This is a genomic window from Bradyrhizobium sp. CER78, from assembly GCF_029846235.1.
Lineage (GTDB): Bacteria > Pseudomonadota > Alphaproteobacteria > Rhizobiales > Xanthobacteraceae > Bradyrhizobium.
Map to the genome: position 1 here is coordinate 397,903 of NZ_JARVWP010000006.1, position 56,228 is coordinate 454,130.

At 65.6% G+C, this 56,228-nt stretch carries 51 protein-coding genes and 1 tRNA gene (2 of these 52 only partly in view); 24 read left to right on the top strand and 28 right to left on the bottom strand.

Features of this window, described 5'->3' with window-relative positions; translation table 11 throughout:
- Positions 1–282 carry the final stretch of a cellulose synthase catalytic subunit gene (locus QDT69_RS16015; RefSeq protein WP_279707449.1) on the top strand. It extends 1,482 nt beyond the left edge of the window, so the window shows 282 of its 1,764 coding nt (coding positions 1,483–1,764); the start codon falls outside the window, past its left edge; it ends in the stop codon at positions 280–282.
- Positions 283–334: 52 nt separating this feature from the next.
- Positions 335–1,342, top strand: a complete 1,008-nt coding sequence (locus QDT69_RS16020; RefSeq protein ID WP_279707450.1) for a glycosyl hydrolase family 8 — start codon at positions 335–337, stop codon at positions 1,340–1,342.
- 116 nt (positions 1,343–1,458) lie between these two features.
- Here QDT69_RS16020 and QDT69_RS16025 read toward each other — a convergent pair whose 3' ends face one another.
- The 8 genes from QDT69_RS16025 to QDT69_RS16060 all read right to left on the bottom strand — a co-directional run bounded on the left by QDT69_RS16025 (position 1,459) and on the right by QDT69_RS16060 (position 8,624).
- A complete protein-coding gene (locus QDT69_RS16025; protein WP_050424105.1) occupies positions 1,459–1,728 on the bottom strand; it encodes a DUF1150 domain-containing protein in 270 nt (89 codons plus the stop codon).
- 50 nt (positions 1,729–1,778) lie between these two features.
- On the bottom strand, positions 1,779–2,204 hold the full coding sequence (locus QDT69_RS16030) for an Hsp20 family protein (RefSeq protein WP_021082592.1): 426 nt from the start codon (positions 2,202–2,204) through the stop codon (positions 1,779–1,781).
- A gap of 170 nt (positions 2,205–2,374) precedes the next feature.
- The gene (locus QDT69_RS16035) at positions 2,375–3,457 is read right to left on the bottom strand and encodes a sn-glycerol-3-phosphate import ATP-binding protein UgpC (RefSeq protein ID WP_279707451.1); all 1,083 of its coding nucleotides are present in this window, start codon (positions 3,455–3,457) and stop codon (positions 2,375–2,377) included.
- Complete coding sequence (gene ugpE, locus QDT69_RS16040) at positions 3,457–4,305, bottom strand: sn-glycerol-3-phosphate ABC transporter permease UgpE (protein WP_146986265.1); 849 nt, start codon at positions 4,303–4,305, stop codon at positions 3,457–3,459. The genes QDT69_RS16035 and ugpE overlap by 1 nt, the downstream gene beginning before the upstream one ends.
- Positions 4,305–5,186 carry a sn-glycerol-3-phosphate ABC transporter permease UgpA gene (gene ugpA, locus QDT69_RS16045; protein WP_279707452.1) on the bottom strand — a complete coding sequence of 294 codons (882 nt, stop codon included), beginning with the start codon at positions 5,184–5,186 and terminating at the stop codon, positions 4,305–4,307. The genes ugpE and ugpA overlap by 1 nt, the downstream gene beginning before the upstream one ends.
- A gap of 64 nt (positions 5,187–5,250) precedes the next feature.
- Positions 5,251–6,567 (bottom strand): sn-glycerol-3-phosphate ABC transporter substrate-binding protein UgpB, encoded by a 1,317-nt coding sequence (gene ugpB, locus QDT69_RS16050; protein ID WP_279707453.1) that lies wholly within the window; start codon positions 6,565–6,567, stop codon positions 5,251–5,253.
- Between the two features lie 212 nt (positions 6,568–6,779).
- Positions 6,780–7,985, bottom strand: a complete 1,206-nt coding sequence (locus QDT69_RS16055; RefSeq protein ID WP_279707454.1) for a CaiB/BaiF CoA-transferase family protein — start codon at positions 7,983–7,985, stop codon at positions 6,780–6,782.
- A 213-nt stretch (positions 7,986–8,198) separates the two neighbouring features.
- Positions 8,199–8,624, bottom strand: coding sequence for an organic hydroperoxide resistance protein (locus QDT69_RS16060; protein ID WP_279707455.1), 426 nt, complete (start codon positions 8,622–8,624; stop codon positions 8,199–8,201).
- A 171-nt stretch (positions 8,625–8,795) separates the two neighbouring features.
- Between QDT69_RS16060 and QDT69_RS16065 the strand changes: the two genes are divergently transcribed.
- Positions 8,796–9,257: a MarR family transcriptional regulator gene (locus tag QDT69_RS16065; protein WP_279707456.1), complete on the top strand. Its 462-nt coding sequence runs from the start codon at positions 8,796–8,798 to the stop codon at positions 9,255–9,257.
- Between the two features lie 4 nt (positions 9,258–9,261).
- On the opposite strand, the gene QDT69_RS16070 is transcribed toward QDT69_RS16065, so the two are convergent.
- The 3 genes from QDT69_RS16070 to QDT69_RS16080 all read right to left on the bottom strand — a co-directional run bounded on the left by QDT69_RS16070 (position 9,262) and on the right by QDT69_RS16080 (position 10,225).
- A complete protein-coding gene (locus QDT69_RS16070; RefSeq protein ID WP_279707457.1) occupies positions 9,262–9,501 on the bottom strand; it encodes a GIY-YIG nuclease family protein in 240 nt (79 codons plus the stop codon).
- A 131-nt stretch (positions 9,502–9,632) separates the two neighbouring features.
- Positions 9,633–9,708 (bottom strand) — tRNA-Ala (locus tag QDT69_RS16075).
- Between the two features lie 109 nt (positions 9,709–9,817).
- On the bottom strand, positions 9,818–10,225 hold the full coding sequence (locus QDT69_RS16080; protein WP_024584327.1) for a TIGR02300 family protein: 408 nt from the start codon (positions 10,223–10,225) through the stop codon (positions 9,818–9,820).
- Between the two features lie 146 nt (positions 10,226–10,371).
- On the opposite strand from QDT69_RS16080, the gene aroA reads away from it, so the two are divergent.
- From aroA to trpB, 8 genes are all read left to right on the top strand, one after another.
- Positions 10,372–11,709 carry a 3-phosphoshikimate 1-carboxyvinyltransferase gene (gene aroA / locus QDT69_RS16085; RefSeq protein ID WP_279707458.1) on the top strand — a complete coding sequence of 446 codons (1,338 nt, stop codon included), beginning with the start codon at positions 10,372–10,374 and terminating at the stop codon, positions 11,707–11,709.
- Complete coding sequence (cmk, locus tag QDT69_RS16090) at positions 11,706–12,335, top strand: (d)CMP kinase (protein WP_279707459.1); 630 nt, start codon at positions 11,706–11,708, stop codon at positions 12,333–12,335. The genes aroA and cmk overlap by 4 nt, the downstream gene beginning before the upstream one ends.
- A 393-nt stretch (positions 12,336–12,728) precedes the next feature.
- The gene (gene rpsA, locus QDT69_RS16095) at positions 12,729–14,438 is read left to right on the top strand and encodes a 30S ribosomal protein S1 (RefSeq protein ID WP_018269280.1); all 1,710 of its coding nucleotides are present in this window, start codon (positions 12,729–12,731) and stop codon (positions 14,436–14,438) included.
- Positions 14,439–14,732: 294 nt separating this feature from the next.
- On the top strand, positions 14,733–15,710 hold the full coding sequence (gene sppA, locus QDT69_RS16100; RefSeq protein ID WP_050426526.1) for a signal peptide peptidase SppA: 978 nt from the start codon (positions 14,733–14,735) through the stop codon (positions 15,708–15,710).
- 174 nt (positions 15,711–15,884) lie between these two features.
- Positions 15,885–16,214 (top strand): integration host factor subunit beta, encoded by a 330-nt coding sequence (locus QDT69_RS16105; protein ID WP_279707460.1) that lies wholly within the window; start codon positions 15,885–15,887, stop codon positions 16,212–16,214.
- A gap of 83 nt (positions 16,215–16,297) precedes the next feature.
- Positions 16,298–16,684 (top strand): LapA family protein, encoded by a 387-nt coding sequence (locus tag QDT69_RS16110; RefSeq protein WP_021082607.1) that lies wholly within the window; start codon positions 16,298–16,300, stop codon positions 16,682–16,684.
- Positions 16,685–16,759: 75 nt separating this feature from the next.
- Complete coding sequence (locus QDT69_RS16115; RefSeq protein WP_279707461.1) at positions 16,760–17,461, top strand: phosphoribosylanthranilate isomerase; 702 nt, start codon at positions 16,760–16,762, stop codon at positions 17,459–17,461.
- Positions 17,462–17,582: 121 nt separating this feature from the next.
- Positions 17,583–18,800, top strand: a complete 1,218-nt coding sequence (trpB, locus tag QDT69_RS16120) for a tryptophan synthase subunit beta (protein ID WP_095731854.1) — start codon at positions 17,583–17,585, stop codon at positions 18,798–18,800.
- 79 nt (positions 18,801–18,879) lie between these two features.
- Here the strand turns inward: trpB and QDT69_RS16125 are convergent, their stop codons facing one another.
- On the bottom strand, positions 18,880–19,224 hold the full coding sequence (locus QDT69_RS16125; RefSeq protein WP_279707462.1) for a DUF559 domain-containing protein: 345 nt from the start codon (positions 19,222–19,224) through the stop codon (positions 18,880–18,882).
- Between the two features lie 72 nt (positions 19,225–19,296).
- Here QDT69_RS16125 and trpA point away from each other — a divergent pair, with 72 nt between their 5' ends.
- The 4 genes from trpA to QDT69_RS16145 all read left to right on the top strand — a co-directional run bounded on the left by trpA (position 19,297) and on the right by QDT69_RS16145 (position 23,306).
- Positions 19,297–20,133 (top strand): tryptophan synthase subunit alpha, encoded by an 837-nt coding sequence (gene trpA / locus QDT69_RS16130; RefSeq protein WP_279707463.1) that lies wholly within the window; start codon positions 19,297–19,299, stop codon positions 20,131–20,133.
- 104 nt (positions 20,134–20,237) lie between these two features.
- Positions 20,238–21,179, top strand: a complete 942-nt coding sequence (gene accD / locus QDT69_RS16135) for an acetyl-CoA carboxylase, carboxyltransferase subunit beta (protein ID WP_050425714.1) — start codon at positions 20,238–20,240, stop codon at positions 21,177–21,179.
- A gap of 95 nt (positions 21,180–21,274) precedes the next feature.
- Complete coding sequence (locus tag QDT69_RS16140; protein ID WP_279707536.1) at positions 21,275–22,519, top strand: bifunctional folylpolyglutamate synthase/dihydrofolate synthase; 1,245 nt, start codon at positions 21,275–21,277, stop codon at positions 22,517–22,519.
- A 46-nt stretch (positions 22,520–22,565) separates the two neighbouring features.
- Complete coding sequence (locus QDT69_RS16145; protein ID WP_279707464.1) at positions 22,566–23,306, top strand: metallophosphoesterase family protein; 741 nt, start codon at positions 22,566–22,568, stop codon at positions 23,304–23,306.
- Between the two features lie 55 nt (positions 23,307–23,361).
- Here the strand turns inward: QDT69_RS16145 and trxA are convergent, their stop codons facing one another.
- The 4 genes from trxA to QDT69_RS16165 all read right to left on the bottom strand — a co-directional run bounded on the left by trxA (position 23,362) and on the right by QDT69_RS16165 (position 31,416).
- Positions 23,362–23,682 (bottom strand): thioredoxin, encoded by a 321-nt coding sequence (trxA, locus tag QDT69_RS16150; RefSeq protein ID WP_016847387.1) that lies wholly within the window; start codon positions 23,680–23,682, stop codon positions 23,362–23,364.
- A 116-nt stretch (positions 23,683–23,798) separates the two neighbouring features.
- A complete protein-coding gene (addA, locus tag QDT69_RS16155; protein ID WP_279707466.1) occupies positions 23,799–27,275 on the bottom strand; it encodes a double-strand break repair helicase AddA in 3,477 nt (1,158 codons plus the stop codon).
- On the bottom strand, positions 27,269–30,415 hold the full coding sequence (gene addB / locus QDT69_RS16160) for a double-strand break repair protein AddB (protein WP_279707467.1): 3,147 nt from the start codon (positions 30,413–30,415) through the stop codon (positions 27,269–27,271). The genes addA and addB overlap by 7 nt, the downstream gene beginning before the upstream one ends.
- A gap of 80 nt (positions 30,416–30,495) precedes the next feature.
- The gene (locus tag QDT69_RS16165; RefSeq protein ID WP_279707468.1) at positions 30,496–31,416 is read right to left on the bottom strand and encodes a LysR family transcriptional regulator; all 921 of its coding nucleotides are present in this window, start codon (positions 31,414–31,416) and stop codon (positions 30,496–30,498) included.
- Here QDT69_RS16165 and QDT69_RS16170 point away from each other — a divergent pair.
- Positions 31,403–32,416, top strand: coding sequence for a hypothetical protein (locus tag QDT69_RS16170; protein ID WP_279707469.1), 1,014 nt, complete (start codon positions 31,403–31,405; stop codon positions 32,414–32,416). The two genes, QDT69_RS16165 and QDT69_RS16170, sit on opposite strands and share 14 nt — an antisense overlap.
- A 15-nt stretch (positions 32,417–32,431) precedes the next feature.
- Complete coding sequence (locus QDT69_RS16175; RefSeq protein ID WP_279707470.1) at positions 32,432–33,445, top strand: DUF2891 domain-containing protein; 1,014 nt, start codon at positions 32,432–32,434, stop codon at positions 33,443–33,445.
- Between the two features lie 240 nt (positions 33,446–33,685).
- On the opposite strand, the gene QDT69_RS16180 is transcribed toward QDT69_RS16175, so the two are convergent.
- From QDT69_RS16180 to ubiE, 8 genes are all read right to left on the bottom strand, one after another.
- The gene (locus QDT69_RS16180; protein WP_279707471.1) at positions 33,686–34,408 is read right to left on the bottom strand and encodes a nucleotidyltransferase family protein; all 723 of its coding nucleotides are present in this window, start codon (positions 34,406–34,408) and stop codon (positions 33,686–33,688) included.
- A gap of 178 nt (positions 34,409–34,586) precedes the next feature.
- Positions 34,587–34,904 carry a PilZ domain-containing protein gene (locus QDT69_RS16185; protein WP_035653764.1) on the bottom strand — a complete coding sequence of 106 codons (318 nt, stop codon included), beginning with the start codon at positions 34,902–34,904 and terminating at the stop codon, positions 34,587–34,589.
- Between the two features lie 87 nt (positions 34,905–34,991).
- Complete coding sequence (tsaE, locus tag QDT69_RS16190) at positions 34,992–36,515, bottom strand: tRNA (adenosine(37)-N6)-threonylcarbamoyltransferase complex ATPase subunit type 1 TsaE (RefSeq protein ID WP_279707472.1); 1,524 nt, start codon at positions 36,513–36,515, stop codon at positions 34,992–34,994.
- Positions 36,512–39,022 carry a PAS domain-containing sensor histidine kinase gene (locus tag QDT69_RS16195; RefSeq protein ID WP_279707473.1) on the bottom strand — a complete coding sequence of 837 codons (2,511 nt, stop codon included), beginning with the start codon at positions 39,020–39,022 and terminating at the stop codon, positions 36,512–36,514. Before QDT69_RS16195 ends, tsaE begins: the two co-directional genes overlap by 4 nt.
- A gap of 319 nt (positions 39,023–39,341) precedes the next feature.
- Positions 39,342–39,800, bottom strand: a complete 459-nt coding sequence (dut, locus tag QDT69_RS16200; RefSeq protein ID WP_279707474.1) for a dUTP diphosphatase — start codon at positions 39,798–39,800, stop codon at positions 39,342–39,344.
- Entirely contained in the window at positions 39,797–41,221 is a 1,425-nt protein-coding gene (gene coaBC, locus QDT69_RS16205) for a bifunctional phosphopantothenoylcysteine decarboxylase/phosphopantothenate--cysteine ligase CoaBC (protein ID WP_279707475.1), read from the bottom strand. Before coaBC ends, dut begins: the two co-directional genes overlap by 4 nt.
- Before the next feature lie 65 nt (positions 41,222–41,286).
- Complete coding sequence (gene ubiB / locus QDT69_RS16210; protein WP_279707476.1) at positions 41,287–42,861, bottom strand: 2-polyprenylphenol 6-hydroxylase; 1,575 nt, start codon at positions 42,859–42,861, stop codon at positions 41,287–41,289.
- A complete protein-coding gene (gene ubiE / locus QDT69_RS16215; RefSeq protein ID WP_279707477.1) occupies positions 42,858–43,619 on the bottom strand; it encodes a bifunctional demethylmenaquinone methyltransferase/2-methoxy-6-polyprenyl-1,4-benzoquinol methylase UbiE in 762 nt (253 codons plus the stop codon). Before ubiE ends, ubiB begins: the two co-directional genes overlap by 4 nt.
- A 136-nt stretch (positions 43,620–43,755) precedes the next feature.
- Here ubiE and mutM point away from each other — a divergent pair, with 136 nt between their 5' ends.
- Both mutM and ggt read left to right on the top strand, forming a co-directional pair.
- Complete coding sequence (mutM, locus tag QDT69_RS16220) at positions 43,756–44,637, top strand: bifunctional DNA-formamidopyrimidine glycosylase/DNA-(apurinic or apyrimidinic site) lyase (RefSeq protein WP_279707478.1); 882 nt, start codon at positions 43,756–43,758, stop codon at positions 44,635–44,637.
- A 20-nt stretch (positions 44,638–44,657) separates the two neighbouring features.
- Positions 44,658–46,337, top strand: a complete 1,680-nt coding sequence (gene ggt / locus QDT69_RS16225) for a gamma-glutamyltransferase (RefSeq protein ID WP_279707479.1) — start codon at positions 44,658–44,660, stop codon at positions 46,335–46,337.
- 229 nt (positions 46,338–46,566) lie between these two features.
- Here the strand turns inward: ggt and QDT69_RS16230 are convergent, their stop codons facing one another.
- Entirely contained in the window at positions 46,567–47,940 is a 1,374-nt protein-coding gene (locus tag QDT69_RS16230) for a serine protease (protein ID WP_279707480.1), read from the bottom strand.
- A 110-nt stretch (positions 47,941–48,050) separates the two neighbouring features.
- On the opposite strand from QDT69_RS16230, the gene moeB reads away from it, so the two are divergent.
- Positions 48,051–48,851 carry a molybdopterin-synthase adenylyltransferase MoeB gene (moeB, locus tag QDT69_RS16235; RefSeq protein WP_279707481.1) on the top strand — a complete coding sequence of 267 codons (801 nt, stop codon included), beginning with the start codon at positions 48,051–48,053 and terminating at the stop codon, positions 48,849–48,851.
- Between the two features lie 64 nt (positions 48,852–48,915).
- On the opposite strand, the gene QDT69_RS16240 is transcribed toward moeB, so the two are convergent.
- Complete coding sequence (locus QDT69_RS16240; protein ID WP_279707482.1) at positions 48,916–49,923, bottom strand: aldo/keto reductase; 1,008 nt, start codon at positions 49,921–49,923, stop codon at positions 48,916–48,918.
- Positions 49,924–50,046: 123 nt separating this feature from the next.
- Here QDT69_RS16240 and QDT69_RS16245 point away from each other — a divergent pair, with 123 nt between their 5' ends.
- Positions 50,047–50,961 carry a LysR family transcriptional regulator gene (locus tag QDT69_RS16245; protein ID WP_279707483.1) on the top strand — a complete coding sequence of 305 codons (915 nt, stop codon included), beginning with the start codon at positions 50,047–50,049 and terminating at the stop codon, positions 50,959–50,961.
- A gap of 714 nt (positions 50,962–51,675) precedes the next feature.
- Here the strand turns inward: QDT69_RS16245 and QDT69_RS16250 are convergent.
- On the bottom strand, positions 51,676–52,680 hold the full coding sequence (locus QDT69_RS16250) for a D-glycerate dehydrogenase (RefSeq protein WP_137478415.1): 1,005 nt from the start codon (positions 52,678–52,680) through the stop codon (positions 51,676–51,678).
- 347 nt (positions 52,681–53,027) lie between these two features.
- Between QDT69_RS16250 and QDT69_RS16255 the strand changes: the two genes are divergently transcribed.
- A complete protein-coding gene (locus QDT69_RS16255; protein WP_279707484.1) occupies positions 53,028–53,555 on the top strand; it encodes an SH3 domain-containing protein in 528 nt (175 codons plus the stop codon).
- A gap of 181 nt (positions 53,556–53,736) precedes the next feature.
- Here QDT69_RS16255 and irrA read toward each other — a convergent pair whose 3' ends face one another.
- Complete coding sequence (irrA, locus tag QDT69_RS16260) at positions 53,737–54,228, bottom strand: iron response transcriptional regulator IrrA (protein ID WP_050425403.1); 492 nt, start codon at positions 54,226–54,228, stop codon at positions 53,737–53,739.
- A gap of 330 nt (positions 54,229–54,558) precedes the next feature.
- Between irrA and fabA the strand changes: the two genes are divergently transcribed.
- Both fabA and fabB read left to right on the top strand, forming a co-directional pair.
- A complete protein-coding gene (fabA, locus tag QDT69_RS16265) occupies positions 54,559–55,080 on the top strand; it encodes a 3-hydroxyacyl-[acyl-carrier-protein] dehydratase FabA (RefSeq protein ID WP_279707485.1) in 522 nt (173 codons plus the stop codon).
- 43 nt (positions 55,081–55,123) lie between these two features.
- Positions 55,124–56,228: the 5' portion of a beta-ketoacyl-ACP synthase I gene (gene fabB / locus QDT69_RS16270; RefSeq protein WP_279707486.1), read on the top strand. It continues 119 nt past the right edge of the window; only the first 1,105 of its 1,224 coding nucleotides appear in the window; its start codon is at positions 55,124–55,126; its stop codon lies beyond the right edge, outside the window.

Here is a 56,228-nt window from a genome sequence, read left to right on the forward strand (position 1 = left end):
CCGCGAATGCTGGTGTTGTCGGACGTCGGGGCAACGCTGGAAGGTTTGCCGGCGATACCGCCCGGCGCACCTTGCTCGGTCCGGCTTAACTCGATCGAGGCGCCGATTCCGTCCCGGCTGCTCCGGACCGGAAAGCGAACGGCCGAAATCGTATTCGAGGCTTCGCCGCCGATCGGCGAAGCAATCGTCCGAAAGCTGTTCTCCGGGCCCTATCAGATCTCACCGCAGCAGTTTCGATTTGGCGGTGTGCTGGCAGCGATCGCCGGCCGGATCGCAAGTTGAGAAACGGGCGCGCGTCATGAAGAAAGGCGCAGGTTGGATGATCGCGTTGTGCATGGGCCTGGCCGGCTTGCTGAGCTCGCACTGCAACGCAGATCCGCTGGCGCACCCGCCGCGTGACGAGTTGCGGCAGGCCTGGCAAAAGTATCGGCAGTCCTTCATCGCCCCCGAAGGGCGAGTGGTCGATAATGCGAACGGTGACATCAGCCACAGCGAGGGTCAGGGCTATGGCATGTTGCTCGCCGAGCGCTTCGACGATCGGGAGACATTCGAGCGAATCTGGCGATGGACCAGCGAGCACCTTCTGATCCGCGGCGACGGGCTTGCGGCCTGGCGATGGGATCCAAAGTCGGACCCCCGGGTGGCCGATCGAAACAACGCAAGCGACGGCGACGTGCTGATTGCCTGGGCGCTGTCCGAAGCGGCCGACAAGTGGAGCGTCCCGGACTACGGCGATGCGTCGCGGCGCACGGTCAAGGCAATCGCCGCGAAGCTCATCGTGAGCAGCCACTTCGGGCCGATCCTGCTGCCGGGCGCCGACGGGTTCGACGTGTCGAGCCGCGCCGACGGCCCGGTCGTCAATCTGTCCTACTGGATATTCCCGGCCTTCAACTATCTGGGCCGGCGTCCCGGTCCCGTGGACTGGGCGCGCCTTTCCGATGTGGGCCTGAGGCTGATCGCCGCCGCCCGTTTCGGACCGCGACAGCTCCCCACCAATTGGGTTTCGCTTGCGCATGAAAACGCGGCGCCGGCCGCTTCCTTCCCGCGCGTGTTCGGATATGACGCGATCCGGATTCCGCTCTATCTCGCCTGGGGCTCGCACAGGGATATGGCCGCAGCACTTTCGCCGGGCCCCGCGGTCGTCGAGGTCGACAGCGGCAAGGATGCCGGGCCGTTTAGCGATCCCGACTATCAGGCGATCGCAACGCTGGCGACCTGCGTGGGCGCGCAGGGAGTGTCTTCCGGCGAGACTGCGTATAGCGGCCGCTTCTACTATCCCGCGACCCTCTATCTGTTGTCTCGCATTGCCGCCGATGACGTGGCGCCGATATGCGCGCCGTGAACATGCCGGTGCTCGGTGGTCGCAGATCATAAAAAATGCGCGGGCCGCCTTAGGTGAGGCGAGCCCGCGCATTGAATTCGCGGGTGCTGGATTCAGCACCGATCAGGAAATTTGTGTCAGTGGACGCTGACGGCTTGCAGCTCGTTGCTCCAGGCGTTGGCGATCGCGGCTTCGCGGCTGTCGGTCAGCATCATCGGCGTGCCGTCGGCGGCATGCAGTGCGAACAGCTTGAGGCCGGGCGCGATTTTCGGCGCCTGCGGAAAGAGATCGGGCACGTCCTCGGAACGGACCTGCTTCACATAGGCGATATGGCCCTCGCCCAGATGAGCCAGCGCTTCCGGCGTGACGTTGCTGGATTCGATGGTGGTGGTACTCATGTCACTCATGGTCTCGACTCCTCAGCGAGATAAGCGGTCGAGTCCGCTCCTTGTTTCTATTATTCGTGCTCATTGATAGCGATTGTCTTAATGACCCGTTCAGGTTCCGGCCTGGCCAGATCAATCGACAACAACCCGTTCTTCAGATCCGCGCCCAGCACCTGCATCCCCTCCGCCAGCACGAAGGTGCGCTGGAAGTGGCGCGCGGCAATGCCGCGATGGATGTATTGCCGAGCCTTGTCGTCCTGCTGGCGGCCGCGGATGACGAGCTGATTTTCCTCAATGGTTACATCGAGTTGGTCGCGGGTGAAGCCCGCCACCGCCAACGTGATGCGAAGCCGCTCAGGCTGGCCGTTGGTACGGTCGCACCGCTCGATGTTGTAGGGAGGATAGCCGTCAGCGCCCTTCACGACGCGGTCGAGCGCACGCTCAATCTCGTCGAATCCCAGAAGGAACGGACTGGACAACGATGGAACACGAGACATTACAAAGTCCTCTCGAAGCGACTTTGAGGGGCCCTTGCGGCGCCCCATGCAACCGGCGGGCCGTCTGGCCTCCGGTCAGTGAGGGATATGGGGGCGAACTGGATAGCGTTCAAGCAGCCCCGAAACCAGCCTAAACGCCCGCAACATGAGGGCAAATTCTTCTCGATCGGTTACCCTGCGACCCGCTTCCGGCCATCAGCGGTAAAAAGATGCAGTTTGTCGCGTGGGGCGACCGCCCGGATCCGCTCGCCGATCGCAGGGCCCGAGACGCCGGGAACCCGGACGATCACCTCGCCCGGCGGCAGCTCGCCCGGATTGGCGGCAACCCCCTGCTCCTCGCGCTGGCGGCTGCCATAAACAAACGTCTCGGCGCCGACATGCTCGATCGCCTCGACGGTGAGGCCGAGAGCGACACCGCCCGATACGGTCTCGCTGGAGATCACGAAATCCTCCGGCCGGATCCCGACAATGCCGGCGCCATCGGCGCCCGCGATCTGGGAGGTCAGCTCGTCCGAGCGCAGCGGCATCAGGTTCATCGGCGGGGCGCCGATGAAGGAGGCGACGAAGGTGGTCGCAGGCCGCTGGTAGATCTCAAGCGGATTGCCGATCTGCTCGACCTGGCCGCCATTCATGACCACCAGGATATCGGCCAGCGTCATCGCCTCGAGCTGGTCGTGGGTGACGTAGATCGAGGTGGTGTTGAGCCGGCGCTGCAGCTTGCGGATCTCGACCCGCATCGCGATGCGCAGCTTGGCGTCGAGGTTCGACAGCGGCTCGTCGAACAGGAACACCTTCGGCTGGCGCACGATGGCGCGGCCCATCGCGACGCGCTGGCGCTGGCCGCCGGAGAGCTGGCGCGGCTTGCGCTCCAGCATCGGCGACAGCTCGAGCACGCGCGCGGCTTCCTCGACCCGGGTCTTGATCTCGGCCTCGGCCATGCCGCGGTTACGCAGGCCATAGGCCATGTTGTTGTAGACGCTCATATGCGGATAGAGCGCGTAGTTCTGGAACACCATCGCGATGTCGCGATCGGCGGGCTCGACCTGGTTGACGACGCGGCCGCCGATGTCGATCTCGCCGCCGGTGATGGTCTCGAGCCCGGCGACCATGCGCAGCAGCGTGGACTTGCCGCAGCCGGAGGGACCGACCAGCACGCAGAACTGGCCGTCGCCGACGTCGACATCGACGCCCTTGATGGCCTCGAAGCCGCCGGGATAGGTCTTGCGGACGCTGCGCAGCGTGACGTTGGCCATTACTTTTCCGTCTCCACCAATCCGCGCACGAACAGTTTCTGCATCACGACGACGACGAACACCGGCGGCAGCATCGCGAGCAGTGCGGTCGCCATCACGACAGGCCATTCGGTCAGCGCGTCGGTCGTGGTGATCATCTTGCGGATGCCGACCTGGATGGTCTGCATGTCGTCGCGCGTGGTGATCAACAGCGGCCAGAGATATTGATTCCAGCCGAGGATGAAGAGGATCACGAACAGCGCGGCCATGTTGGTGCGCGACAGCGGCAACAGCGTATCCCAGAAGAAGCGGAACGGGCCCGCGCCGTCGATGCGCGAGGCTTCCAGCAATTCATCCGGCACCGTCATGAAGAACTGCCGGAACAGCAGCGTCGCGGTGGCGGATGCAATCAGCGGCAGCGACAGGCCGGCATAGCTGTCGAGCAGATGCAGGTCGGCGACGATCTTGTAGGTCGGATAGATGCGCACCTCGACCGGCAGCATCAGGGTGATGAAGATGATCCAGAAGATTGCCATCCGGAACGGAAACCGGAAATAGACGATCGCGTAGGCCGAGATGATCGAGATCGCGATCTTGCCGACTGCGATCAAGAGCGCCATGACCAGCGAGTTCAGCATCATGTTCAGCACCGGCTCGCGGGTCGAGCCGCTGGTGCCGACAAACAGCGTCTGGTAGTAGGTCTCGAGGAAATGGCCGCCGGGCAACAGCGACATCTGGCCATTGGCGATGACGGCATTGTCCTGGGTCGAGGCGACGATCGCGAGATAGACCGGGAAGGCGACGATCGCGATCCCGATCCACAGGATGGCGTGAGCCAGATAGCGCTGAAAGCCTTCTTCCTCGACCATCAGTAGGTCACCTTGCGCTCGACGAAGCGGAACTGGATGCCCGTGAGCACGACCACGATGACCATCAGGATGACCGACTGCGCCGCCGAGGAGCCGAGATTGCCGCCGAGCAGGCCGTCCGTATAGACCTTGTAGACCAGCGTTTCGGTCGCCTTGCCGGGGCCGCCGCGGGTCATGGTGTCGATGATGCCGAAGGTGTCGAAGAAGGCGTAGACGATGTTGATGACCAGGAGGAAGAAGATGGTCGGCGACAGCAGCGGGAAGATCACGGTCCGGAACCGCCGCATCGGGCGCGCGCCGTCGATCGCGGCGGCCTCGATCACGCTCTTCGGGATGCTCTGGAGGCCTGCGAGGAAGAACAGGAAATTGTAGGAGATCTGCTTCCACGCCGCGGCGAGGATGATCAGGGCTGCGGCCTGGTCGCCGTCGAGCAGCGGATTCCAGTCAACGCCCATCGCGCGCAGATAGCGCGACAGCACGCCGAGCGAGGGATGCAGCATGAATACCCAGAGCACGCCGACGACAGGCGGGGCCACCGCGTAGGGCCAGATCAACAGCGTGCGGTAGAGCGTCGAGCCGCGCAGCGGCCTGTCGGCCATCACCGCAAGCAGCAGTGCAAACGACAGCGAGGACACCGCGATCGCGAACGAGAACGCGAAGGTGCGGATGATCGCGGCGAAATAGGCCGGGTCCTTGAACAGCTCAAGATAGTTCTCGAACCAGACGAAGCTGGTGGAAAGGCCGAAGGCGTCCTGCAGCAGGAAGGACTGGATCACCGCCTGCGCGGCCGGCCAGTAGAAAAAGATCAGCACGATCGCGAGTTGCGGGGCAACCAGCGCGTAAGGCAACAGCTTTGATTGGAAAATCGCTTGCTTTTGCATGATCTCTAAGAGAATGGCAGGCCGCTTGCCGCGGCCTGCCGGTTGATGGCCTCAAACCATCATGTCAGTGGACGGCGGTCTTTTCAAACTGCCGCAGCATCTGGTTGCCGCGCTCGACGGCGGAGTCCAGCGCCTGCTTGGCGGTCTTCTTGCCGGCCAGCGCCTGCTCGATCTCCTCCGACCACATGTCGCGCAGCTGCACCATGTTGCCGAGGCGCAGACCGCGCGAATTCTCGGTCGGCTCCTTGTTGGTGAGCTCGAGCAGCGGGGTCTCGAGATAGGGCTGATCCTTGTAGAAGCCCTCTTCCTTGGCCTTGGCGTAGGCCGCCTTGGTGATCGGCAGATAGCCCGAGGCCTTGTGGATCCAGACCTGGCGATCGGTGTCGGAGAGGAAGGTCAGGAACTTGGCGACGCCCTTGTATTCCTCGGCCGACTTGCCGCCCATCACCCACAGCGAGGCGCCGCCGATGATCGAGTTCTGCGGCGCGCCCTTGACGTCCGGATAATACGGCATCGGCGCCGCGGTGAAGTTGAACTTGGCCTGCGCCTTGACGTTGCCGAAGAACGCCGACGAGGTCAGGTAGATCGGGCATTCGCCCGAAGTGAAGCGGCCTTCGCCGGTGTTGGTGCGGCCGGCATAGTCGTAGGTCTTGTCCTTCTGCAGCTCGACCAGGTTCTCGAGATGCTTGACCTGCAGCGGGCCGTTGAATTCGAGCACGGTGTCGAAGCCGTCGAGGCCGTTGGCCTTGCTGGCGAGCGGCACGTTGTGCCAGGCCGACAGCTGCTCGAGATTGACCCAGGTGACCCACGAGCCGGAGAAGCCGCAGGTATTGTAGCCGGCCGCCTTCAGCTTCTTGGCGTCCTCGAACACCTGCGGCCAGGTCTTCGGGATCTCGGCGATGTTGGCTTTCTTCAGCGCGTCGAGGTTGACCCACATCACCGTCGAAGACGAGTTGAAGGGGAACGACAGCATCTCGCCCTTCGAGGTCGAGTAGTAGCCGGTGATCGCGGGCAGGTAGACACTCGGATCGAACTTCTCGCCGGCGTCGGCCATCAGCTTGTAGACCGGTTTGACGGCGCCGGTGGCGGCCATCATCGTCGCGGTGCCGACCTCGAACACCTGCATGATGTGCGGGGCGTTGCCGGCGCGGAAGGCGGCGATGCCGGCATTCATGGTGTCGGCGTAGCCGCCCTTGTAGGTCGGGATCACCTTGTAGTCGGACTGCGAGGCGTTGAAGTCGTTGGCCAGCTTGACGATGACGTCATTGTTGGCGCCGGTCATCGCGTGCCACCACTGAATCTCGGTCGCCGCAAATGCAGGCGACGCGAATGCGAGCGTAGCAGCGGCTACAGCGGCAGCGCCGAGTCGTCGGAAAATCATCAAAAGCCCCTCCCGGTTGGAACGTCATCTTTCGTTGCGCGCGTTATCAGCGCCGGATGACGTTCAAATGACCGTATTAACGAAAGCCATGGTAGGGGGGAAGCCGACGCAAAGGGAAGCGGTAAAAAAGGCGGAGATCGCAGCCGGCACCCTGCGGTGCAACGCCGGACGCGACGTTGCACCGCAGGGTGGTGTGCTTCCTGGCGCTTGGCCTAGCGCTTGCGCTGGGGGCCGCAGACCACGCCCTTGTCGAGGAGGCCGGCGATCTCGTCCTTGGAGTAGCCGAACTCGCCGAGCACCTCCGCAGCGTGCTGGCTGAACTTCGGCGGCGTGCGGCGCAGGCTCGGCTTGGTGCGTTCGAGGCGGATCGGCGAGGCGACGCCCTTGTACCAATCCTTCTCGATGACGTCGCCGCGATGGATGGTGTGCGGGTTGGTCAGCGCCTGGTCGATCTTCTGCACCGGGCCCGCCGGCAGGCCGGCGGCGAGCAGCCGGTTGCACAGCGGCTCGGCCTCATGCTGGCTGAACACCGCGGCAAGCTCGACGCGGAGCGCGTCGCGGTTGGCGATGCGGTCCTTGTTACGGGCAAAGCGCGGATCGGTGCCGAGCTCGGGCTTGCCGATCTCCTTGGCGAGCTTGCGGAAGGTGCCGTCATTGCCGACGCCGATGAAGATGTTGTCGGTTTTGGTCGGGAAGATCGCATACGGCACGAGGTTGGGATGCTCGTTGCCGGTGAGCGACGGCGGCTTGCCATGCATGAAATAGTTCGCGGTGTGCGGATGCATGATCGCAAGGCCGGTCTCGTACAGCGTGGTCTCGATGAATTGGCCGAGCCCCGAGCGCTGCCGTTCCGACAGCGCCATCAGGATGCCGATCGCGGCATAGAGCCCGGTCGTGATGTCGACCAGCGGCACGCCGATCCGCATCGGGCCGCTCTCCAGCGAGCCGGTTGCCGCGATCATGCCGGTCATCGCCTGGATGATCGCGTCATAGCCGGGATTGCCGCCGCGCGGGCCGTCGGCGCCGAAGCCGGAGATCCGGCAATGCACGAGGCGCGGAAACTTCGCGCGCAGCACGTCGTTGCCGATGCCCCATTTGTCGAGTGTGCCGGGCTTGAAGTTCTCGATCAGCACGTCGGCGGTTTCGAGCATCTTCATCAGCACCACGCGTCCGCCCTCGGAGGCGAGGTCGAGGCCGATCGAGCGCTTGTTGCGGTTGATGCCGACGAAATAGGCCGCGTCTTCCTCGTGGAAGGGAGGGCCCCAGTCACGCACCTCGTCGCCGGCGGGCGGCTCGACCTTGATCACGTCGGCGCCGTGGTCGGCGAGGATCTGGGTGCAATACGGGCCGCCGAGCACGCGCGTCAGATCGATCACGCGCAGTCCGGTCATCGCGCCCGTAGCCGCTGGGGTATTCATGGAAGCAACCTTCGCTCAGTTGGGATCGGAAAACGAGGGTCCCAGAGCTAACGGTCTTCGAGCGAGGCAGCAATGCTCTCATCGGCGCAGGCCCATGCAGCTGGCGGCGCGTGCGTTCGCCAAGCGAACTGGAAAGAGCGAACTGGCATCTCGAATGCAAACAAAATAGTCCGCCACGCGGGAAGGCGCGGCGGACTATTGGCAGGCGAAGAATTAGACGACGCTCAGCTTGACGTCGACATTGCCGCGGGTCGCGTTGGAATACGGGCACACATGGTGGGCCTTCTCGACCAGCGCTTCGGCGTCAGCGCGGGACAGGCCGGGCAGCGAGACGGCGAGGTCGACGGCAAGGCCGAAGCCGCCTTCCGAGCGCGGGCCGATCCCGACCGTCGAGGTCACTGCGGCGTCGGCGGGAACCTTGGGGCCGCCCTGCGAGGCCACGAACTTCATCGCGCCGATGAAGCAGGCGGCATAGCCGGCCGCGAACAGCTGCTCCGGATTGTTGCCGGCGCCACCGCCGCCGCCGAGTTCCTTCGGGGTCGTCAGCTTGACGTCGAGCGCGCCGTCGAGGGTTGCCGCATGGCCATCGCGGCCGCCGGTTGCCTTGGCGCTGGTCTTGTAGAGCACGTTCACAGACATCGCAGTCTCCCTTGGTTGGGGCTTGGGTTTGAATTCGACGCCCTATGTATTGCACTCAATTGAATTGTGTGCAATATAAATTATGCGGCCTCACATTTAATTGTTCGCAATTGAATTCGCGGTCCCGTGAGCCCAGAATGACCCGGAAACGAGATGGATTCGATGGGAATCATGGCCAGGAAACAGACGGCGGCGGATCAGGCGCTGCGGCTCGACAACCAGATCTGCTTTGCGGTCTACTCGACCGCGCACGCCTTCAACCGCGTCTACAAGCCGCTGCTCGACCGGCTCGGGCTGACCTATCCGCAATACTTGGTGATGCTGGCGCTGTGGGAGCGCGACGACGTGCCGGTGAAGGATCTCGGCGAGCGGCTGTTCCTGGATTCCGGCACGCTGACGCCGCTGCTGAAGCGGCTCGAGGCAGCGGAACTAATCAAGCGGACCCGCAGCACCGAGGACGAGCGGGTGGTGCTGATCGCGCTGACGCCGCAGGGCCACGCGCTGCGCGAAAAGGCCAAGGCCGTGCCGCAATCGATCCTCGCGGCGTCGGACTGCACGGTCGGGGAGCTGCTCGCGATGAAGGATGAGATCGTCGCGCTGCGCGACCGGCTGAATGCGGTGCTTGGGGAGTAGGGGGCTAGAGGCGCTTCTTGGCGAAGGCGCGGCCTGAGTGGGATTTCAGATATTTCTCGAACGCCAAGGCTTTGTATTTGTCCGGTAACGCGCAGTACCAGACGAACTGCCAAGGTTTGAATTTTGAGGTGTGCGCGGACTTGCCGGCGTTGTGCTCGGGAATCCGTCGTTTCAGATCCTCGGTGGCGCCAACGTATTCCTGATCAGGGAAGTCGATGCTGCGGATGATGTAGACGTACCACATTCGTATCCACTGCAATGGAAGGGATCAGAGCCCTGCCTCGTCCGTCTTCGCCCTTCGGGCTACGCCGGACACCACGCTTCGCCCTTCAGGCAACTCGTGGCTGCGCCACGCGTAGCCCGAAGGGCGAAGCGTGGTGGAGCCAGGCGGGATCGAACCGCCGACCTCTTGCATGCCATGCAAGCGCTCTCCCAGCTGAGCTATGGCCCCTTATCCAGTTGGGACGATCCTGGGGGATCAGTCCCGGCCCGCGCGGCCTAGACGACTCGCGCGGCAGCACCGTTGATCATAGATCGGCGCCGATCTCAAGTCTCTTCTATCAAGTCTCTTCGTCGCCGCCGACGTCACCAATGATGTCGGTCACGTCCTCATCGCCCTCTTCCTCGTCGGCGATGAAGGTCGAATCGTCGTCGTCATCGTCGTCGATGGTCTCATCGACCTCGATATCGTCCTCGGACTCGGGAACCTGGGCCTTGACCTTGCCGGTGTTCTCCTCGGCATCGGCCTCCTCGAGCGAGACCATCTCTTCGGCCTCGGCGGGCTCCGGCATGTCGGCGGCGGTCGCAGGCGAATTCACGGTGGCGCCACGGCCCCGCGGCGGCGCGACGGGCGCAATCGGCACGACCTCGCCGGTGTAGGGCGAAATCACCGGATTCTTGTTGAGGTCGTAGAACTTCTTGCCCGTGGTCGGGCAAATGCGCTTGGTTCCGAGCTCGGACTTGGCCAACGTGGTCATCCCAGAATTTTGCTGAAAAACGGTGCTTCACTTGGCTAGTTGAGCAGCCGCTGTCAATAGCGGTTTGCGCGCAAGTGACGGGCGCGTGACGCGGTGTTGCCTATGTGATACCTGCCGCGGCGCGAGAGGACACAATCTTGGCCCATTCTGACACCCCAACCCCGCTGGAATCGCGCGCTTGCGGCCCCCTGACCGGCAAGGTCCGCGTTCCCGGCGACAAATCGATTTCCCACCGTGCCCTGATCCTGGGGGCGCTTTCGGTCGGCGAAACCCGGATTTCCGGCCTTCTGGAGGGCGAAGACGTCCTCAACACCGCCAAATCGATGCGCGCGCTGGGCGCCAAGGTGGAGCGGACGGCGCCATTCGCCTGGTCGGTGTCCGGTGTCGGGGTCGGCGGCTTCGCCCAGCCCGCAGGCCCGCTCGATTTCGGCAATTCCGGCACCGGCTGCCGGCTGGTGATGGGTGCGGTCGCCGGCTGCCCGATCGCGGCCATTTTTGATGGCGACGCCTCGCTGCGCTCGCGGCCGATGCGCCGGATTCTCGACCCGCTCGAGCTGATGGGCGCCCGGACCAGCGACATCCGCGAGGGCGGCAGGCTGCCGCTGACGCTGCATGGCGCCCGCTATCCGGTGCCGATCGTCTACAAGACCCCGGTCGCCTCGGCCCAGATCAAGTCCGCGGTACTGCTGGCGGGCCTGTCCGCGCCCGGCATCACCACGGTCATCGAGCAGGAGGCAAGCCGCGACCACACTGAGCTGATGCTGAAGCATTTCGGCGCCGAGATCTCCACGGAGAAGGAAGGCAGCCACGGCTGCAGGATCACGCTGAACGGCGAGCCGGAGTTGCGCGGCGCCGACGTCGTGGTGCCCGCCGATCCGTCCTCGGCGTCGTTCCCGATCGTGGCCGCGCTGATCGTCGGAGGATCCGACGTCGTGTTCTCCGACGTGATGACCAATCCGCTGCGCACCGGCCTGTTCACCACGCTGCGCGAAATGGGCGCCTCGATCGAGGAAAGTGACGTGCGCGGCGATGCCGGCGAGCCGATGGCGCAGCTGCGCGTGCGCGCCTCGAAGCTGAAAGGCGTCGAGGTGCCGCCGGAGCGCGCGCCGTCGATGATCGACGAATATCTGGTGCTGGCGGTTGCGGCGGCGTTTGCCGAGGGCACCACGATCATGCGCGGCTTGCAGGAGCTGCGCGTCAAGGAATCCGACCGTCTCGAAGCCACCGCGGACATGCTGCGCGTCAACGGCGTCAAGGTCGAGGTGTCCGGCGACGATCTGATTGTCGAGGGCCGCGGCCATGTCCCGGGCGGCGGCCTTGTCGCCACCCATATGGATCATCGCATCGCGATGTCGGCATTGGTGATGGGCTGCGCTGCAGACCGGCCGGTGAAGATCGACGACACCGCCTTCATCGCCACGAGTTTTCCGGATTTCATTCCGATGATGCGCGCGCTCGGAGCTGATTTCGCATGATCATCGCCATCGACGGACCCGCCGCATCCGGCAAGGGCACGCTCGGCAAGCGGCTCGCCCACCACTACGGTTATCGCCATCTCGACACCGGCGTGATCTACCGCGCGGTGGCCTATGCGATGATGGCGCAGGGCGCCGACCTCAATGATGAGGCGCTGGCGGTTGCCGTCGCCCTCGAGCTCGATCCCGAGAAATTCGGCAATCCGATCCTGAAGACCCAGAAGGTCGGTGAGGGCGCCTCGGTCGTCTCGGCCTTTCCCAAGGTGCGCGAGGCGCTGGTCAGCTTCCAGCGTCAGTTCGCCGCCGATCCGCCCGGTGCGGTGCTGGATGGACGCGATATCGGCACCGTGATCTGCCCGGACGCCGACGTGAAGATCTTCGTGGTCGCCGATCCCCGCGTGCGGGCGCGGCGGCGCGCCCTGGAGGCCCGCGCCCGCGGCGAGGACGCCGACGAGGAGGCGGTGCTCGCCGACATCCTCAAGCGCGACGAGCGGGACAAGAACCGCACCGTTGCGCCGTTGCGGCCGGCCGCGGACGCTCACACGCTGGACAATTCCAATCTCGACATCGAGGCCGGCGTCCGCGCCGCGATCGCCATCGTCGAGGCGGTACGCGCCAAGCGCTAGAATCGCCAGCGTCAAAGCGCGCTTTGGCCCGAAAACCCAGCAAAATGGGGCATTTCCTGCTTGCCGAAGGCGGCTCGCAGGGCTATATCAGCGCCGTTCGGAGCACCATCGACCGTGTCGAGGCCGTGTCCGAGCGGGCCGGCGCCGGGTTTGAGCCATCCTCAAGCAAAACTGACGCCGCATCTGGAGGAACGCCCGCTCCCAGGCCTTGCAGTCGATATTTTCGTATCACGCTCCGGAAACTTCAAACGTACCGAACGTGCAGTCCTGCTGCCGGCCCGCTGTTGCACCTCCTGCAATGAGCGGTCGTCAGGGTTTGCGGAACCCTGTCACTTCACGCGCGGTACGCCCATCAACCCGAATGGCCGGCGAGATTCCGCATCTGGAGAACAAATGGTTTCGAATTCTGCGTCTTCCTATACTCCCACCCGCGACGATTTCGCGGCGATGCTTGATGAGTCCTTTGCCGGCGGCAATCTGCAGGAAAGCTCGGTCATCAAGGGCAAGGTGGTTGCAATTGAGAAGGACATGGCCGTCATCGACGTCGGCCTGAAGACCGAAGGCCGCGTCGCGCTGCGCGAATTCGCTGGTCCCGGCCGCGAAAGCGACCTGAAGGTCGGCGACGAAGTCGAGGTGTTCCTCGACCGTATCGAGAATGCGCTCGGTGAAGCCGTGCTGTCGCGCGACAAGGCGCGCCGCGAGGAAAGCTGGGGCAAGCTCGAGAAGGCGTTCCAGAACAACGAAAAGGTCAACGGCGTCATCTTCAACCAGGTCAAGGGCGGCTTCACGGTCGACCTCGACGGTGCGGTGGCCTTCCTGCCGCGCTCGCAGGTCGACATTCGTCCGATCCGCGACGTTGCGCCGCTGATGAACAACTCGCAGCCGTTCCAGATCCTCAAGATGGACCGCCGCCGCGGCAACATCGTGGTGTCGCGCCGCACGGTTCTCGAAGAGACCCGCGCCGAGCAGCGCCAGGAGCTGGTGCAGAACCTCGAAGAGGGTCAGGTCATCGACGGCGTGGTCAAGAACATCACCGATTACGGTGCGTTCGTTGATCTCGGCGGCATCGACGGCCTGCTCCACGTGACCGATATCGCCTGGCGCCGCGTCAACCACCCGACCGAGGTGCTGACCATCGGCCAGACGGTGAAGGTCAAGATCATCAAGATCAACCACGAGACGCACCGCATCTCGCTCGGCATGAAGCAGCTGCTGGATGATCCGTGGCAGGGCATCGAAGCCAAGTACCCGCTGGGTGCCCGCTTCACCGGCCGCGTCACCAACATCACCGACTACGGCGCGTTCGTCGAGCTCGAGCCGGGCATCGAAGGCCTGATCCACGTCTCCGAGATGTCGTGGACCAAGAAGAATATGCACCCCGGCAAGATCGTTTCGACCTCGCAGGAAGTCGAAGTGCAGGTGCTGGAAGTGGATTCGGTCAAGCGCCGCATCTCGCTCGGTCTCAAGCAGACCATGCGCAATCCCTGGGAAGTCTTCGTCGAGAAGTTCCCGGTCGGTTCGGTGGTCGAGGGCGAGGTCAAGAACAAGACCGAGTTCGGTCTGTTCCTGGGTCTCGAGGGCGATGTCGACGGCATGGTCCATCTCTCCGACCTCGACTGGAAGCTTCCGGGCGAGCAGGTCATCGACAACTTCAAGAAGGGCGACATGGTCAAGGCCGTGGTGCTCGATGTCGATGTCGAGAAGGAGCGTATCTCGCTCGGCGTCAAGCAGCTCGAAGGCGACCCCTTCGCCGAGCCGGGCGACGTCAAGAAGGGCGCGGTCGTGACCTGCGAAGTGCTCGAAGTGAAGGAAAGCGGCATCGAGGTCCGGATTTCGGGCACCGAGTTCACCACCTTCATCAAGCGGTCCGAGCTGGCCCGTGATCGCAACGACCAGCGCGCCGAGCGCTTCGCCGTCGGCGAGAAGGTCGATGCCCGCGTCATCCAGTTCGACAAGAAGGCCCGCAAGGTGCAGGTCTCGATCAAGGCGCTGGAAGTTGCCGAAGAGAAGGAAGCCATCGCGCAGTACGGCTCCTCCGATTCGGGAGCGACGCTTGGCGACATCCTCGGCACCGCGCTGAAGAACCGCGGCACCGACAAGTAAGCGTTCGCGCGATTTGAGCGAACCATGGGGCCCCGGCGCAAGCCGGGGCCCTTTTGTTTGAGACAGTGCGTATGACGGTAGCCCGGATGCAGCGGAGCGAAATCCGGGGCTTTCCGTTCGCAGCTGAAGCCGTCCCCGGATTACGCTTCGCTCCATCCGGGCTACCGCTTTGCAAATGCCGCGGGCCTTGTTTTCTTCATATTGCGTCGCAATTGATGTATTTGGCTAAGCTGATAGTGACGCTGCGACTGCAAAACGCGCGGACTTTCGCGCTGACCATTTCGGGAGAGACCGATGTCGCTGGATTCGGACGTGATCGTCGACCGTCGCCGTATCAGGCGCAAGCTGACGTTCTGGCGCGTTGCCGCCGCGGTCATCGCAATCGCGGCGATCGTCGGCGTGGGCGTGATCGCCGCCGGCGGACGCGGCAGCCTGTCGACGTCGAACACGATCGCGCGGATCAACATCGACGGATTGATCCGCAGCGACCAGCAGCGCGTCGAGGCGCTGGAGCGGCTCGGCAAGTCGAGCTATGCGGCGGTTGTCGTGCATATCAATTCGCCCGGCGGCACCACTGCCGGCTCCGAGCAGCTCTACGACTCGCTGATGCAGTTGAAGGCGAAGAAGCCGCTCGTCGTCGTGGTCGAGGGATTGGCGGCCTCTGGCGGCTACATCACGGCGATCGCGTCCGATCATATCGTTGCCCAGCAGACCTCGCTGGTTGGTTCGATCGGCGTGCTCTTCCAGTTTCCCAACGTTTCGGAATTGCTCAAGACCGTCGGCGTGAAGATGGAGGAGATCAAATCCTCACCGCTGAAAGCGGCGCCCAATGGCATGGAGCCGACCAGCCCCGAGGCCCGGGCCGCGATCGAGGGGCTGGTCAAGGATTCCTATGCCTGGTTCCGTGGATTGGTGAAGGAGCGGCGCGGCATGGACGATGCCTTGCTGGAGAAGGTCGCTGACGGACGCGTCTTCACCGGCCGGCAGGCGGTCGATCTCAAGCTGATCGATCAGCTGGGAGATGAAAAGACCGCGATTGCCTGGCTGGTTGCGGAGAAGAAGGTCAAAAGCGACCTGCCGGTGCGCAATTACACGCTTAATCCGCGATTCAGCGACCTGACCTTCCTGCGCACCGCAGCGTCGATGACGCTCGATGCGTTCGGCCTTGGCGCCATCGCGCGGCGGATCGAGCAGGGCGGCGTGGCCCAGGCCGTGGATCGGTTCGGGCTCGACGGCATGCTGGCGCTGTGGGCGCCGGGAGGAACCGACTAGTCGGGTGCGAAACGTGTGCTGATCAAGGGACTCCCGCTCTGCGGGAATCGCCGCATGCCCCAATTGGGCTATTTGTCACGCGATTTCACGGCGTCCTAAATCGATTTAGCGTCTTGACAGTGCACGGCATTTTCACGGAAATGGGTTTCCGCAAGAGCCCGGATCCCATTTTCGATGATCAAATCCGAACTTGTTCAGCGTATCGCCGAGCACAACCCGCACCTCTACCAGCGGGACGTCGAGAACATTGTGAATGCGATTCTCGATGAAATCGTCGCGGCGCTGGCGCGTGGCGACCGCGTCGAGCTGCGCGGTTTCGGCGCATTCTCGGTGAAGCATCGCCCGGCGCGTGCCGGCCGCAATCCGCGTACCGGCGAGCATGTGCCGGTCGACCAGAAGAGCGTGCCGTTCTTCAAGACCGGCAAGGAAATGCGCGAGCGTCTCAATCGCGACGAGGCCGAGACGGGAGCCTCCAAGATCGACGCGCCCAAGGCTGATGCTTAAGGCTGACGCCTGAGCGCCGCCTCCTGCGTTGCCGTGCTGCGGGCGATGCGCCCGCACTTTCTCCATCGCTGCGAGAGATGGTCATGCGAAAGTTCTTCACGGCAGTGGTCGTCATTCCGCTCGGACTGATCTTCATCATCTTTGCCGTCGCCAACCGTCACTGGGTGACGGTGTCGTTTGATCCCTTCAATTCTGTGACGCCGACGGTTGCGGTCACACTGCCGCTGTTCGTGGTCATCATCGCTTCCGCGATCCTGGGTGTCATCGCGGGCGGCATGGCGACCTGGTTCAAGCAGGGGCGCTGGCGCCGCGCCGCCCGGCAGCACGAGGCCGACGCCCGCCACATTCGCGCCGAGCTGGCCGACCTCAGGGCCGCGGCGTCCCGGGACGACGCGCAGCGCCGCCCGGCCGCGGCCCAACTCGGGTTTTACGGGCCCAATGGGCGAGACAAGCAGGGCGCGACGTTGTAGAACCCGCCCCGTCGGACCAGGGCTCACCCCGGTTCCGGCCGCCCGAAAACCTGTTTTGAGACCCGTTTCGAGACCATGCCCCTGCTCGTCAAAATCTGCGGCCTGTCCACGCGCGAGACGCTCGACGTCGCGCTGGATGGCGGCGCCGACATGGTGGGGTTTGTGTTCTTCTCCCCGTCGCCGCGCCATATCAGCCTCGAGACCGCGCGCGAGCTCGGCAAACAGGCCAAGGGCCGCGCCGCGAAGGTTGCGCTGACCGTCGATGCCGATGACGCGACGATCGAGAACATCATCGAGACGCTGCGGCCGGATATCCTGCAACTGCACGGCAAGGAGACCACCGCGCGGCTGCGTGATCTCAAGCAGAAATTCGGCCTGCCGCTGATGAAGGCGCTGCCGGTCGAAACCAGTGCCGATCTCGCGCCGCTGCCGGGCTATGCCGGCGTCGCCGACCGCATCCTGTTCGATGCCCGCGCGCCCAAGGATGCGACGCGGCCGGGCGGTCTCGGCGCGCCGTTCGATTGGCACGTGCTGGAAAATCTCGATCTCGCGCTGCCCTACATGGTCTCCGGCGGGCTCAACGCCGACAACGTCACTGAGGCCGTCCGCGTCACCCGCGCCGGCGGCGTCGACGTCTCGTCGGGCGTCGAGCGCACGCCCGGCGTCAAGGATCCCGAGCTGATCCGCGCCTTCATCCGCGCCGCACGCGCAACCGACTCCACTTCACCTCTCCCCGTTTACGGGGAGAGGTCGACCGCGCACCGCGCGGGCGGGTGAGGGGCGCCGCAAGCGATGATCGAGCAAGTGGAGAAACCCCTCACCCCAACCCTCTCCCCGCAAGAGCGGGGCGAGGGGGTGGAAACAGCGCCGCAAGCCGGCAAGAAGAACTGATGGTTCGATGAATCAAAACCTGCCCAATTCCTTCCGCAGCGGCCCCGACGAGCGCGGGCATTTCGGCATTTTCGGCGGACGCTTCGTCGCGGAAACGCTGATGCCGCTGATCCTCGATCTGGAAAAGGCCTATGCCGACGCCAAGGCCGATCCGGCGTTCCAGGCCGAGATGAATGTCTATCTTAAGGACTATGTCGGCCGGCCCTCACCGCTCTATTTCGCCGAACGGCTCACCGAGCATCTCGGCGGCGCGAAGATCTATCTGAAGCGCGAGGAGCTCAACCACACCGGTTCGCACAAGGTCAACAACGTGCTCGGCCAGATCATGGTCGCGCGCCGCATGGGCAAGAAGCGCATCATCGCCGAGACCGGCGCCGGCCAGCATGGCGTGGCGACGGCGACCTTGTGCGCACGGTTCGGGCTCGAATGCGTGGTCTATATGGGCGCAGTCGACGTCGAGCGGCAGCAACCGAACGTGATCCGCATGGAGATGCTCGGCGCCAAGGTAGTCCCGGTGCAATCAGGCGCGCGCACGCTGAAGGATGCGATGAACGATGCGCTGCGCGATTGGGTCACCAACGTGCACAACACCTTCTATTGCATCGGCACGGTGGCCGGCCCGCACCCCTATCCGATGATGGTGCGCGATTTCCAGTCGATCATCGGCCATGAGACCCGCAAGCAGATGCAGGAGGCCGAGGGCCGCCTGCCGGACTCGCTGATCGCCTGCATCGGCGGCGGCTCCAATGCGATGGGCCTGTTCCATCCGTTCCTCGACGATCCCTCGGTCGAGATCTTCGGCGTCGAGGCGGCCGGTCACGGGCTGACGCAGCTGCATGCCGCCTCGCTTGCCGGCGGCCGGCCCGGCGTGCTGCACGGCAACCGCACCTATCTGTTGATGGATGCCGACGGCCAGATCGAGGAAGCGCATTCGATCTCGGCCGGCCTCGACTATCCCGGCATCGGCCCGGAGCACGCCTGGCTGCACGAGACCGGCCGCGTCAAATATCTCTCGGCGACCGACGAGGAGGCGTTGGCCGCATTCCAGCTGCTGTCGCGGCTCGAAGGCATCATCCCCGCGCTGGAATCCGCGCATGCGATCGCGAAATTGTCCGAACTCGCGCCGCAGCGGCCGAAGGATCACCTGATGGTGGTCAATCTCTCGGGCCGTGGCGACAAGGACGTGCCGCAGGTCGGCGACATCTTGAAGGCGAGGCAGAAGTGACGGGCTGGGCACTCCTTCCTTACCTCTCCCCGTCGGGGAGAGGTCGGCTGCGCAGCAGCCGGGTGAGGGGTCTCTCCACTCATTCGAACCGCAGCGATGTTTCGATCATCTCGAGCACACCCTCGAGATTCTCATACACATCGGTGTTGGTAACCCGCACAACGAGAAAGCCGCAAGCTTCGAGGACTTTGGTCCTGGCCTCGTCGCGTATCAGTTCTGATGACGTCGAATGTGTTGCGCCGTCGACTTCGACGATCAGTTTGCCGTCGAGCGTGACGAAATCGACGACGTATCGGTCAATCGGGTGCTGGCGACGGAATTTCCATCGCGCTAGCCTCCGATTGCGCAGCGCCTGCCAAAGCTTTGCCTCGGCGTTTGTCTGTGACGCGCGGAGGCTTCGCGCTCTTGCTTTGAACCGCTCCATCCCCCTCACCCGGCTGCTACGCAGCCGACCTCTCCCCGGAGGGGAGAGGTATAGCACAGCGACTGTCCAGCCATGACTACCCGTATCGACGCACGTTTCGCCGAGCTGAAGCAGCAGGGCCGCTCCGCTTTCGTCACCTTCGTGATGGCCGGTGACCCCGATGCCAAGACCTCGCTCGACATCCTCATGGCGCTGCCGAAGGCCGGTGCCGACGTCATCGAGATCGGCATGCCGTTCACCGATCCGATGGCCGACGGTCCGTCGATTCAGGCCGCGGGGCTCCGTGCGCTGAAGGGCGGCATGACCTTGCGCAAGACGCTGGCGATGGTCCGCGACTTCCGCAAGGAGGACAACGCCACGCCGATCGTGCTGATGGGCTATTACAATCCGATCTACATCTACGGCGTCGACAGCTTCCTGGCCGATGCCAAGACCGCCGGCGTCGATGGCCTGATCATCGTCGACCTGCCGCCGGAGGAAGACACCGAGCTCTGCATCCCCGCGATGAAAGCCGGGCTGAACTTCATCCGCCTGGCGACGCCGACCACCGACGACAAGCGCCTGCCGGCGGTGCTCGCGAATACCTCGGGCTTTGTCTACTACGTCTCGATCACCGGCATCACCGGCGCTGCGACGGCCGATTCGAACGCGGTTGCGGAAGCGGTCGCCCGCATCAAGCGGCACACCAAGCTGCCGGTCTGCGTCGGCTTCGGCATCCGCACCCCGGAGACCGCGCGCGCGATCGCCGAAAACGCCAACGGCGCGGTGGTCGGCACCGCGATCGTCGACGTGGTGCGCGCCAACCTCGATGCCGAGGGCCGCGCCACGCCGAAGACCGTGAGCGCGGTGGCGGACCTGGTGTCGGCGCTGGCGCAGGGGGTCCGGGGCGCCAAACAGGCCGCTGAATAAGCCACATTTTGCGGCAACAAGGCCGCAGACGGCGGCTTGCCGGGTTCGCCCGGCCCGCCATATATCCAGCTGGTGCGGGACCGACCCGCATTTCGGAGCGAACCATGAACTGGCTCACCAACGTCGTCCGGCCGAAGATCCGCAACATCCTGCGGCGCGAGACGCCGGAGAATCTCTGGATCAAATGCCCGGATTCCGGACAGCTCGTGTTCTACAAGGACGTCGAGGCCAACCAGTTCGTGATCCCCGGCTCGAACTACCACATGCGCATGGGCGCGGTGGCGCGCCTGAAGTCGATCTTCGACAACGAGACCTGGTTCGATGTCGCGTTGCCCGAGGTGACGCCCGATCCGCTCAAGTTCCGCGACGAGCGCAAATATGTCGACCGCATCAAGGACGCGCGCACCAAGACCGGGCTGAACGACGCGGTCAAGGTCGGCTATGGCAAGCTCGAGGGCGCCGGCGTCGTGGTCGCGGTGCAGGATTTCGATTTCATGGGCGGCTCGCTCGGCATGGCCGCCGGTGAAGCGATGGTGCGCGGGCTCGAGCTCGCGGTCGAGAAGAAGTCGCCCTTCATCGTGTTCGCCGCATCCGGCGGCGCGCGGATGCAGGAAGGCATCCTGTCGCTGATGCAGATGCCGCGCACCACGGTCGGCGTGCAGATGCTGCGCGAGGCGCGGCAGCCCTATATCGTCGTGCTGACCAATCCGACCACCGGCGGCGTCACCGCCTCCTATGCGATGCTTGGCGACGTCCAGATCGCCGAGCCCGGTGCGTTGATCGGTTTTGCCGGCGCGCGCGTGATCGAGCAGACCATCCGCGAGAAGCTGCCGGAAGGTTTCCAGCGTGCCGAATATCTCCGCGAGCACGGCATGGTCGACATGGTCGTGCACCGCCACGACATGAAGGCGACGCTGGCCCGGCTGTGCCGCCTGTTCACCAAGTCGCCGGCGCTCGAAACCGCATCGAAGCCCGCAACGCCCGTCACCGAGCCGGCCCAGATCGTCACGGCCCCGGAGACGGTGCCGGCCGCGCCGCACGCGTGACCGCAAGCGCCGCCCCATCGCAGGCCTCGTTCGAGGCGTTGATCGCGCGGATATCGGCGCTGCATCCGAAGCGCATCGATCTCAGCCTCGATCGCATGCGCGGTCTGATGGAGCGGCTGGATCATCCCGAGCGCAAGCTGCCACCGGTGATCCATGTCGCCGGCACCAACGGCAAGGGCTCGACCGTCGCCTATCTGCGCGCGATCCTCGAAGCCGCAGGCCTGCGCGTGCACGTCTTCACCTCGCCCTATCTGGTCCGGCTCAACGAATGCTACCGGCTGGGTGCGGTCGGCGGCGGCAAGCTGGTCGGCGACGATGAGCTGCGCGCGACCTTCGAAGATTGTGAGCGCGTCAATGCCGGCAATCCCATCACCATCTTCGAGATGGAAACGGCGGTGGCGTTCTGCCTGTTCGCGAAGCATCCGGCCGACGTCGCGCTGCTCGAGGTCGGGCTCGGCGGCCGGCTCGATTCCACCAATGTGGTCGAGACGCCGCTGGCCTCGGTGATCACGCCGGTCAGCATGGACCATATGGAATTCCTCGGCGACAATCTGACGGCGATCGCCGGCGAGAAGGCCGCGATCATCAAGCGCAAGGTGCCGGTGGTGTGCGCCGAGCAGGCGCCGGATGCGATGGCCGTGATCGAGGCCGAAGCGAACCGCCAGCGCGCGCCGCTGCATGCGGCCGGCCAGCAATGGCATGTCGGCGTCGAACGCGGCCGGTTGGTCTATCAGGACGAGCGCGGTCTGCTGGATCTCGCCGCGCCAAAACTGTTCGGCAGGCATCAGTTCGACAATGCGGGCCTCGCGATCGCGACCCTGCGCGCGATCGACACGTTCAAGCTCAATATCGCCGCCTACGAGGCCGGCGTCGTCAATGCGGAATGGCCGGCGCGGATGCAGCGGCTGGTCTCCGGCACGCTCGTCTGCCAGGGGCCGCAGGGCTCCGAGGTCTGGCTCGATGGCGGCCACAATGCCGAGGGCGGCCGGGTTGCGGCCGCCGCGCTCGGCGACCTCGAAGAGCGGGTGTCGCGGCCGCTGGTCGTGATCGCAGGCATGATGGCCAACAAGGATGCCAATGCCTTCCTCGCCAATTTCGCCGGTTTGACGCGCCACATCATCGCGGTGCCGGTGCCCGGCCGCGACAACGGCATGGCGCCGGACAAACTCGCCGATGCCGCGCGTGCGCTCGGCATGCGGGTCGAGATCGCGACCGGCGTCGACACCGCGTTGCAACGGCTTGCGACGCTGGCCTACGAGGTGCCGCCGCGCATCCTGATCACGGGCTCGCTGTATCTGGCCGGCCCGGTGCTTGCAGCCAACGGCACGCCTCCTGCATAACAGGCCTCGCGTCCGGATGCGGTGCGCATGAGGAGGACAACACATCATGCGATTTGCTGCGATCGCCGACATCCACGGCAACCATCTCGCGCTTGAGGCCGTGCTGTCGGACATCCGCGCGCAGGGCATTTCCGACATCGTCGATCTCGGCGACATGGTGAGCGGACCGCTCGATGCGCAGCCGACCGTCGATATGCTGATGAAGCTCGATGCGGTCCATCTGCTCGGCAATCACGACCGCTATCTGATCGATCGCCCGCACGAGAAAATGGGCTCCTGGGAGCGGCGGACCTACACGCAGCTCGAGCCGCGGCATCTCGACTGGCTGCGCACGTTGCCGGCGAATGCGGTCTATCGCAACGAGGTCTTCCTCTGCCACGCGACGCCGCAGGATGACGAGACCTATTGGCTCGACACTGTGCTGCCGGGCGGCGAAGTCTTGATGTCCGCGCTGGAAACGATCGAGGCGAGGGCGACCGGCGTGACGCAATCGCTGATCCTGTGCGCGCACACGCACACCGCGCGAGCCGTAAGGCTTCGCGACGGAAGGCTGATCGTCAATCCAGGCAGCGTCGGCTCACCCGGCTATCGCGCCGGCAAGCCACATCCCCATGTCGTCGAGGCCGGATCGCCCGATGCACGCTACGCCATCCTCGAACAGGCTGGTGGCGACTGGGACGTCACCTTCCGTCACATCCCCTACGATCACGCGGCGATGGCGGCGCTGGCGCGGCACAATGGCGAGGCCGAACTCGCCTTAGCGCTGGCGACGGGATGGATCAGGTAAAGCAAAACGGCCGGCTTTCGCCGGCCGATTCGCAAATCAGCTAATTCGAATCTGATCAGACCGCAGCGGTGATCCACTGCTGCAGCTTGGCCTTCGGCGCGGCGCCGACCTGACGGGACGCCATCTCGCCGCCCTTGAAGATCATCAGGGTCGGGATCGACATCACGCCATACTTCGACGCGGTCTTCGGGCTCTCGTCGACATTGAGCTTCACGATCTTGACCTTGTCGCCCATCGCACCGGAAATCTCATCGAGAGCGGGCGCGATCATGCGGCAGGGGCCGCACCATTCGGCCCAGAAGTCGACGACCACCGGCCCGGTCGCCTTGAGCACTTCGGCTTCGAAATCGGCGTCAGAAACCTTGCCAACGGCCATGTGAGTACCTCGTTCGGTTGAGACAAAAGGGCGCGGTGGAGAATCGCGCCCGGGAGCATGGGGCAAACGTATGAACGCCCCCTTGCCGGGTCAAGCTTGCTCACGCCGACATGAACTTATGCCAGCCCGGCGTCCAGCGCGGAGGCGGAAATCTCCATCATTTCAGCGGTTTCGGTCCAGAGCAGGGCGGCGTGGATGATCCTTTGGGGATAAAGTTTTGCCAGCACCGCGCGGTACAGCGCGAGCTGCCGGATATAGCCCCTGGGGGCCTCGGCGGCGGTCTTTGGCGGGGCGTGGTTGGTCTTGAAATCGACGATCAGGACCTCGTTCGGCGTCACCACCAGCCGGTCGATCTGGCCGGAGACCAGCGTCTTCGGCTGGCCCGGCCGCTCCAGCCGGCCCACGATCGACACCTCGGCACGGCTGCCGGGGGCAAACACCGGTGCGAAGCGCAGATCGACGGTCAGGGCGACCACTTGCCGAGCCAGCGCCGCGCGCTCTTCCTCGCTCCAGCCATCGGCGTTGCGGCTGAGATAGCCGAGCGCCGCGCCGAGCCGCCGCTCCAGCGCGACGTCCGGCAGCGATTGCAGCAGGCGATGCACCAGCGTGCCGCGTTGCCGGGCGCGGGCGCGCAGCTGCACCGATTCGCCTGATCGTATCGGGTGGCGGTCGTCATCGGCCGGATCGGACGGACGCAACACGCCCGCGGCGGCGGCTTCAGGTGCGGCCGCCGTCCGCAGCCAGGACGGCAGCGCGACCGGTGCCGCGGCCGCTGATGCCGCGGCACCGGTGAGATCGGCCGTGTCGTCGGGCCGCGAATAGCGCATCACCTTGCCGGCCTGCGTCTCGATTTCCTCGAGCTTGAGCCCGGAATTGGCGAGCCCCTTGGTGATCAGATCGTACCAGGAGGATTTCCGCACCGTGTTCATGTTGCCGGGCATGCAACCGCCGACGATCAGCCGGTCGGCGGCACGGGTCATCGCGACATAGAGCAGGCGGCGATATTCGTCCTCGGTGTCGCCGAGCATCGCCTTGCGCGCGTCGGCGACATTGGGCGGATCCTCGGCCTTCTTGCCGGCCCACACCACGACGCCGGGCGCGTTCGGCGCGGCGTTGCCCTGCGGCAGGTGGATCAGCCTCAGCCGCTGGGTGTCCGATGGCGAGGTCGTGGTGTCGACCAGGAACACCACCGATGCCTCGAGGCCCTTGGCGCCGTGCACGGTCATCACGCGCACTTCGTCGCGCGAGATTTCCATGTCGCGCTTCACCTCGGTGTCGGCGGCGCGCAGCCAGGCGACGAAGCCCTGCAGCGAGGCCGGCGCCTTGCGCTCATAGCTCAGCGCGAGCTCGAGGAATTCGTCGAGCGCATCATTGGCCTCATGGCCGAGCCGGCGCAGCATGCGCGCGCGTCCGCCATCGCCGCCGAGCAGCCAGGCGTAGAACGCGAACGGCGTCTCCTGGGTGAAGCGGCGCTCGCACTCTTCCAAGCGCCGCAGCGCGGCCGAAAAGCGCTCATCAGTCGGCGCCTGCGCGGTCAATGCCTCGCGCAGCGAACCGCGGCGCTGATACGCCAGCTTGAACAGATCGTCGTCGTCGAGGCCGAACAGCGGACTCTTCAGCGCCACCGCGAGCGCCAGATCGTCCTGAGGCAGCAGCAGCGCGTCGGCGAGGTTCATCAGGTCGATGATCGCGATGTGCTCGGTCAGCTTCAGCCGGTCGGCGCCGGCGACCGGAATGCCTGCGTGCTTCAGCGCCTGGATGACAGCGTCGAAGGCGTTGCCGCGCCGCCGCACCAGGATCAACATATCTCCGTAACGCAGCGGCCGCCGCCCGCCGGCGCTGCCGGTCATGGTGCCGCTGCTGACCAGGCGCTTGATTTCGGCCTGGATGCGTCGCGCCAGCTTCACTTCGGGGCTCGTCATCGCGACGCCGTCGAACGGCGCACGCCAGCCTTCGATGTCCTGGCGGTCGTCGGCGACGGCGAGATCCCACAGCTCGATCAGGCTGGGGCCGGCATCGGCCATCGCGTTGTGGATCGGGTAGCCGTTCTCGACCGCGTGGATGCTGCGGAAGATCTCCTGCTCGCGGAACACGTGGTCGACCGAGTGCAGGATCACCGGTCCCGAGCGGAACGAATAGGTGAACGACACCGGATCGAATTTCAGCCCGGCTTCCTCGAACCGCCGCTTCAGCTCGCGCCGGCGTAGATCGAACTCGCGCGGTGCCGCGCCCTGGAACGAGAAGATCGACTGCTTCTCGTCGCCGACCGCGAACACCGTGCGCACCAGCCCGTCGCGCGCGCCGGCGCCGGAGGTGAATTCCGAGATGATATGCGCGACAATGTCCCATTGCCGCGGGCTGGTGTCCTGCGCCTCGTCGATCAGCACGTGATCGACGCCGCGGTCGAGCTTGTAATGCACCCAGCCGGAGGAGACGCGGTCGAGCATATCCAGCGTCTTGTCGATCAGATCATCATAGTCGAGCAGGCCGCGTTCCAGCTTCTCGCGCCGGTAGTGTGCGGCCGCCGCGGTCGCGATGTGGATCAGCGCCTCGGTGCGGTCGCGCGCGACCACGGCACGTCGCCGCTCGATCAGCGGACCGAGCCGGTCGATCTCGGCCTCGAACCTGTTGCCCGCGACCGAATTCTTTTTGATGAAATTGTTGGTGATGACGGACGCGCGCGGCGCGCGGTCATCGGTCAGGAACACGCCGAGATATTCGTCGACTTGCGCTGCGCCGGTAAAGGTCAGCGCAGCCCGCAGCCGTTCGGCCTGCTTCTGATCCGCCTTGCTGCTGGTGTCGAGCAGCGTCGCCATCTCCCGCCAGCTCGACCGCGGCAGGTTCGGCCCATCGACGATCTCGCGCTCGACATCCTCTATGCGATCGTCGGCAGAAACGCCGAGCGCGGCCGACATCTGCGCGGCGGCGGCCGCGGCGTTGCCGGCGGCGTCGGTCCAGGCCATGAAATGGTCGCGGCTGAGGCATGCCTCGCGGACCACCTCCTTGAAAGTGACGTCGGCAGCATTCGCCATCGCCGTGCGCAGCGCGCGGCCGACCGGACTGTCGGGAATCCGCGACGCTTCGAGGAACACCGCGAGGTTGGCACGCTCCATCATCTCGTTCTGGTCGCGGTCGTCGAGCACGGCAAAGCGCGCCGGCACATTGGCCTCGAACGGGAACTGCTGCAGCAGGCGGGTGCACAGCGCGTGGATGGTCTGCACCTTCAGTCCGCCCGGTGTCTCCAGCGCGCAAGCAAACAGTTTTCGTGCCTCGCGCCGTAGCGTGGCAGATGGATGCGCGATGCCGGCCTCGCGGATCGCGGCATCGAGCCCGGCGTCGTCCAGCGTCACCCAATGGCCGAGCGTCGTGAACACGCGTTCGGCCATGTTCGCCGCGGCGGCCTTGGTGAAGGTGATGCAGAGGATCTTTTCCGGCGGCACGCCCGATAGCAGCAGGCGGATCACGCGTTGCACCAGCACATGGGTCTTGCCCGAGCCGGCATTGGCCGACACGAAGGTCGACACCTTCGGGTCGGACGCGCGGGCCTGCGCATCGCGCACCGCCGGCGGGATCGGACGCGGAGCGTTCACCATTCCTCGATCCCCAGGCCGCCGGCGGCGGACCATTCCTTGATGCGCGCGAGGTCGTCATAGGCCCCGTAGCGGTTCGCCCACATCGAGAGATTTAGCGAGGTATAGGCCTGGCTCTCGTCGTCGAAGGCGCGGATCAGGGCCTCGAGCTTTCGCCGGGCGGCGTCGGCGGCTTCATCGGGCGGCTGCGGTGTGTCGTTGGTCTTGATCTTCAGCTCCAGCGAACGCTGCTCGCCTGGCGGGTTGTTGCCGCTCAGCCTGACATAGACGAGATCACCGACCGAAGAGTCGGCCGGAATGTCGGCAAAGCCGCCCTCGCGCAGGATCGCGGCCTCCAGCGTCAGCTGCGGCGACAGGCCCATGCGCACCTGCTTGCCGGTCGGCGGCTGGCCGGTCTTGTAATCGAGGATCGCAAAGCTGCCGTCGTCGCGCCGCTCGATGCGATCGGCGCGCGCGGAGAGGGTGAAGGTCCTGGCGTCGTCGAGCGGAATGCCGATCTCGCCGCGGATCTCGGCGTTGATGGCGTCGATGCTGACGCGCCGGGCCTGCTCCCATTCCGCGAACCACGCCGCGATGCGCTGGAAGCGCGGCCACCACAGCGCGCGTGCCTCGGGCCGCTCCATCAACGGCGCAAAATGTTTGGCGCCGATGTCGCGCAGCGCGCCCCTGATGTCGTCAGGCAGCGCGTCGGCGTAAGTTTGTGTGAACTCGCCGAGCGATTCGTGGATTGCGGAGCCGCGGTCCGCCGCCGACAGGGGCATGTCGACGGGATCGAGCGGATCGAGCCTCAGGATGTAGCGCGCATAGATCGTGTAGGGATCGCGCAGCCAGTCCTCGATTGCGGTGACCGACATCTTCAGCGGCCGCGCCTCGCGCGGGGGCCGCGGCTCCGGCTGCGGGATCGGCTCGACCTTGTCGGGCCGGTCGAGCTCGGCGGCATATTGCACGTAGATCTCGCCGGCCGACGTTGCCGCCTTCCAGCGCGCTTCGCCGGCAACCGCTTCGAGCCGGTGCAGGAAGCGCGAGGCGACCGCCGGCGCGCCGCCGACCTTCGCCGCATGGGTGAGGATCACCTCGTCATGGCCGAGCAGCTGCGCGAAGTCGTGCGCGGACAGGCCGATGCGCCGTTCGGGCAGATCGAGCCCGAGCTCGTGCCGCATCGGCCGGCTCAGCCAGGGATCGATCCGCGGCGCCGGCGGCCAGACGCCCTCGACCAGGCCGCCGAGGATGACGCGATCGGATTCCGTCAGACGCGCCTCGAGCTGACCGAAGATGTTGAGCTGCGCGCGCGCCGATTCCGGCCGCCGCACCATGCGGTCGGCGAAAGCGGTCTGGAACACCTCGGGATAATCCGCGAGCGGCGTCATCAGCCCGCTCGGCTGCTGCCTGGCGAGCAGCTCGTCGAAGGCGGAGGCCAGCGACGCACCGGCGCGCTCCTCGAACACGAGGGCGACGCCGTTCTGATCGGCCGACAGTGCGATCAGCGCCTCGCGGTGGCGCGCCGCGAGCTCGGCGAAATCATACGGCTTGGACGACGCCATGCCTTCGAGCGGCGCCAGCGCCGCCTGCAATCTGGTGATCAGGTCCTGGGCCTGGTTGAGCTCATTGTCGCGCAGCCGGGCGCGCGACTCCATGGCGTGCAGCGACGAGGTCTCGCCGCCATGCAGCTTGACCAGCTCGGCGCGGAAACGCGCAAAGTCGCGCGCGAGGCCGCCGGTTCCCGCTTGCGGCCGCGTGCCCCGCAGCAGCGCGATCTCCAGCACCTCGATCGCGTGCGTCAGCGCGCCATGCGCGTAGCCGAGCCGCAACAGCGGATGCTTGAGCAGCGCGAGCAATGTCGGCGGCTCAAGCCCGTTGGCTGCGGCCTCCGCGGCGAGGCGGGCGAACACGCCGGCCGGCGTCTCGATCAGCGCATCGCCGCCGGAATCATCGAACTCCAGCTTCCAGCGCGTGAGCGAGGCCATCACCCGGCGGGCCAGCGCGCGATCCGGCGTCACCAGTGCGGCCGATTTGCCGAGATGCCGTGCCTCGCGCATCGCGACCGCGATCGCCAGTGCCTCCATTTCCGGATTCGGCGCCTCGACCACCGTGAGATTGGTCATCCCTGCGGAAATCCGCGCCGCGATCTCCGGCCGCTCCAGCCGGTCATGCCATTGCGCGGTCGCGGTCGAGGGACGCATCGTTTCCGACACCAGCACCTCGCGGCCGAGCGGCGCGGGCTCCGCGAGGCTCTCGACATCGCGGCGCTTGATGCCGAAGCGGTCGAGCAGCGCGTGCATCGCGAATTGCGGATGGTTCGACGACGGCGGCGTTGTGAACCTGCCATCGTCACCGCGCTCGCCGCCGATCGTGTCCCAGCTGTCCTCGTCGAGATCGGTGTCGAGCCCGGGCAGCACCACGGCGCCATTCGGAAGCTTCGCCACCGCGTGCAGGAACTTCGCCGTCGCCGGCATCGAGCCGGTCGAACCGGCGGCAATCACCGGGCCCGTGGGATGCGCGGTCAGCCGTGCCGCCTCCGCCTCGATCAGGAGATCGCGCCGCGCGGCCGGCTCGATCCGGCCGATCTCCTTGAGGTAGTTCGGCCAGGCGTCGCGCGCGATGCGCAGGAAGTCGAGCGAGTGCTGCCAGTATTTGTCGAGCTGATCCGGCACCAGGCGGTCGAGCGCACGCCAGTCGACGCCGCGCGTCACCATGTCGTCCATCAGCCGCGCCAGGTCGCCCGCGAGCTGCAAGGTCGAGGCCGGGCCGCCGACCACCAGCGGCGCGGATACCGGCGTCTTCGCCCAGGCCGCGACCAGATGCGCCAGGGTCAGCCGGCGCTCGAGCTCGCCGAGCCGGGGCGGGATCTCCAGCAGCGCAGCGCCGCCGACATCGTCGCCCTGGTCGGCGAAGGCGAGTTCGTCCTCATCGATCTCGCCGAGCGCGACGATGCGCGGCAGCACCGCGGCGTCGGAATCGAGCACGTCGAGGAAGATTTCGCGCGCCAGCCGTCCGGCGCGGCGGGTCGGCAGATAGAGCGTGGCGTTGGCGAGCTTGGCCGGATCGTTGCGCGCCTCGAATCCCGCCACCAGGCGGCCGTCGACCAGCGCCGCAATCACGGTGCGCAGGAACGGCGCGGAAACGGGAACGCTGAAAACGCGCATGGGCTGCCTTGTTCGAATCAGGCGCCAATATAGGAAGCGGCGGCGGTCGTTAGCCACCCCTGCGGGTCAGCCATGACAGCTCAATGTCGTAGCGGGCCCGCGCAGCGATCGACGGCATCCAGGAACCAGCGTAGCGCAGGATCCTGCGCGGCGCGGCTGGTATGGATCAGGTCGATCGCGAAGGCGGGGATCTCGATCGGCGGCATCACGACGGCAATGTCGGCAAGCTTCGTAAAGCGCCGGGCGACGCGCTCCGCCATCGTGGCGATGAGATCGGTGCCGGCCACGGCGAATGGAACGGCCACCACATGCGCAAGCGTCACGGCGAGGCGCCGCTTCAACCCGTGGCGCGCCAGCAACGCGTCGATCACGCTCGGCAGGCCGTCGCCGCCGGCCGCCGAGAACAGCGCGTGCGGCAGGGTCGCATAGTCCTCCAGGCCGAGAGCCTCCGACCGGCTCGCGCGCACGGCGTCGCGAATGCAGACGAAGCGTTCCTCGAACAGGCGGTGCCGGACACAGCGCGGCGTCTCCGGCAGATGGCCGCCGATCAGCGCATCGAGCTCGCCGCGCTCGAGCTTTGCCAGCGCCACCGTCGCATCGGTCAGCGGGCGCACGGCAAGGTCGATGCCCGGGGCTTCCATGCGCAACAGCCGGGTCAGTTCCGGCACCAGAACGAGATCGCCATAGTCGGTCGCGGCGATGGTGATGCGCCGTCGCGCGGTGGCCGGATCGAAACTCCGGTCGGGCACCAGTGCGCCCCGGATCTGCCGCAGCGCCTCGCCGATCGGGCCCGCCAGCGCGAGCGCTTTTTCGGTCGGCTGCATGCCCGCGCCGGCGCGCAGGAACAGTTCGTCCGCAAACAGCGCGCGCAGCCTGCGCAGCGCGCTGCTCATCGACGGCTGGGCGAGGCCAATGCGTTCGGCCGCGCGGGTGACGTGGCGCTCCTCCATCAGCGCCTCGAAGGCGACCAGCAGGTTGAGATCGACGGTGGCTAAATTCATTACGGCAATAGTGGTCATAATAATAATCGATTTCAACAATGATCTGGACAGGCCTAGGGTCGTTGCAGATACGACGACGAGGCCGGAAAATTTGGCACGATCATTTGCGAGACTGATGCCGCGCGGGCCGACGTTGCTGATCATCGGCGTGCTGGCGGGCCTGATCTTTCCGGCCCTGGCGGACGGCGTGCGCCCGCTGATGGCGGCCGCGATCTTTGTTCTTGTGCTCGGCACCTTCCTCCAGATCGACGGTGAGGCGTTCCGACGCGCCTTGCGGCGGCCGCTGGTCTGGCTGCTGTTGCCGGCGGTCGCAATGCTGGTCTGTCCGCTTGCGGTCGGTTTCGCGGCGCGCGGCGCCGGATTTGCGCCGGAGCTTATCGTCGCGCTGGTGCTGTCGGTCTGCGCGCCGCCGTCGAGCGGCACCGCAGCGGTCGCGCGCATGCTCGGCTTCGATGCCACCGTTCCGCTCGCCGTGACGCTGCTGTCGATGGCGTTGGCCCCGGTCACCGTGCCGTTGATCGCAGCAGGATTTGCCGGCCTTGCGCTCGATCCGCTGGCGCTCGCTGGGCGGTTGGCGCTGCTGGTCGGCGGCGCCGGCGCGCTGGCGTTCCTGCTGCGCCGTCAGGCCGCGGCACAATTGGTGCAGCATGCGCGCCTGATCGACGCCCTGGTGCTTGCCTCGCTGCTGCTGTTCGCAATTGCCACCATGGCCGGGGTGCGTGCGCAGATCGAGGCGCAGCCGATCGCTGCGGCGACCTGCGTCGGCCTTGCCTTCGCCTGCAATCTCGCCTTGCAAGGGCTGGGCGCGCTGCTCACGCCGGGCTCGCTCGCCGAGCGGTTGACCACGGGACTCATTCTCGGCAACCGCAATGTCGGATTGGTCTGGTCGGCGATGGGCGCGACGGTGTCGCCGATGACGGCGCTGTTCTTCGCGGCGACACAGTTTCCGATCTACATGACGCCGCGCCTGATCGAGATGCTCGTCCGTCGCGAGCGATAAGGAGAATACCGCACCATGCGCGAGACGATCCTGACCGAACAGCTCGCCGTCCGTTTCGCGCGCATCGCGCTCGGCCACGTCACGCGCGAATATCCGAACAAGCCGGATCACGTGCTGGCCGGGCCGCAGGATGCGCGCACGCCGCGCGAGCTGCATCCGGTGTTCTTCGGCAGCTACGACTGGCACTCCTGCGTCCACAGCTATTGGATGCTCGCCCGGCTGTTGCGCCGCTATCCGGCATCCGAAGTAGCAGATGATATCCGCGCTCTGTTCGACGCGCAGTTCGTTGTCGAGAAGATCGCAGCCGAGTGCGCCTATCTCGCGGCCCCGACCGCGCGCGGCTTCAAGCGGCCTTACGGCTGGGGCTGGCTGTTGAAGCTTGCGGCAGAGCTCGCGCTGCTCGACGACGTCGGCTGGCACGAGCAAATCGCACCGCTTGCCGCAATCTTCGCGCAGCGGTTTCGCGATTTCCTGCCGCTCGCCACCTATCCGGTGCGGGTCGGCACGCATTTCAACACCGCGTTCGGGCTGCGCATGGCCGCCGACTACGCCGCGGCGACGCAGGACGATGCGCTCGGTGCGCTGCTGCGCGAGACCGCGCTGCGCTGGTACGGCGCCGATCAGGATTGTCCCGCCTGGGGCGAGCCGAGCGGCGACGACTTCCAGTCGTCTGCGCTGATCGAAGCGGAATGCATGCGGCGGCTGCTCGCGCCCGGCGACTTCCTGCCCTGGTTCGACCGCTTCCTGCCGCACCTCGCGCAACGCGAACCCGCAACCTTGTTTCGGCCCGCCACGGTGACCGATCGCACCGATGGCAAGCTTGCGCATCTCGATGGGCTCAATCTCAGCCGGGCGTGGTGCTGGCGTGCGCTGGCCGGTGCGTTGCCGCAAGCCGATGCGCGTCGACCGATTCTGCTGGACGCTGCGCGACGCCATCTCGACGCCGGCCTGCCGCATATTGCCGGCGACTATATGGGCGAGCATTGGCTGGCGAGCTTTGCGGTGCTCGCGATCGACGCCGATGATTGACGACGGAGTCGATGAGGTCAGGCTGAGCTGGAGCGGCGTCGAAGGTTCACCTCTCCCTTGGGAGAGGTCGATTTGCGCAGCAAATCGGGTGAGGGGTTACGGTTTATCGAGAGAGCAAGAGCCCTCACCCGGATTGCACTGGACGATGCTTCGCATCGCCAGGCGCAATCCGACCTCTCCCCAACGGGGAGAGGTGAACGGAGACCGCGCCAAGCCGATTTAACGAGAACTCATCCCGCCTTACGCGACGCTTTCCAGGTAGGCCTCTTCCGCGGCCTGGATCGCGTCGGGAGTTCCGACATGCATCCAGACGCCGTCGAGGCGCAGGCCGAACAGGCGTTCCTGCTCGTTGGCGCGATCGAACATCTTGGTCAGCGAGAACTCGCCGGCCGGCGCGTCCGCGAACAGCGCGGGCGACATGATCGCGGCGCCGGCATAGACGAACGGCACCACCTGGTTTTCCCGCCGCTTGCGCAGCGCGCCGTCCGGCAACATCGAATAGTCGCCGCGGCCGCTATAGCCGATGCTCGAGGCGGTCGGCGCCATCAGCAGCAGGATATCCATCCGCGCCGGATCGAAGGTCTCGGCCAGCCGCGCCAGATTGGAGCGCACGCCGTCGATCCACATCGTGTCGGCATTGAGATGGAAGAACGGCGCATCGCCGAGCAGCGGCAGCGCCTTCACGACCGCGCCGCCGGTGCCGAGCACCTGGTCGCGCTCGTCGGAGATGATCACATGCGGGCGGCTGCGGGGCTTGACGTGCTCGATGATCTGGTCGGGCAAATAATGCACGTTGACCACCGCTTCGCTGACGCCGGCGCCGGCGAGCTTGTCGAGCACATGGTCGAGCAGCGGCTGGCCGGCGACGCTGACTAGCGGCTTCGGCATCGTGTTGGTCAGCGGGCGCATGCGCACGCCGAGGCCCGCAGCGAGCACCATGGCTTTATGGGGAGTGACGGGCATTTTCCGGATATTCTCGGTCATCATCTCTCATGCGCCGATCATATCACGGCGATTCGGCAAGCACATCAATCAGACGCCATAGTCATGAGACATGACGGCCGTAAGACGGCAATAACGACGACCCCTTGTTGAAGCATGATCTTGCCGGAAAACCGTCTCCACTTTTCCGGATCATGCTCTAGACGTCGGCTTGCGCACCGCGTCTGGCAGTTTTCTTCTTCTTGTCGCCTTGTTTGAGGAAGTTGACGCCAATCTGGTCGCCATTGACCCATGCCAACTCGCAGCGGCGATAGGCCAATCCTGTGGACGACAGCAGCAGAAAAAACTCCTTGAGGGCCAGGCCCTCGACCGAACCCTCGACGGTCAGCTTGGCGCCCGTCTCGGACACGTCTTCCATGGTGCAGTCGCGCCGCCAGGTGCCGTCGATGCCCATCATGTGCGCGGCTATGCCGCGCTCAAACGTGACACGATCGCCCCTGCGTCGTTCCGTCCCCATCGTGTAGTCCCGCTCCCGATCCGGCCGCGCCATGGATGAGGTGCGGACTCTGCGAGCTTAGGGGACGCAAGGCTAATAACCCGTAAACTAAGGTACTGGGGGAGGGACGTTGGCTGTGTACCAGATGCGGAACGTCGTCAGCGCCGGATGGGCGAGCGAGCGCTCGAGATAGGTCCAGATCCGCGGCTGGTGCTTGAGATATTGCGGCTTGCCGTCGCGGCGGTTGAGCCGCGCAAAGGTGCCGAGCAGGCGGGTATTCCGCTGCGCCGACATGATCGCATAGAGCTCGGCGAAGCCGGCCGGATCGAAGCTCTCGTCGGTGGCGCGCCGCGCCTTGATGTAGCGGGTCAGGAGCGACAGTTCGAGCTGCTCGGGCACGTCGATCCGCGCGTCCTGCAGCAGCGACACCACGTCATAGGCCGCGGGACCGAGCAGCGCGTCCTGGAAGTCGATGATGCCGACGCGCAGGATGCCGGTGCGCTCGGCAAGCCAGATGATATTCGGGGAATGGAAGTCGCGGATCACCCAGGTCTGCGGCGCCGCGGCGGGCTTTTCCAGGAGGCCGCGCCACATCCCGAGGAATTCGGTGCGCAGCTCCTCGCTCGGCTGCGCGCCGCGGTCGGGCAAATACCATTCCAGCATCAGCCCGATCTCGATCAGCCAGGCGTCGATATCGAACACCGGGATGTCGTAGCTCTCGTCTGCCGTCAGCGGCAGCGTGTCGGGGAGTGCCTCGCGATGCAGCGCCGCCAGCATGTCGACGGCGGCCTCGTAACGCTCGGCGATCGGCCGCGGCGGATCGCCCTCGATGATGCCTTCGGCGCCGAGATCCTCGGTGATGAGGAAGCCCGATTCGAGATCGATGTGGCGGATCGCCGGTGCAGAGAAGCCATGTTTGCGCAGGCCGTTGCCGATCGCGACGAAGGGCCGCACGTCTTCGGCGAGATGCACCGCGGCGCTGTAGGAGCTGCCGTTGTAGATCGCCGGGCCGTCGGGACGGCGCGGCGAGTTCATCAGGATGACGCTGCCGTCGTCGTTGCGCAGCCGCGCATAGGAGCGCGTCGAGGCATCGCCGGGCATGCGCTCGCGCCGCGCGTTGAGGAAGCCTGCGCGATCGAGGAACTGGCGCAGCTCGTTGAGCCGCGCGACCTTCGCCGCGGCCTTGCCATAGCCGGTGATCTCGGCGGCGCGCGCGGCCGATCCGAGCGCCGGGCGGTGGCTGAACGCGATGTCGATGCGGTCAGTGGGCATCGCGTCGGGCGCGCGTTCCGGCCACTCGATCAGCGCGACGATGTCGTCGGGCAGCGGCGACAGCCCGATCTCCTCGAGTTCGCTGGCGTCATTGATGCGGTAGAGATCGGCATGAACCAGCGGAAACGGCGGCAGCTCGTAGCTCTGCGCCAGCGTGAAGGTCGGGCTCGGCACTTCCAGCGTATCGTCGGCGGCGAGGTAGCGGATCAGCGCGCGGGCGGCCGCGGTCTTGCCGGCGCCGAGGTCGCCCGACAGCGTGACGACGTCGCCGGCGCCGATCAAGAGCGCAAGGTCGGCCATCAGCTCTGACGTCGCGGTTTCGTTCGCGAGCGCCACCGAGAATGTCGAGGTCGCCGTCATTCGGCAGCGTTGCGATGTGCGGTCTGGTCGATCGGGAAGTCGCAGGTCACGGTCGTGCCGCGACCTACGGTCGAATCGACGCGCACCCGGCCGCCATGCAGCTCGACGAAGGAGCGGACCAGCGACAGGCCGAGCCCGGCGCCGCGATGCCGCGAGCCGTGCGAGTGGCTCTCGAACCAGTTGAACACCTTGTCGCGCATCTCGGCCGGAATGCCGGGACCGGCGTCGGTCACCGCGAACACCACGCTGTGCTCGGTGCGGTGCGCGCTGATCGTGACGGTCGCATCATGCGGCGAGAAGCCGACGGCGTTGGCGAGCAGATTGTAGAGCACCTGCACCACGCGCCGCTCGTCGCCGACGAAGGCGCCGATGTTGGGCTCGATATCGACCTTTAGCGTGATGCGGTCGGTCGCGAGGCGATCCTGGATGCCTTCGGCCGCGGCCTCGATCGCCTGGCCGATATTGACCGGGCCGAGCTCGAGCTTCATCGCGCCGGCATCGATGGTGGCGAGATCGAGAATGTTGTTGGTCAGCGCCAGCAGCGCGTTGGTGGATTTGGTGACGTAGTCGAGATACTCAGCCTGCTTCGGCGTCAGCGGTCCGGTCGAGGGATCGCTGAGGAAATGCGCGAAGCCGATGATGGTGGTGAGCGGCGCGCGCAGCTCGTAGGAGACGTGGTGGACGAAATCCACCTTCATCTGGTCGGCGGCTTCCAGCGCCTCGTTGCGTTCGCGCAGCGCCCGCTCGACATTCTCGGTGTCGGTGATGTCCTGGAACGCCAGCAGGGTCTTGCCGTCGGGCAGCGGGATGGTCATGCAATTCAGCACGCTGCCGTCCTTGCGCTCCAGCTTGAGCGCAACCTGGGCGCGGTTCTCGATCGCGGTGATCGATTCCCTCAGGGTGCGCCAGGTCAGGGCATCGTCGAACAGCGGCCGGCACAGCGCTTCCACTTGCTCGATATGCGGTTCGCCCTGCAGCGCGTCGGCCGGCAGCTTCCACATCTTGGCGAAAGGCGGGTTGAACAGCTCGGCGCGGCCGTTGCTGCCGAACACCGTGACCGCTTCGCCGAGATTGTCGAGGGTCTCGCGCTGCACCCGCGTCAGGCGGTCGTAGCGGCGCGCGAGGTCGAGGCTCTCGGTGACGTTGTCGAACAGATAGGTGACGCCGCCCTCGAGGTTCGGCGTGGTGACGACGCTGATGGCGCGGCCGTCCGGCAGGAACCAGGTGTAGGTCTCGGATTCGACCGCGCGATAGGCCTCGTGCAGCTTGGCCTTCCAGGCGCGGAAGTCCGGCTGCTCGGGCAGCTTGCGGTTGGCGCGCAGCCGGTCCAGCACGCTGGAATCGTCGGGGTTGCTGTCGAGGAAGGCCTGATCGAGGCCCCACAGCCGCCGATAGGACTCGTTGTAGAAGGTCAGCCGCCGGTCGGCATCGAATACCGCGACGCCGGAGGACAATTGGTCAAGGGTGCGGCGGTGCGCTTCGACCATCCGCGCGATCGCCGCGCGCAGCGCCGCGGCTTCGCTGGCATCGATCGCGATCCCGGCGCTGCCGCCGGAGAGCTTCAGTGCCTGGACGTCGTAGATCCGCCGCTCGCCGCTGACCACGATCGGCAGCCGCGCGGCATAGCTCGCATTGTCATTGAGCGCGCGGGTCAATTCGCCGCGCTGGTCGCTTTCGAGCAGTTCGAGATTGCGCTGCAGCGCGTCCGACACGCTCTTGCCCTCGGTGGCGCGGACATAGGCCGCGTTGGCATAGCGCAAATTGCCCTCGAGGCTCTTGGCCCAGATCGGCCAGGGGGCGGCAGCGGCGAAATCGCGCAGCAGCTCGGTCTCCTCCTGCAGCGTCTTGTAGCGCAGGTTGGATTCGGCGAGCTCGCGGCGCAGGCCGCCGAGCTCGCGGATCCGCACGATGGCCTGGCCGCCGATCGCGCGGCCCATCGCCTCGATGGCGCGGCCGGCCGAGGTCGAGAGGTTGAGCAGGAACGCCTCGCCCTTCTCGCGCAGCGCGTCGACCGCGTGGTCCATCTGCAGCGCCGGCTCGGGCGGCAGCCAGGTTCCGAAGGCGAGGATGCGCTGCGGCGGGCCTTCCTGCGACATCACCAGCGAGATGTCGCCCGAGATCTGCGGCCGGTTGTCGCCCGCGGCCCAGGAGATCAGCACCTGCGGCTCGACGAACAGCAGCGCGCGCAGCCGGTCCGATTGCGCTTGCAGATCCGTGATCTCGGACTGCAGCTGCTCCTCGTTCCGCGTCGCGCGCAGGCGGGTGCGCATCAACAGGATCGCGGCGACGGCGGAGAAGCCGACCAGCGCGAACGACGTCGCGAGGACCGCGACCTCCTGGTGATTGAAGCCGAAATGATCCGACATCGCCTGGGCCACCAGGCCCTCGGCGGCGAACGAGGTGCGGGCCGGCAGCAATGCTGACATGGCGAGCCCAATCATGCCGTCGCGCGCCAGTGAGGTGCATGACAGCAGGGTTCGACGCATTGCCGCGACTACGCCCGACATATGTTGCCCCAGAACGCACAAACCTTAAGGCATGATCCGGAAAAGAGGAGACCGGTGTTCCCTCACGGCAAACGTTGAACGTTCGTCCGGGGATCATGCCCAAGCAGGACCCGACAGCCCGACGAAGACCCCCCGTCGCGCTCGAATCAATCCAGAATAATCCCAACGGGACTCGGCGAGTAAGAGTCCAGACCGTGAACGCTGAATCCGCTGTGAAAAAATGCGGCCGGTGGTCTGGATTTTACGCGAATTGACTCCGCAATCGCGCGGAGAGCGCGCGCGAAGCGTGATCTGCCGGAGGCGGTCCGCACACTTCGCGCTAGCGGCCGGTCGAGCCGAAGCCGCCGCCGCCACGCTCGGTCGACGACAGCACATCGACCGGAACCAGCTCGGCTCTCGTGACCGGCGCGATCACCATCTGCGCGATGCGCTCGCCGCGCCGGATCGAGAACACCTCATGGCCGTGATTGATCAGGAGCACGTTGATCTCGCCGCGATAGTCGGCGTCAACAGTGCCGGGCGAGTTCAGCACGGTCACGCCGTATTTGGCGGCGAGGCCGGAACGCGGCCGTACCTGGGCCTCATAGCCCGGCGGCAGCGCGATGGTCAGTCCGGTCGGAACCATCTCGTAGCGGCCCGGCAACAGCAGCAGCGGCGCCGACCGCGGCACCGCGGCGAACAAGTCGAGCCCGGCTGCGCCATCGGTCTGGTAGATCGGCAGCAGGAGATCTGCGCCGTGCGGCAATTGGTGGACTTCGACCTTGATGGTGGCGCTCACGATCCGGTTCCTACTTGTCTTGCGATCCGCGACACCAGCGCGGTCGCGACCTCTTCCTTGGTCATCACAGGCCAGGAGTCGACGGTGACGTCCTTGCCCTCGCGCGAGAGCAGGTGAACCGTATTGCGGTCGCCGCCCATCACGCCGGTCGCCGGCGAGACGTCGTTGGCGACGATCCAGTCGCAGCCCTTGCGCGCGAACTTCGCCTTGGCGTTCTCGATCAGATGCTCGGTCTCGGCGGCGAAACCGATCACCAGCGGCGGCCGCTTCTCCTTGAGCTTCGAGATTGTCGCGAGGATGTCGGGGTTCTCGACCAGCTGCAGCGGCGGCATGCCGGCCGCGGTTTTCTTCAGCTTTTGGCTGCCTTCGCTGGCGACCCGCCAGTCGGCGACCGCAGCGGCAAAGATCGCGACATCGACCGGCAGCGCGGCCTCGACCCGGTGCAGCATGTCGCGCGCGGATTCGACGCGCATCACGGCGATGCCCTGGGGATCGTCGAGCTCGACCGGGCCGGTCACCAGCACGACCTCGGCGCCGGCGGCGCGGGCGGCGGCAGCAATGGCAAAGCCCTGCTTGCCGGACGAGCGGTTGGCGATGTAGCGGACCGGATCGATCGCCTCATGGGTCGGTCCGGCCGTGATCAGCACGCGCTTGCCGGCGAGCGGGCGCGGCTGCGGCGGCCGCAGCATTCGGTCGGCGGCCGCGGCGATCTCGGTTGGCTCGGCCATCCGCCCGACCCCGGCCTCGCCGGCTTCCGCCATCTCGCCTGCGTTGGGGCCGACGGTATGGACGCCATCGCGGCGGAGCTGAAGCACATTGCGGCCGGTGGCCGGGTTGTTCCACATCAAGGGGTTCATCGCCGGCGCCAGCAGGATCGGCCGGTTGGCTGCAAGCAGCGTGGCGGTGGCGAGATCGTCGGCATGGCCCTGCGCCATCTTGGCCATCAGGTCGGCGGTCGCCGGCGCCACCACGATCAGGTCGCAGTCCCGCGCCAGGCGGATATGGCCGGCGTCGAACTCGCTCTCGGCGTCGAACAAATCGGTGTAGACGCGCTCATGCGACAGCGCGCTGGCGGCGAGCGGGGTAACGAACTGCTGGGCCGCCTTGGTCAGCACGCAGCGGACCTGGATGTGCCGTTCCTTGAGCCGCCGGATCAGATCCAGCGCCTTGTAGGCCGCAATCCCGCCGCCGATGATCAGGGTCACCTTGGGCCCGCCGGCCGCGCTGGCGGCCCGCGGAGCGGGGGCTGTAACGGCTAGGGAACCGGCCCCTAGCGCTTCCGTGGGCTCCGTACCGGCGTCTGCGAGCTCGCGGAGGATGACCCGGACCTCCTCCTCGACCGATCGCCCGTTTTTGGCCGAGCGAAGCCGCAGATAGGCCTTCAGCGCGTCGTCGAGTTTGCGGATGGTCAGGCTGGCCATGGCACGCCCCAGGCATCATGCTCAAACAGTGATAGCGATGCTATCACAAAGTGCATGCATTGCAATCAGTGCGCACGGATGGCGAAGAAGATTGCGATCGAGGCGATGGCGATGACCCAAAGGCCGACGGTCTGCACCCGCGCCTTGCGGGCTTCGGCGCGGGCCATGTCGTCGATCGATTCCGACGACAGCATGTGGCCCTCCCGCGTCATGGTCTCCAGTTGCTCGAGCACGGTCACCGCGCGGTTGGCGATGGAAGGCAGGTTGGCGAGGACACGGCCGAGCTCGCCCGCGCCCGAGATCGCGCCCTGGATGCGTCCGGCCGGGCCGAGATTCTGCGTGATCCATTCGCGCACCACGGGGTCGGCGATCTTCCAGATGTCGAGCTTGGGGTCGAAGCCGCGCGCCACGCCCTCGACCACCACCATGGTCTTCTGCAGCAGGATCAGTTCGGGCCGCGTCTGCATGTCGAACAGGCCGGTGACCTCGAGCAGAAGCGTGAGCAGCTTCGCCATCGAGATTTCCTCGGCGGTGCGGTTGTGGATCGGCTCGCCGATGGCGCGGATCGCCTGCGCGAAATTCTCCACCGAATGATGGCCCGGCACGTAGCCGGCCTCGAAATGCACCTCGGCGACGCGGCGATAGTCGCGGGTGATGAAGCCGAGCAGGATCTCGGCCAGGAAGCGCCGCTCCTTCAGCCCGAGCCGTCCCATGATGCCGAAATCCACGGCAACGAGGCGGCCGGCTTCGTCGAGGAACAGATTGCCCGGATGCATGTCGGCATGGAAGAAGCCGTCGCGCAGCGCGTGGCGCAGGAAGCTCTGGATCACCTTGCGGCCGAGATCGGGCAGGTCGACCTTGGCTTCTGCGAGGCGCGCGTGATCGTTCAGCGCGATGCCGTCGATCCACTCCATCGTCAGCACGCTGTGCGCGGTCCGGTCCCAATCCACGGTGGGCACGCGGAAATCCGGATCGTCGCGGGTGTTCTCGGCCATCTCGGACAGCGCGGCCGCTTCGAGCCGCAGGTCCATCTCCATCGCGACCGAGCGCGACATCGTGTTGATGACTTCGATCAGCCGAAGCCGCCGTGCCTCGGCGGAATGCGCCTCGGCCTTGTGCGCGACGAAGAAGAAATCGCTGAGATCGCGGCGGAAGCGCGCGGCGACATTGGGCCGGAGCACCTTGACCGCCACCTGCTGCCGCACGCCGTCGCGCTCGACCTCGGCGCGATGCACCTGGGCGATCGAGGCCGCGGCCACCGCGGGACCGAGATGCACGAAGGCCTGCGCCAGCGGCCGTTCCAGCGATTGCGTGATGACGGTTTCGGCTTCTTCCTGCGCGAACGGCGGCAGCCGGTCCTGCAGGCTTTCGAGATCGCGCGCCATCGCGACGCCGACCACATCGGGCCGGGTGGCGAGGAATTGCCCGAGCTTCAGATAGGCGGGCCCGAGCCGGGTCAGCGCGCGCGACAGCCGCGGACCCGACTTGGCGGAGCGGCGCTCGATCAGCCGCGCCATCTTCAATGCGAGTTGGCCCGGCGGCGGCACCAGCGCGGGATCGACGACGCCGAACACGCCTTCGCGCGCAAACACGAAACCGGCGCGGGCAAGGCGCGCAATGTGGGACAGTGCAGAGATCACAAACGCCAGCCCGAATGCAGCGCCACGATGCCGCCGGAGAGGCTCTGCCACTTCACGCGCGCAAAGCCGGCGGCGCCGATCATTTCGGCGAACGCGCTCGGCCGCGGGAATTTGCGGATCGACTCGACGAGATATTGATAGGACTCGGCATCACCGGTGACGGCGCGGCCGAGCGGCGGGATCACCTTGAAGGAGAACAGGTCGTAGATCTTGTCGAGGCCGGGCACGTCGACGGTGGAGAATTCCAGGCACAGGAAACGGCTGCCCGGCTTGAGCACGCGATAGGCCTCGCGCAGCGCGAGCTCGATCTGCGGCACGTTTCGGATGCCGAACGCGATGGTGTAGGCGTCGAACGAACGATCGGCGAAGCCCAGCGCCTCGGCATTGCCCTCGACGAACGAGACGCGGTCATCGAGGTGCTGTTTGGTGGCGCGCTCGCGGCCGACCGCGAGCATGTCCGTATTGATGTCGCAGACCGTGGCGTGGAAGCCGGTGCCCGCGGCCTTGGCGGCCCGGAACGAGATGTCGCCGGTGCCGCCGGCGACGTCGAGCAGCGCGAACGGCCGGTTGCCTTTCGGCGGATCGAGCGTCGTGATCATGACGTCCTTCCAGGCCCGGTGCAGGCCTGCCGACATCAAATCGTTCATCAAGTCGTAGCGCTGTGCCACGCTGTGAAACACGTCGTTCACCAGCGTCTGCTTTTCGCCCAGGGGCACGTCCCTGAAGCCGAAATGGGTGGTTTGATCCGGCCGATCCATCAACTCACACTCTTACCTTTGGTCGCGGTTACTTCCCGCGAACCGGTATCGCTTCGCTCGAAAACGCTCCAGCCAAACCATAGCGCGGCGGCCGCAATGGCGCTATCACGTCACTTCCAAAAGGTGAATGCCTGCCATGCCGGAATTACCCGAAGTCGAGACCGTCCGCCGCGGCCTGCAACCGGCCATGGAAGGGTCCAAAATCCTCAAGGCCGAGGCCCGCCGCAAGGATTTGCGGTTTCCGTTTCAAAAAGACTTTATCGCCCGGCTCGAGGGCCAGACCATCACCGGGCTCGGCCGCCGCGCCAAATATTTGATGGCGGACCTGAACTCCGGCGATGTGCTGCTGATGCATCTGGGTATGTCCGGCTCGTTCCGCGTGCTGAAGCAGGAGGGTGCGGCGGCGCCGGGGCAATTCCACCATCCGCGCAGCGACGATCGCGCGCATGATCACGTCGTGTTCCACATGTCGTCGGGCGCAGCGGTCGTGTTCAACGATCCCAGGCGCTTCGGCTACATGAAGATCATCGCCCGCAACGCCATCGAGGATGAACCGTTGTTGAAGGGGCTTGGTCCTGAGCCGCTCGGCAACGAGTTCGACGCCGCGATGCTGGCGCGCTCCTGCCACAACAAGAAGACCAGCCTGAAGGCGGCGCTGCTCGATCAGCGCGTGGTGGCGGGGCTTGGCAACATCTATGTCTGCGAGGCGCTGTTTCGCTCGCACCTGTCGCCGCGGCGATTGGCCGCGACGCTTGCGACCAAGAAAGCGGAGCCGACCGACCATGCCAAACGGCTGGTCGACGCGATCCATTCGGTGCTCAACCAGGCGATCAAGGCCGGCGGCTCCTCGATCAGCGACCATCGGTTGACCAACGGTGATCTCGGCTATTTCCAGCATTCGTTCCAGGTCTACGACCGCGAAGGCGAGACATGCCGCACCTCTGGCTGCGAAGGCATCGTCAGGCGCTTCACACAGAACGGCCGTTCGACGTTCTGGTGCCCGAAGTGCCAAAAATAACAACAAAGGGAGTGCGGATGATGAACGGCACCTGGCGCGATCGCGCCGCGACAAGCTTTCAGTGCGAGAAGCAGCCGGCGACCAGCAGCCGCGGCATGGTGGTTAGCAATCATCCGTTGGCGTCAGCTGCGGGCGCCGAGATGTTAGCTGCCGGCGGCAATGCGATCGATGCGGCGATCGCCACTCTGTTCACGCTGACCGTGGTCGAGCCGATGATGGTCGGCATCATCGGCGGCGGCATGGCGCATATTCGCCTCGCCGACGGCAGCCATCGCTTCATCGACGGTCAGAGCACCGTGCCGCAGGCGGTGAAGCCGGATACCTACACCTCGAAGCCCGGTTCGGCGCATGACGTGTTCGACACCGTCGACAACGAGAATCTGAACGGGCCGAAGGCGGTCGCGGTGCCGGGCTCGCTGAAGGCGTGGTGCGAAACGCTGCGCCGCTTCGGCACCATGAGCCTTGCCGACGTGATGCAGCCCGCGATCAAGCATGCCGCGCGCGGCTATGCGGCGACGCCCTATCTGCACGAATGCATCACCGACGGCGCCGAGGAGATGCTGAAGGACAAGCCGATCGCGGCGATCTATCTGCCCAACGGCATCCCGCTGAAGCCGGGCGAGCGCGTGGTGCAGGCGGAATATGCCGAGACGCTGAAATACATCGCCGACCACGGCGACAACGCGCTGTACCAGGGACCGCTCGGCGACATCCTGGTCGACTACATGAAAAAGAACGGCGGCTTCATCGCGCAGCAGGATCTTGCGACCTACAAGACCGTCGAGCGGCAACCGATCCGTTGCGACTATCGCGGCTGGGAAATCTTCGGGCCCCCGCCGCCGGCGGCATCAGGCGTGCACATCACGGAGATGCTCAACATCCTCGAAGGCTTTGACATCGCGCGGCTCGGCTTCGGCACAGCCGAGACGATCCATTATCTCGCCGAGGTGTTGAAGATCGCTTTTGCCGATCGTGAAGCGGCGAGCGGTGATCCCGCCTATATCAACGTGCCGGTGGAGCAGCTGACTTCGAAGGCCTATGCCGAGGAACGCCGCCGCGCGATCGACCCCGATCGCGCGCAGGCCTGGGGCGCCGGCGTCACGCAATTGGAAAGCGCACATACCACGCACATGACCGCGGCGGATGCGATGGGCAATGTGGTCGCCACCACGCAGACCATCAACAATCTGTTCGGGGCCAAGATCCTGATCCCGGGCCTCGGCACCGTGCCGAACAACTACATGAACCTGTTCGATCCGCGGCCGGGACACGCGCTGTCGCTGGCGGCGGGCAAGCGCGTCACCACGTCGATGTCGCCGATGATGGCGCTGCGCGACGGCAAGCTGGCTTACGCGCTGGGCTTACCGGGCGGAAAGCGTATCTTCCCGAGCGCAATGCAGGCGCTGATCAACCTCATCGATCATGGCATGGATTTGCAGGAAGCGGTCGAGGCGCCGCGGGTCTGGACCGAGGGCAATGCGCTGGAGGTCGAGCAGGCGGTGCCGGAGCGCATCCGCGCCGCGCTATCGGCGAAAGGCCACAAAGTGCAGGTGGTGCCGACGGTCGCCGGCGGCATGAACGCAATCCAGTTCCACGCCGATGGCACCATGTCCGGCGCGGCCTGCTGGCGCGCCGACGGCACGCCGGTCGGCATTGCTGGCGGTCTCGCGCGGGCGGGAGTCAGATTTGCGTTGAGGTGATGCTGACTACGCTGTTTGACAGGTGAACCGAGAACCATGGCGAAAGCCAGGACCCATTACCCCAAATCTCATTGTTGTACGACGCTGGGGCCGCGATCCGGTTTCATCGCTGAGTGCGGTGGTTATGGTTCCTGGCTTTCGCCAGGACGACGTGTGGTAAGAGCCGTGGCTGAATCACAGGAGTCTTTGGAATACCCGATCGCCCGCATGCGCTGGCGATGACAGCATCCTACTTCCTGACGCAGATCACGCGGACCACGGCGGATTTGGCGTCCGCCGATTCGCCCGCCGCATTCACGCCATGTGCCTTCAGGAAACTGCGCACCGTGTCGGCGGGCACCAAGGCGGCCTGCGCCGGCGGCGCCGCGTTCGCCGGGCCCGCAACGATGACGGGCTTCAGCAATGCGATGCCGGCGAACTTGCCGCCGCCATCGAGCGCCGCCGCGCCGGAGAAGCCGAGTGCAGGCGCAGGTGACAGCGCCTGATCGCCGCCGCCGAGTTGCGCCACCGAGGCCTTGACGCTGCTCGCGGCCGCGCCGCCGCCCTGGTTCTGCGGATCGGCGATGCCGATGATATCGAGCGTGGTCTGGGTTGCCTGGCCAGCGATGCTCAGCGGCTTCAGCCCGCGCGCGCCGTAGATGCGCAGCAGGGCGAGATCGTGGTCCTTGTCTTCGGCGACCCGGTCGGCATTGCCGTAGCCCGGGATCGTCAGGGCGATGCAGTCGTTCGTCGCCACGCGGTCAGTCATGATCGCGCCATCGTCGCTGACCACGACGCCGGTGGCATACTCGACGGTCTTGCGCGGCGGCGGACCGGCCTGCACACCAGATGGGAATGCATTGAAGGCGCTCGACATCGCGATCACCACCGGCTCGACCGTGGTCTGCATCGCCTGGTCATAGAGGATGGTGAGGATGCGGACCTCGTCACCCTTCAAGGTGCCGCGCTGATAGAACTTCTTCAGCCCTTGCATGCCCGACAGCACGAAGAAATCCGGCTTCACCACGGTGTAATCGATGGTGCGGCCGGCCGGCTCCTTCTTCTCCTGCTCGGCGAGCTTCGCGGTGGTCGGGCTGGCTTCCTTGCGCCGGGTCAGGAGCACCTGGACGGTGCCGGTCGGCGAGGTCCATTTGGCACCGGAGGCATCGCTGGTGAGCTGCGGCACCAGTTTTGTGGGAATGCCGAGCCGCGCCCCGGTGGCGGGCTCGGTGACGATTCGCCAGCCGACGCTCTCCTGCTTGCGCCGCGCGGTGTCGGCGAGCACGCCGCGCTCCTGCGGATTCAGCACGCCGGTCGGCTTGCCGCCGCGGTTCTTCTGGAATTCCTTGATCGCATTGACCATGCGCTCGCTGACGTCGCCGGTAATGGCGCCGTTATATTCGCCGACCCAGGCAAGGTCCGATTGCAGTGCCAGCCGCTCGGCCTGCGCCATCGCATTGGCGGTATCCTCCGGCTTCTGCAACGCGGGGCGGATCGGCACCGTCGTCACGGTCTTCGGCTTGGCCCCGGTCGTCGATGGCGGCGTCATCTGGGCATGCGCGTCGCCCATGCCCGCAACCGTCACGGCCGCGACCATCAATGTTGCCGAAAGCATCAATCTCATGACAAATCCGGGGAAATGACTGAAACCATTGACGTCGACGCAATTAAGCACATCTGCTTGGTCGGCAACAACCGCGCTCCGGTTCAGGGAACAGCGCGCAGGACATCAAGATGCTGAGTGCCGACGAACTTGAACGCTATGCCCGCCACATCGTGCTGCGCGAGGTGGGCGGCCCCGGCCAGAATGCGCTGAAGCAGGCGTCCGTGCTGGTGATCGGCGCCGGCGGCCTCGGCGCGCCGGTGCTGATGTATCTGGCTGCCGCCGGTGTCGGCCGTCTCGGCGTGATCGATGACGATATCGTCTCGCTCTCCAATTTGCAGCGCCAGATCATCCATACGACGTCCGACATCGGCAAGTGCAAGGTCGACAGTGCGGCGGCCCAGATCCACGCGCTCAACCCGCACGTGACGTTCGAGGCGCACCCGATGCGGTTCACCGCGGACAATGCGATGGCGCTGATCGGAAATTACGATCTGGTGCTCGACGGCTCCGATAATTTCGAGACCCGCTATCTCGTCGCCGATGCCTGCTTCCTCGCCAAGCGGCCGCTGATCACCGCGGCGCTGGGCCAGTTCGACGGCTCGCTGACCACGATCCGCGCCCATGAGAAGAATGCGGACGGCGTCTTCAACCCGACCTATCGCTGCCTGTTCCCGGAGGCGCCGCCGCCGGGCACCGTGCCGGCCTGCGCCGAGGCCGGCGTGATGGGCGCGCTGGCAGGGCTGATGGGATCGATGATGGCGCTCGAGGCGATCCGCGAGATCGTCGGCTTCGGCGAGGGGCTGGTCGGCCGTCTCCTGATGGTGGATGCGCGCGCGATGCGGTTCGAAACCCTGCGCTACGCGCGCGATCCGCAGAACCCGCTCAATGGCGATGGCGCCGTGATCACCGATCTGAGCGGGCATCGGTGAGCATGATCCGGAAAAGTGGAAGCCGGTTTTCCGAAAAGATCATGCTCAAAAGAAGAGGTGAGCGTTAGGAGGCGGTCGCAGGCTTCTCGCTGTCCATGTGCCGGAGATGCTCCTCCGGATAGCGTCCGCCGGCGGCGGCGCCGGGCGGAAATGCTTCGGCGAGTGCTGCAAGATGCGCCGAGGTCAGCTTCACGTCGAGCGCGCCGAGCGCTTCGGTCAGGCGCTCGCGCCGCCGCGCGCCGACCAGCGGCACGATGTCGTTGCCCTGCGCCGCGACCCAGGCGATCGCGACCTGCGCCGGCGAGGCACCGATCTCGCCGGCGATGACACGCAGCCGATCCGCGAGCGCGAGGTTGGCGTCGATATTGCCGGCCTGGAAGCGCGGGCTTAGCAGACGAAAATCCTTCGCCTCCGCGTGGTTCTTCGACCAGTGCCCGCTGATCAGCCCGCGCGCCAGCACGCCGTAGGCCGTGATGCCGATGCCGAGCTCGCGGCAGGTGTTCAGGATGTCGGTCTCGATGCCGCGCGAGATCAGCGAATATTCGATCTGCAGATCGGCGATCGGATGCACCTTGTGGGCGCGGCGGATGGTGTCGGAGCCGACCTCCGATAGCCCGATATGCTTGATCCAGCCGGCCTTGATCATGTCGGCCATCGCGCCGACGGTCTCCTCGATCGGCACGTTGGGATCGAGCCGCGCAGGGCGGTAGATGTCGATGTGATCGACGCCGAGCCGCTGCAGCGAATAGGCGACGAAATTCTTCACGGCGGCGGGACGGCTGTCATAACCGAGAAAGCCGTAGTTGCGGTCGCGCAGCGCGCCGAACTTGACGCTGATCTGCAGATTGTCGCGGCTGCGGCTCTTCAACGCCTCGCCGATCAGCATCTCGTTGTGGCCCATGCCGTAGAAGTCGCCGGTGTCGAGCAGCGTGATGCCGGCATCGAGCGCGGCATGGATGGTGGCGATGCTCTCGCTGCGATCGCTCGGACCGTAGAAATCGGACATGCCCATGCAGCCGAGGCCGAGCTGCGAGACGGTGGGGCCGGTGGAACCGAGTTTGCGTCTATCCATGGTGGTGTTCCCTGCGTGTCGCGGCGTGCGATCGTGCCGCCAAAATCGCGAGGCTGATATGGGCCGGCCTGCGTTTCGGGATTAGCTGGACAATCTCGAATGGGTTGTTCACTATATCGAACAATGCAGGATCTCGACCTTCGCGACCTCGATGCCTTCGTGGCGGTGGCGCGCACCCGCAACTTCCGGCGTGCCGCGCTCGAGCAGCGCGTCTCGGTGTCCAGCCTCAGCCAGCGGCTGCGCGACATGGAGGGGCAGCTCGGCGTCCGCCTGATGAACCGCACCACCCGCAGCGTATCGCTGACCGAGGCCGGTGAGCTGCTGCTCGCCCGCGTCGCACCCGCAATGGTCAACGTCGCCGACGCGATCACCGAGGTGCGCGGCCTGCGCGCCGAGCCGTCGGGGCGCCTGCGCATCAACGCGCCGCCGCCGGCGGTCGATCTCGTGCTGGCGCCGATGATCGCGCCGTTCCTCGCCAGATATCCGCAAGTCGATCTCGATCTCGTGGCGGAGAGCGCGTTCGTGGACATCGTCGCGCAGGGCTTTGATGCCGGTGTGCGCTACGGCGAGCATCTGGCGCAGGACATGGTGGCGGTGCCGCTCGGCGCGCCGCAGCGCTACGCGGTCGTGGCGTCGAGCGACTATGTCGCGAAGCATGGCCGGCCGATGCATCCGAAGGATCTGCTGGCGCATGCCTGCATCCGCAGCCGCTTCAGCAACGGCGTGATGTTCGACTGGGAGTTCGAGAAGAACGGCCGCGTAGTGAAGATCTCGCCGCCGGCCAAGCTGACCGCGACCCATCTCGGCCTCGCGCTGCGCGCGGTCCATGACGGCGTCGGCTATTGGGCGACCTTCGAGGGCTACGTCCGCTACGGCGTCAAGTCCGGCGCACTGATCAGCGTGCTCGACGACTGGTGCCCACCGTTCGACGGCCCGTTCCTCTACTACCCGAGCCGCCGCCAGCCGCCACCGGCGCTCGCCGCCTTCGTGTCGTTCGTCGCCGATTGGCGCAAGCAGGCGCGGCGGAAGACGAAATAGACGGTTCTTATCCTCCCTGGAGGGGGAGGATCGGCGCGAATGAAATGAGCGACGAGGTGGGGTGACGGTCTTTCCACGCGAACGCTGTCCGTGTTGAGAGATCACCCCACCCCAGCTCACATTCCGCTTCGCTTCATGTGAGCTGACCCTCCCCCTCCAGGGGAGGGTAGAAGCTGGGCCCACATCGTCGTCCCGGCGAAAGCCGGGACCAATAACCACAGCTCTCACAAATGCGAAGGCCGGAGCCCCAGCTCAGTCCAACCATGAACGCCGGTGGTTATGGGTCCCTGCTCCCGTGCGCAATTGCGCACTAAAGCCTGATGAGATTAGGTTGAGCTGGAACGGCGTCGAAGGTTCACCTCTCCCCAACGGGGAGAGGTGAACCGAGACCGCGCCAAACCGATTCAACCAAAACTCATCCCGCCTTAGGCAGGGACGACACCGAGTATGTGGTGAGCGCGCCGGCCGCACCGGCTCCTTTGCATGGGGTTGTTTTCGATATTTTGCCAGTGCCGTCACACCCTCCCCTGGAGGGGGAGGGTCGGCTCACATGGAGCGTAGCGGAATGTGAGCCGGGGTGGGGTGATCTCTCAACACGGACAGTGTCTGCGTGGAGAGACCGTCACCCCACCCCGCCGCTCATTTCATTCGCGTCGACCCAAGAGCGAGCTTCGCTCGTCTCGACCCCTCCAGGGGAGGGTAAAATATCGCGCCCTACAGCATGCTCGGCAGCACGCGATCCGGCGGCTTGTGGGCGTCGAGGAAGGTTCGGATGTTGATGATCACCTTCTCGCCCATCTCGACGCGGCCTTCGATGGTGGCCGAGCCCATATGCGGCAGCAGCGTCACCTTGCCGGCCCGGGCGAGCCGCACCAGCTTCGGGTTCACCGCGGGCTCGTGCTCATAGACGTCGAGCGCCGCGCCGCCGATATCGCCGGCTTCGATCAGCTTGATCAGTGTGTCCTCGTCGATCACCTCGCCGCGCGCGGTGTTGACGACATAGGCCTCTTTCCGGATCAGCTTGAGCCGCCGCGCCGAGAGCAGATGATAGGTCGCAGGTGTGTGCGGGCAGTTCACCGAGATGATGTCCATACGCGCCAGCATCTGGTCGAGGCTTTCCCAATAGGTCGCCCCGAGCTCTTCGGCGATCATGGGCGCCACCGGGCGGCGGTTGTGATAGTGGATCTGCAGGCCGAAGGCGCGGGCACGGCGCGCCACGGCCTGGCCGATGCGGCCCATGCCGACGATGCCGAGCCGCTTGCCGCCGATGCGGTGGCCGAGCATCCAGGTCGGCGACCAGCCCGCCCAGTGCTGCTTGCCTTCGGTCAGGATCGAGGCGCCCTCGATCAGGCGCCGCGGCACTGCCAGGATCAGCGCCATGGTCATGTCGGCGGTGTCCTCGGTCAGCACCTTCGGGGTGTTGGTCACCGTGATGCCGCGGGCATGCGCCGCAGCGACGTCGATATTGTCGACGCCGTTGCCGAAATTGGCGATCATCTTCAGCTTGCAGTCGGGCTGATTGATCACATCCTCGCGGATCATGTCGGTCACGGTCGGCACCAGCACGTCGGCGGTCCTTGCCGCTTCGGCGATCTGTTCCGGCGTCATCGGCGTGTCGTCGAGATTCAGTCTGGCATCGAACAGCTCGCGCATCCGGGTCTCGATCGAGTCCGGCAGCTTGCGGGTGACGACGACGAGAGGCTTTTTCTTCACCGACATGTCCTGCTTTCATGAAGCGCGCGGCTCGCCAAAAACCGAGCCGTTGAGGCCTCATTAACCCGGTTGTTCGACACTGCTGATAGCCGCGCTGTCCCGGCGTTTCCTTCGCGTTTCCTAGGGTTCCCCCGATACTTGCCCCGGCTTTCGTCAGGGGAAATTCGGGTGTTCTGGCTCTCAGGCGTTCCGTCCTCTCTAGCAGAAGGCCGGGCCAAGACAAGAACCCCTCGGACGTGCGGTGCGGGAGCGGACGGCGCAGGCGCAGGGGCCTGAGACTTTAGGCGTGGGTTTGGATTTGGGTTTGGGTTGCAGCTCGCCGAATGCGGTTGGGCATCCCGGCAGGAGACGAGTTGATGGTCTGGCGTTTCGGTTCATTGGTGGCTCTGGTCGGGAGCATGCTGAGTGCGTCGGTCAATCCAGGACATACCGCCAAGGATTTGAGCCCCACCACCAGCGGTTTGCCGATCCCGCGCTATGTCAGCCTGAAATCCGATCATGTGAACGTCCGCGGCGGCCCGACCAAGGATAACGACGTCGCCTGGGTCTACACACGCTCGGGGCTGCCGGTCGAAATCACCGCCGAGTTCGAGAACTGGCGCCGGGTGCGCGATTCCGAAGGCGCCGAAGGCTGGGTCTATCATTCGCTGCTGTCCGGCCGCCGCACTGCGGTCGTCACGATGAAGAACAAGGACGATCTGGCCTCGCTGTACGATCGTCCCGACGCCACCAGTGCGATCGCGGCGCGCCTGCAGGCCGGCGTCGTCGCGCAGGTCAAGAAATGCGCCAACAGCTGGTGCCGGGTCACCGGCAACGGCTTCGACGGCTGGATCGAGCAGCAGCGCCTGTGGGGCGTCTACGCCGACGAGAAGGTGGACTGACGCGTTAGCGTCATTCCGGGATGGTCCGAAGGACCAGACCTCAGATGCGCACTGCGCATCGGGGAATCTCGAGATTCCGGGTTCGATGCTGCGCATCGCCCCGGAATGACGATGTCTCCTGGAACGACAATGGCCGGGACGAGCCCGGCCATCACAACTCAAATCGAACGGTTAAGGCGGTTCAGCGCTTCTTGCGCAGCCGCACGACCATGTCGACGCGGGAAATCTCGTAGCCGTCCGGCACGTCGGGCATCTTCGACAGCACGAGGTTCGGGTCGGGAATGTCGACCAGCTCGTGATTATGCTCGAGGTAGAAGTGATGATGCGTCGACACGTTGGTGTCGAAATAGGTCTTGGTGCCGTCGACGCTGACCTGGCGTAGCAAGCCGGCGTCGGTCAGCTGGTTGAGCGTGTTGTAGACGGTCGCCAGCGACACCGGAACCTTGGCCAGCGTGGCTTCCTCGTACAGCATTTCAGCGGTCAGGTGGCGGGCACCCTTGCCGAACAGCAGCCAGCCCAGCGCCATGCGCTGGCGGGTCGGCCGGAGGCCGGCAGACTGCAGCATCTCGTTGACGTCATGCCACGGGCAGCCGGTCAGGGCAGGGTGGTGCCCAGCGCCCCGGGCAGCCGGGTGCACGGCATCATCATTCACAGCCGGTACTTCCTCGTTCATATCCACTCTATGCACCCAACTCAGGCAATATTCCTCATAAATATAAAAAGGATGCCTATCAGATGCAAGTTTTTCGCAACTAGAACGAATCCAAGCAGCGGTAGAAACCTAAGGAGAGACCGCAATTTATCAATGGAATGCCGCTTTGCCGCCCAGTTAACCCTATGTTAGAGAGCGCGCGGACCACATATGCGCTTTCGGCAGAGATAACAGACCGGTAGCGTACCCAGGTAGCGCCAAGATGCGGGACGGGTTATTCCGGTTCCCGTGGGTAGATTAAGGTCCGACCAAGCAGAAGCGCTTCATCGGGACATCAGAGGTGGATAGAGGATGCTGGATCGGCGCGGCGGTTACGAATACGAGGATTTGCTGGCTTGCGGACGGGGTGAGCTTTTCGGTCCCGGCAACGCCCAGTTGCCGCTGCCGCCGATGCTCATGTTCGATCGGATCAGCGAAATCTCTGAAAACGGCGGCGAGTTCGGCAAGGGGCTGGTGCGCGCCGAGCTCGAGGTGAAGCCGGATCTCTGGTTCTTCGGCTGTCATTTCAAGAACGACCCGGTGATGCCGGGCTGCCTCGGCCTCGATGCCATGTGGCAAATGGTCGGCTTTTACCTTGGCTGGATCGGTGGCGAAGGTCGTGGCCGCGCGCTCGGCCTCGGTGAGCTGAAGTTCTCCGGACAGGTGCTGCCGCACGCGCGCAAGGTTGTGTACAACATCGATATCAAGCGCGTGATGCGGTCAAAGCTCGTGCTCGGAATTGCCGACGGGTGGCTTTCCATGGACGACGAGATTATTTATCGCGCCAAGGACTTGAAGGTCGGATTGTTCAAGCAGGGCACGGCGCCAACTTGAGCAGGATCATCATGCGGCAACATAAAGGCAGGGCGAGGCGAACATGAGGCGGGTTGTCATCACGGGGATGGGTATTGTCTCGTCCATCGGTAACAACACCCAGGAAGTGCTTGCGAGCCTCTACGAGGCGAAGTCGGGCATTTCACGTGCGGAGAAGGCCGCCGAGCTTGGCTTTCGCTCGCAGGTGCACGGCGCGCCGACACTCAATCCCGCCGAGGTGATCGATCGCCGCGCGATGCGGTTCCTTGCTGAAGGTGCTGCCTGGAATCACGTCGCCATGGAGCAGGCGATCCGCGACTCCGGCCTCGAGGAGAAGGAAGTCTCCAACATCCGCACCGGCATCATCATGGGATCCGGCGGACCGTCGACGCGCACGCTGGTGGAGGCCGCCGACATCGCGCGCGCCAAGGGCCCGAAGCGCGTCGGTCCGTTCGCGGTGCCGAAAGGAATGTCCTCGACCGCATCGGCGACGCTCGCGACCTGGTTCAAGATCAAGGGCGTGAACTACTCGATCTCCTCGGCCTGCGCGACGTCGAACCACTGTATCGGCAACGCCTACGAGACGATCCAGATCGGCAAGCAGGACATCATCTTCGCCGGCGGCTGCGAGGAGCTCGACTGGACGCTGTCGGTGCTGTTCGACGCCATGGGCGCGATGTCCTCGAAATACAATGACACGCCGGCCACCGCCTCGCGTCCCTACGATCTCAATCGCGACGGCTTCGTCATCGCCGGCGGCGCGGGTGTCGTGGTGCTCGAAGAGCTCGAGCATGCCAAGGCGCGCGGCGCGCGGATTTATGGTGAGGTCGTCGGCTACGGCGCGACCTCTGACGGATACGACATGGTGGCGCCGTCGGGCGAGGGCGCCGAGCGCTGCATGCGCATGGCGATGTCGACGGTGGACACGCCGGTCGACTACATCAACCCGCACGCCACCTCGACACCGGCCGGCGATCCGCCGGAGATCGAGGCGATCCGCAAGGTGTTCGGCACCGGCGACAAGTGTCCGCCGATCTCGGCGACCAAGGCGCTGACCGGCCACTCGCTCGGCGCCACCGGCGTGCAGGAAGCGATCTACTCGCTGCTGATGCTGAACAACGGCTTCGTCTGCGAGAGCGCGCATATCACCGAGCTTGATCCGATCTTCG

What these genes read in the sequence shown, in the direction of transcription:
- QDT69_RS16020 (WP_279707450.1), top strand. Translation starts at nt 335, where the DNA reads ATGGGCCTGGCCGGCTTGCTGAGCTCGCACTGCAACGCAGATCCGCTG.
- QDT69_RS16025 (WP_050424105.1), bottom strand. Translation starts at nt 1,728, where the DNA reads ATGAGTGACATGAGTACCACCACCATCGAATCCAGCAACGTCACGCCG.
- QDT69_RS16030 (WP_021082592.1), bottom strand. Translation starts at nt 2,204, where the DNA reads ATGTCTCGTGTTCCATCGTTGTCCAGTCCGTTCCTTCTGGGATTCGAC.
- QDT69_RS16035 (WP_279707451.1), bottom strand. Translation starts at nt 3,457, where the DNA reads ATGGCCAACGTCACGCTGCGCAGCGTCCGCAAGACCTATCCCGGCGGC.
- ugpE (WP_146986265.1), bottom strand. Translation starts at nt 4,305, where the DNA reads ATGGTCGAGGAAGAAGGCTTTCAGCGCTATCTGGCTCACGCCATCCTG.
- ugpA (WP_279707452.1), bottom strand. Translation starts at nt 5,186, where the DNA reads ATGCAAAAGCAAGCGATTTTCCAATCAAAGCTGTTGCCTTACGCGCTG.
- ugpB (WP_279707453.1), bottom strand. Translation starts at nt 6,567, where the DNA reads ATGATTTTCCGACGACTCGGCGCTGCCGCTGTAGCCGCTGCTACGCTC.
- QDT69_RS16055 (WP_279707454.1), bottom strand. Translation starts at nt 7,985, where the DNA reads ATGAATACCCCAGCGGCTACGGGCGCGATGACCGGACTGCGCGTGATC.
- QDT69_RS16060 (WP_279707455.1), bottom strand. Translation starts at nt 8,624, where the DNA reads ATGTCTGTGAACGTGCTCTACAAGACCAGCGCCAAGGCAACCGGCGGC.
- QDT69_RS16065 (WP_279707456.1), top strand. Translation starts at nt 8,796, where the DNA reads ATGGCCAGGAAACAGACGGCGGCGGATCAGGCGCTGCGGCTCGACAAC.
- QDT69_RS16070 (WP_279707457.1), bottom strand. Translation starts at nt 9,501, where the DNA reads ATGTGGTACGTCTACATCATCCGCAGCATCGACTTCCCTGATCAGGAA.
- cmk (WP_279707459.1), top strand. Translation starts at nt 11,706, where the DNA reads ATGATCATCGCCATCGACGGACCCGCCGCATCCGGCAAGGGCACGCTC.
- rpsA (WP_018269280.1), top strand. Translation starts at nt 12,729, where the DNA reads ATGGTTTCGAATTCTGCGTCTTCCTATACTCCCACCCGCGACGATTTC.
- sppA (WP_050426526.1), top strand. Translation starts at nt 14,733, where the DNA reads ATGTCGCTGGATTCGGACGTGATCGTCGACCGTCGCCGTATCAGGCGC.
- QDT69_RS16105 (WP_279707460.1), top strand. Translation starts at nt 15,885, where the DNA reads ATGATCAAATCCGAACTTGTTCAGCGTATCGCCGAGCACAACCCGCAC.
- QDT69_RS16110 (WP_021082607.1), top strand. Translation starts at nt 16,298, where the DNA reads ATGCGAAAGTTCTTCACGGCAGTGGTCGTCATTCCGCTCGGACTGATC.
- QDT69_RS16115 (WP_279707461.1), top strand. Translation starts at nt 16,760, where the DNA reads ATGCCCCTGCTCGTCAAAATCTGCGGCCTGTCCACGCGCGAGACGCTC.
- trpB (WP_095731854.1), top strand. Translation starts at nt 17,583, where the DNA reads ATGAATCAAAACCTGCCCAATTCCTTCCGCAGCGGCCCCGACGAGCGC.
- QDT69_RS16125 (WP_279707462.1), bottom strand. Translation starts at nt 19,224, where the DNA reads ATGGAGCGGTTCAAAGCAAGAGCGCGAAGCCTCCGCGCGTCACAGACA.
- trpA (WP_279707463.1), top strand. Translation starts at nt 19,297, where the DNA reads ATGACTACCCGTATCGACGCACGTTTCGCCGAGCTGAAGCAGCAGGGC.
- accD (WP_050425714.1), top strand. Translation starts at nt 20,238, where the DNA reads ATGAACTGGCTCACCAACGTCGTCCGGCCGAAGATCCGCAACATCCTG.
- QDT69_RS16140 (WP_279707536.1), top strand. Translation starts at nt 21,275, where the DNA reads ATGCGCGGTCTGATGGAGCGGCTGGATCATCCCGAGCGCAAGCTGCCA.
- QDT69_RS16145 (WP_279707464.1), top strand. Translation starts at nt 22,566, where the DNA reads ATGCGATTTGCTGCGATCGCCGACATCCACGGCAACCATCTCGCGCTT.
- trxA (WP_016847387.1), bottom strand. Translation starts at nt 23,682, where the DNA reads ATGGCCGTTGGCAAGGTTTCTGACGCCGATTTCGAAGCCGAAGTGCTC.
- addA (WP_279707466.1), bottom strand. Translation starts at nt 27,275, where the DNA reads ATGGTGAACGCTCCGCGTCCGATCCCGCCGGCGGTGCGCGATGCGCAG.
- addB (WP_279707467.1), bottom strand. Translation starts at nt 30,415, where the DNA reads ATGCGCGTTTTCAGCGTTCCCGTTTCCGCGCCGTTCCTGCGCACCGTG.
- QDT69_RS16165 (WP_279707468.1), bottom strand. Translation starts at nt 31,416, where the DNA reads ATGAATTTAGCCACCGTCGATCTCAACCTGCTGGTCGCCTTCGAGGCG.
- QDT69_RS16175 (WP_279707470.1), top strand. Translation starts at nt 32,432, where the DNA reads ATGCGCGAGACGATCCTGACCGAACAGCTCGCCGTCCGTTTCGCGCGC.
- QDT69_RS16180 (WP_279707471.1), bottom strand. Translation starts at nt 34,408, where the DNA reads ATGCCCGTCACTCCCCATAAAGCCATGGTGCTCGCTGCGGGCCTCGGC.
- QDT69_RS16185 (WP_035653764.1), bottom strand. Translation starts at nt 34,904, where the DNA reads ATGGGGACGGAACGACGCAGGGGCGATCGTGTCACGTTTGAGCGCGGC.
- tsaE (WP_279707472.1), bottom strand. Translation starts at nt 36,515, where the DNA reads ATGACGGCGACCTCGACATTCTCGGTGGCGCTCGCGAACGAAACCGCG.
- QDT69_RS16195 (WP_279707473.1), bottom strand. Translation starts at nt 39,022, where the DNA reads ATGTCGGGCGTAGTCGCGGCAATGCGTCGAACCCTGCTGTCATGCACC.
- coaBC (WP_279707475.1), bottom strand. Translation starts at nt 41,221, where the DNA reads ATGGCCAGCCTGACCATCCGCAAACTCGACGACGCGCTGAAGGCCTAT.
- ubiE (WP_279707477.1), bottom strand. Translation starts at nt 43,619, where the DNA reads ATGGATCGGCCGGATCAAACCACCCATTTCGGCTTCAGGGACGTGCCC.
- mutM (WP_279707478.1), top strand. Translation starts at nt 43,756, where the DNA reads ATGCCGGAATTACCCGAAGTCGAGACCGTCCGCCGCGGCCTGCAACCG.
- ggt (WP_279707479.1), top strand. Translation starts at nt 44,658, where the DNA reads ATGAACGGCACCTGGCGCGATCGCGCCGCGACAAGCTTTCAGTGCGAG.
- QDT69_RS16230 (WP_279707480.1), bottom strand. Translation starts at nt 47,940, where the DNA reads ATGAGATTGATGCTTTCGGCAACATTGATGGTCGCGGCCGTGACGGTT.
- moeB (WP_279707481.1), top strand. Translation starts at nt 48,051, where the DNA reads ATGCTGAGTGCCGACGAACTTGAACGCTATGCCCGCCACATCGTGCTG.
- QDT69_RS16240 (WP_279707482.1), bottom strand. Translation starts at nt 49,923, where the DNA reads ATGGATAGACGCAAACTCGGTTCCACCGGCCCCACCGTCTCGCAGCTC.
- QDT69_RS16245 (WP_279707483.1), top strand. Translation starts at nt 50,047, where the DNA reads ATGCAGGATCTCGACCTTCGCGACCTCGATGCCTTCGTGGCGGTGGCG.
- QDT69_RS16250 (WP_137478415.1), bottom strand. Translation starts at nt 52,680, where the DNA reads ATGTCGGTGAAGAAAAAGCCTCTCGTCGTCGTCACCCGCAAGCTGCCG.
- irrA (WP_050425403.1), bottom strand. Translation starts at nt 54,228, where the DNA reads ATGAACGAGGAAGTACCGGCTGTGAATGATGATGCCGTGCACCCGGCT.
- fabA (WP_279707485.1), top strand. Translation starts at nt 54,559, where the DNA reads ATGCTGGATCGGCGCGGCGGTTACGAATACGAGGATTTGCTGGCTTGC.